Here is a 57,050-nt window from a genome sequence, read left to right as displayed (position 1 = left end):
CCGTCTCGTATCCGGCGGGCAGGAAGCCCGGTGACGAGAAGACGGCGGACGGCGGGACGGTGACCGGGAGCGCGGGAGGCAGCCCGACATCCGACGCGCTGGAACGCCAGGCGATCAACATCCACCCGAACCCGTACTACGGCAGGGCGATGACCTACGCGAACCGGATCGCCGACGCCCTGGAAGAGGCCACGGAAGCGGATACGAAGTGGGCGCCGAAGCTGCGCGCACTGAAGGCCGACGACGACTTGACGGTCTCCGACCGGGACTGGGCGGACGCGCAGTCGGACACGGGCGGCGTCCGCGAGGCGGGCAAGGCCTACACCGACTCCCTGCCGGAGCCCCCGAAGAACGGCAGCCCGAAGGACAACGCGGCCTGGTGGAAGGGCCTCAACGCGGACGAGCAGTCGGCCCACCTGGCCTTGAACGCCGCTGCGGTCGGAGCGCTGGACGGGCTTCCCGCCGTGACCCGTGACGAGGCCAACCGCATGGTCTTCGCGGAGAAGCGCGGCGAGTACGAACAGGCCCTGAAGGCGATCCCGGCGGCGCCAACGAAGTACACGTACATCAACACCGCCAGAGGCCCGGTCAGGGTGCACTCCGACGAGTACATGGAGTGGGATGACAGATACAGCGACAGGAAAAGGGAGCTTGAGGGCTACCTCAAGGGGATGGACCAGATCCAGGACCGCTTCGACCGGACCGGCGTGCGCGGCCTCCCCGAGGCGTACCTGCTTGGCTACGACCCTGTGGGTCACTCTGACGGAAAAATCATCCTGGCGAACGGGAACCCTGACACCGCAGACCATACGGCCGTATATGTGCCGGGAACTAAAGCCAACATCGAGAAGATCGCTGAGGGCCCTGGCTTGGGTGACTTGGGTAGAAGCGAGAGGCTGTGGGCGGAAAGTGGAATGATGGCTCCCGATAAGAGCTTTTCCACTATCACTTGGCTCGACTACGACGCTCCCGACAAGGTAGTAGGCGAAGCCACTCGGGGGTCGTACGCAGAAGATGCCGGCCCGACGCTGCGCAGCTTTATGGAAGGAAACAAGGCCGCACATGAAGCCAACCCCGGAGACCCCGGCCACACGACGCTAATTGGGCACAGCTATGGAACCACTGTTGTGGGCGTTGCCGCCCAGTCGGACATCGGGCCGGTCGGGGAATTCGGGCCCACCCCACGGATCGCTGATGATGTGATCGTTGTTGGCAGTCCCGGCGTGCAGGCCGACCATGCGGCGGATCTAGGAGTCGGCGCCCAGCACGTGTGGGCCATGGGTGGCCCTGGGGACGACCAAATCGTCCGCCAAGGGGGCCGCTTGGTCGGACTCGGCGACAATCTGACGATCCCCACCGACGAAGGCTTCGGCGGGAACATCATGAAGAGCGACTCGGCTGATCATGGTGGGTTTTGGGATCCTGAATCAACCAGCCTCAGAAATCAAGCGGCCGTGATTGCGGGAAAATATGATCGAGTCCAGCATGACTAGCAAGACACGCAAGGCTGCAGCCTGCGTAACCCTCTTCTGCTCGCTTCTTTTGGGGTGTTCCGGGATGAACGAGAATGGCGCCGACGCTCCGGTGCGTGCCAGTTCCGAAGTGCAGGACGAGGTCGAGAAGGTTTCGAGCTCGATCCTGGAAATCCTTTCGCTGCAAGCGAAGATGACCGAAGCGGGTGCCATGATCTCTCCGTGTGAGGGAGGAACGGTTCGAGCACATCACCCCTGGGGCGTCTACGGGCCTCCCGCCGAGAAGCTGGAGGAAGCAATGGAAAGATTGCGAGGCCAGCTGCCCAAGAAGGGGTGGAAGATCGTAAAGGACGGCCCAGATGACAGTCAGGGGAAGAGTCCGCAAATTGTTGCCGATTCGGCCGATGGGAAATTCTCCGTCGATGCCCGTTTCCATGGCAGGCAGAGCGACGATCCGGCCCAACTTGAGGTCACCGTTCAATCAGCGTGCTTCCGCCCTGAGGCTGGATCCACGTCCTGAAGTTCCAGTCTGGGTGCGGACAGGGCGAACCCACTTCGCGAAGGGCAAGGCACCAAGCCTGAACCTGATGGTGGTGTCCGGCTGCTACCAGGTCCCGGACGGCGAGAAGGTCGACCGGTTCTGAGGATGCCGCAGTGACACCGGAGCGGCGTGAGGCAGCTCGTGCTGCGGTCACGCCGCCCGGTTCGGTCGGCTCCTCGTTCAGCGGATCAAGTGGTGTACTCCTTCTCCGATACGGCGGCTCGGACCAGGAACCGAGCGAAGTCGTCCACATCGAGACCGGCCAGGTGCTCGACCAGCGCGTGACGGACGTCCCGCACACGTTGGGGAAGCTGCTGCCCTGTGATCTCGCCGGGAAGGATGACGCGCCGGAAGGCGTCACTCTCGATCACACCGCCGACGAGCTTCTCCGCGACCCAGAGCGGCGTGCGTTCCCGGATCGCGAACGTCAGGTGGATGCTGCGGGCCTGCGCGTCGAGCGTATGAGGGTTGTGAACCCACCCTCTCGGCAGGAGCAGGGACTGACCCGGTTGGAGATCGACCTCCAGATCTGGGCCCGCGACCTCCCACTGCGGGACGAAGTCGGGGTCCCAGACGCGGAAGGATTCCTGGTACTCCCGCATCGGGGAGGGAAACATCGGGCGCCAGAGCTGCCACCGCTTGATGCCCGCGATCTGCACGATGACGGCCATCTGCTGGTCCCAGTGGTGGAGCAGACCCTGAGAGCCGGGTGGGGTCACGAAAGCGTGCAGGTAGTTGCTGTAGCCGGTCTCCCGCTGGATGCCGCGGGAGACGTCAGCCAGGAAAGGGACGACCCGCTGGAGGTTGCCGAGCCGGATCGTGTGCCCGTCCTCGTAGAGGCTCCGCAGCTTCGCCGGGTCGGTCCGGCCCGCCGTGCGGTGGCGGTCGGGGTGCAGCGCCGTGCCGTCACTCACGACGGCGATCTCGTCGGCGGGCACGCACCCGGTTTCCAGGTAGTGGTCGATGCTCTCCGGGGTGATCACACGGTCGAGCTCGCCGGCCTCGCGTTCGTACACGCATGGCTTGTCCGGCCAGGTGGTCAGGAGCGCTGTCACGCCCGGTTCGGGCAGTAAGAGGTTGAGTGACACGGATGGCTTCCTCGCTTCACGTCACCGAAGGGGTACGGAGGTCAGGCGGGCGGGAGGGGGCAGGGGAGCCTGGGATGGTGGTGGTTGAGGCAGCACACCACCGAGAAGGAGATCAGGCTCTGGGACTTGGTGTAGTGCACCCAGCAGACGTCGACCCCTCGGGGCAGCGAGTCCATCGCGTGCGCGATCTTGTGTTCGAGGGTGACGTAGGCGCGGCCGCCGTCGTCCCTCTCCGCAGGGGGATTCGCCTCGTACGTGCTCTTCAGCCAGGTGACGGCGCCCACCACACGGGTCCAGGTGCGGTCCGTAGCCGCCTGGTCCTGCCGCATGAGCCAGTGCCCGGTCATGAGGGGCGGCAGCGTCGAGGCGACGAAGGCCCGGGTCTGCTCGGAGTTCAGTTCCACACCCGGACGGCGTAGGGCCTCCTGGCCGTACGCGTCCCTGCTGCCGGTCCACGGACCGTATCCGTGCCAGTGTCCTGACCAGGTCATCTGCGCCCTTCGCTGGGGGAGACGGGCCGGTCCGGAGCCTGTCCGGTCCGGCCCACTGTGTGGTGCTTCGTGCTCAGGAAGGGAGCCAGATTAGAGCGTCAGACCCCTCGTCCTGACCCACCCGGTGGCGAAGTCGTCGAGCTCGGCCTCGGTGAAGCGCAGCTCCCTGCCCGCGGGCTTGCTGTCACGGATGACGAAGGAGGCCTCCGCCCCGGGGATCGCGGCGAGGCTCACGCAGGTCTCGTTGGAGCCGCCGGCGTTGCCGCCGCAGTAGATGGCGAAGGCATCGGCCGGCGGGATCGGCAGTGCGTAGAGGTTTCCGTTCATGGGAGGGTCCCTTCGGTGCTGATGTCGCGGAGATTCGGTCTCCGCACCGTCGTGCTCCTGGCCCCGCCCGGCTGCCGACCGTCCATGGAGACAGCCGGGCGGGAGTCTGTGAGGCTGATGGGGTGTGCTGTTCAGCCCTGCGGCGCGTGGAGGGGCGCGGTGCCTGGCTACCGGCCTGACCACACCGCCGCGATGATCGACGAGCCGATGGCGGCAAGGCAGACGACGTATCCGATCTGCCGGGCTCGCTCGCTCACCGCCCCGCGCCTCGCCCTCGCCCCGGAACCGGCCGTACAGGAAGGGGCGGTCGGGACGCGATCGCTCTTCCCGCATCATCGGCATCGTTCATCGCAGCGAGCTTCCGGAGAACCCGGGCCAGCGCGCGGACGTGGGAGTGGACCTCATGCGACAGGGCTTCCGGAGCCGGAGAGTTGTCGAGGAGGTGGGTGACCTCCAGGAGGTAGCCACGGTCAGTCCCACTCATGCCTCGCGCCCCGACCGACAGAGCGTCGGCGAGGGCTAACGCCCGGCCGCGCAAGGAAACTGCCGCGTCGTCGAGTTCCGCGCGGGTGGTCGTACCGAGCCGGAAGGCCAGTACGCGCCGCACCTCGTGCTCCGTGTCCACCTCCTCACCTGCCGATACCGCCCTGGGGCGGCCTGCGCCTGCGGCGCTGCCTGTCTTCATCACGTCGGTCACTAGGCATCTCCGCTCATGGCCGCTTTTGATCGCGTTCTGTGTAGAGATAACTGCGCGCCGTGCTCATCCCGGTACCGTTGGAGACAGGCGTAACCGTGAAAGCCATGAATTTCCGGGGAGTTGGTGTGCCCGTGCCACCTAGGAGCGACCGCAACTCAGGCCTTGAGAACCTTCTTGAACAGGCTGGATGGTCCCGGACGCAGCTTGCGAACGCCGTGAATCGCACAGCCGGAGAAGCGGGTCTGGCGTTGAAGTACGACCAGTCCGCCGTTTCGCACTGGCTGAGCGGGACGCAGCCGCGAGCGCAGGTCCGGCCAGTGATCGTCGAAGTGCTCGAACGGAAGCTCGGCCGTCCGGTGACTTACGCCGAAGCGGGCCTGCGCTCGCCGAAGCCGAGCCCGGCAGCAAACTCCGCGGACACCACAGACTCCCTCTTGGACCTCGGAAGGGCTGACATGGACCCCTCACGGCGCGGAGTTGTCGCAGCAGGCCTGTACTCGGCTGCCCTTGCCGTCCCTCTCTTCGCAGGTGAGGCCTACGCCGAGGAACGGGAACGTTCGGTCCGGCCGACCGGGCGCATCGGCGCGGCAGAAGTGGCGACCGTCCGCACGATGACGGACCGCATCGCGGACATTCTCGACGAGCTCGGCGCAGGACACGCTCGACCCATGGCCGCCGCGTTCCTCGTCAACACCGTCGCGCCGTACCTGCGCGCTTCCGCCACCGGACCGGTTCGACGCGACATGCTCTCCGCCGCGTCCGACCTGACCTACCTCACCGGCTGGATGGCCATGTACGAGCGGGCCCACGGCCTCGGCCAGCAGTATTACGTGAAGGCGTTGCGCCTCGCGCAGGAAGCATCCGACCACGCGACGTACTGCCGTACCTTGCGCGGCATGAGTCTCCAGGCATCCCATCTGCGGTACGGCCAGCGGGCCCTGGAGCTCGCCGACTCGGCAGCTGAGGCGGCACCGGATGCAGGGCCTCGCTTGGTGGCCTTCCTTCGCGGACAGCAGGCCCACGCCTCCTCGATGGTCGGAGACCGCCGCGCCGCCTTTGAGAGATTGCGTGAGGCGGAGTCCGCGCTCTCCCAAGCCGATTCCAGGCGGGAGTCGATCGGAGGCTACGACCAGGCCGCCTACCAGTTCCACGTGGCCCACGTTCTGTACGAGACACGTGACCTGCCGGGCTCCATCGCAGCGCTGAAGACCTCACTCCGCGCGCAGCCCAAGCAGGAGAGGCAAGGGCGACTCCACGCCAACGCGGTCATGGCGCAACGGCAGTTCGAGTTCGGCCATATCGAGGAGGCTTGCACCACGTGGGGCACCTTTCTCGACGACTACGTAGGGCTTTCCTCGGCACGCGGTGACGAGCACTTCACAACCATGCGCAAGCGCATCGCGCCGTACGGCAAGATCCGGGCTGCACGCGAGCTCCAGGAGCGGTCGCGGCAGGTGGCGGGGATGAAGGGATAGATCCTCTCCTCGACTGCGGGTGCAGCTCGGCTCCCACGCGCACTGGAAGCCCTTCGGGAGAGGCGCTGTACGTGGCCGGCTCGGTCATGCCGTTCACGGTCGGGCGCCCGGCCGTGAACGGCCACGGCCGATATTCGTGAAGATTCTCGTGAGCGCGCGGTGATCCCTCGACATCCACGCGGGCCGTCGGACAACCTTGGGACACCGGACGGAGCACCCTTCGAGGTGGGAGGCGGCTGTGATGGCACGGCAGTTGCGGTTCAACGGCATGGGCAGCGGTGGTACGGGATGGTCATCTGTCTATGAGGACGCGGCGAGCGGAGAGGTTATCGTTCACGGGCCGCCGTTGACCGATGTCGACGATATCGCCCAGCTCCAGCACCTGTCCGAGGGCGAGGTCGCGGTGGTCGTACCGCGTGAGCTGTTGGTCGACTGGACGCCGAAAGGCGCGACCCGGCAGGCTCGGATCCTCGACCTGGACGAGTTCGAGGGCCTGTTCCGTACGTTCAGCCACTCGGCCTGGCGGTTGGAGACCCGGCGGCGCTTCGCCAGTGACGAAGCCACGGACACCTACCGCCAGTTCGTCGAGACCGGCAGTGTCGACTGGTCCGTGGAGGACCCGTACTGCGAGCTGATCCGTTCCCAGACCGAGCAGGGCAAACGTGTCGAACGGGTACGGATCGTTGATCAGCCGCCGACCACAGGGCAGCTCTACCTTCTGAACAACGCGAAGCGGAACAGTGGTCTGGGGGAAGACATCCGGAACCTGTGGCGAGTGGATGCCGATCGTCTCCAGCTTCCGGCCGAGGATGTCTGGTTGTTCGACAGTCGGCTCGCCGCAAAACTCCGCTTCGACGACGATGACCACCTCGTGGACGTCGAGTTGATCACTGAGCCGGCCGAAGTCGTCCGATACTCCGTCATCCGTGATGCGGCGTGGCACCACGCGGTGCCCTACGAAAAGTTCGCGGCGCGGCTGAGCGACAGCGAGTAAGGGCCGAAAAAGCAGACGCAAGGAATGTGCCCGCATTCGCAGCCAGAAAGGCAGCCGCGCGGGCGGCAGATCAGCCCTGACGGCGTGATCGAGAACGGTTCATGCCCCAAGGCGTCCATCCTGAAGGGCCGACACGAAAGAAGCCCATGAGGTCGGCCGGAAAAGCAGCGAGCCCCCTTCCACGGCTTTCGAGTCGCGTATCGCCGTCGCTTCGCCGAGGCGCGCGGCCTCTACACACTCGGTGGTATTGCCGCCGCTGTACGAGGACTTGAACCAACTCTGGGCATCGCCGGACGGGGTGGAAGGCATTCTTCAGATCTCCTTGCAGATGCGTTCGATTACAGCTGATGATGCGGCCATGTCGAGTGCTTGCGCGCGCAGGTAGTCGAACGCGAGCCGGTACCGGTCGAGTTCGTGGTTCTTCTCCATGAACACCGAGCCGACATGGAGATCTACGTAGACGACATCGAGTGACGGTTCCGCCCCTCCCAGGATGACGAAGCTTCCCAGAGCAGCCGCGTGTGCACCCTTGGAGAACGGGAGGACCTGGAGGGTGATGCCCGGCGACTCGTTCGCCCTGAGGAGGTGATCGAGCTGCTCTCGCATGATCGCGGGCGACCCGACCACGCGCCGGATGACCGACTCGTCCAGGATGGCCCAGAGGTGCGGAGGGCGTTCGCGGGCGAGGATCTCCTGGCGCTTCATGCGGATATCGACGAGCCGCTCGACTTCCTCTGGTGCCAAGCGCATCTCATTGGCCCGCTGAATCGCGGTGCTGTACCCCCGCGTCTGCAAGAGCCCTGGTACGTACATGCAGGAGAAATGGTCCTCGCGCACCGCCTCGTCTTCCAGCGTGAGGAGGAGGTTCATGTCGGCCGGGATCGAGTCGCTGAACGGCCCCCACCAGCCCTGCCGTTTCGCATCTTTGGCGAGAGCTACGACCGCGCACCGCTCGGCCTCCGTCGCGTCGTACTGCCGGCACAGGGCGTCGACGATGGGCCACTTCACCGGGCCCTCCTGAGTCTCGTAACGACTGACTGTGGCCTTCGATACGCCCACCAGCCGACCAGCCTCCTCAAGGGTCATGCCTTTGCTTGCTCGCAGCTTCCGCATCATCGCGCCGAGCTGCCGCCGACGCGTGGTGGTCGTCCTGACGGGCATCGAAGGCTCTTTCCCTAGCTGCAAACCGCGGTCTGGGTGTGCAACAAGGCTAAAGCCAGGTCGGGTTAGGCACGGGTCATTCACCCGATCGAGGCCTGTGAGAAGTTACATGGCGAGACTTCTCGCTGGCATACTCGCCATCGGAGTACTACACAGCGTCGCCGTATGTAAGCGGTGGGCGCAGATCCGCCATGGCGTGAGGGGAGAGTCGGCATGTGCCACTGCGAGAGCGAGGAAGCATGGCCTCGATATGTGGTGCCGTTCGAAGCGGCGCCAGCCCAGCTGTCCGAGCTGCGCCGAGCGGTGAGATCTCAGCTCGGCTCGTGGGGTGCGTCAGCTCTCACGGGGGAGGCCGAACTCGTCGCTACTGAGCTGGGGGCCAACGTCATCAAGCATGTCGGCCGGGACGTTGCCGCCTCGCTCGTTCTTGAACTGAGGGAGGGGCGAGTCCGGCTTGAGGTCCATGACCGGAGCCGTGCCCTGCCGACGCCCTTGGCTGAGGCCTGTGCGGACAGTGATGAATGCGGCAGAGGTCTGCACCTCATCGCCGCGATGGCGCAGGACTGGGGGGCAGCCCGCACGGCAACCGGGAAGGTCATCTGGTGTGAGCTCTCCTTGAAGCCGGCAGAGTGCGAGGGCCGCATGAGGCGTGTGGCTGCGGTGCTGTCGGTGTACGGCCAGCGCAGCGGTACGTCGAGTCTCGACCTGGCCGCGCTTGACGACACGGTTACCGACGTCATTACTGACCTGCTCCATTGGCTTGCTGTCCAGGGAGGAGACCCGGACGGCGCCCTTGGCCGTGCTCAGATGCACTACGAAGCCGAGGCTGCCTAAGGTGATGCCAAGTCAAGTTCAGTCCTCCTGAGCCGCTGCGGTGAGCAGGAGGCCGGCGTCTGAGTACTGCTCGCTGTTGTGAAGTGCGGACGCGATATTCAGTACCGCCTGTGCGTCGCGACGGGCTGCGTTCGTGATCACTTGATCTGCTGCTTCCTCCAGACCGACCGCTCGGCATTGAGCGACGAAAATCTGGACATCGCGGGCAGAGAGCGTGGTCGCGGCGCTCCACATCATGACGTCGGCGTCTCTCGACCGGCCAGCAGACAGGCTCTCGGCGAGCGTCCTGATCTCCGGCCAGGCGACATCAGCAGGTGTGGTGAGGTGCCGGTCCCCCCCTCGGAGGGGGACCGGCACCTTTGCTTGTGCCGGTGCCCGCGGAATGCTGTGGCGCAGAGTCGAAAGCCGGACGCGGGGTCGGCGGGGTCGGCGGCGGACGGGCTTGGGGGCCGGCGAACCTGTCACCGTCGGCTGAGGCTCGGAGGAACGGACAGCGGCTTCGGTCGAACCGGCAGCGCAGCACTCACAGTGCTTCATCAGAGCCTTGTCGCGGAGTTCCAGCAGCAAGGGCAACGAGCAGGGCATAGGCCTCGATGACGTTGCCGCCTCGTCGTCGAGGATCTTGTAGAGCTTCTCGACGTGCTCGGCTTCGGGAATCCGGCCGCCGTTGAAGTGGTTCGAGAGCGATGTCGGGGCCAGGTACACGTCCCCGGCGATCTGCGCCTGAGTGCGGTCGCTGACCTCGCGGACTTTTCGCAGCATCAGAACGAAAGCGCGTTGAGCGGGGGGAACCGAGCTGCGCAGCTCTTTCCACTTGTGGGATCTCTTCGGCAAGCTCTGCTCCTCAAGAGTGCAGCCGCGCCACTAGTACAGGTCAGTGCGATTGTCCGTCTCACGATGCGGCTGGGGAAGCGGGACGGGTTTTCCGTCTGCCCTCGAAACTCCGTCAGGGCTGGCACTGGGGTGCCCACAACGGCCATGGTGTCTCTCACCAGGACCCTCGCGGACTGCCGCCCGGGACTTGGCGCCTGTCGAAGCACCTGAAGTCTGAAGCGAGGAGACCCTGATGACTCTGCCGTCGTGGACGGACACCAAGTTCGGCACCATGAAGCGCGCCGCCTTGTGGCTGGTCACCGTCGTAGGCGAGGGCAACGTCTTCACGAAGGAAGACGTAAAGGGTGCCTTTCCGGGGGTGAGCCAGGCCGACCGGCGGGTGCGCGACCTCCGCGACCACGGCTGGCAGATCGACACCAACCGTGAGGACGCGGGCCTGGGACAGCACGAGCAGCGCTTCGTGAAGCCGGGACTCCCGGTCTGGGAACCCGGCAAAGCAGCGAAGTCCGGGACCTCCGTCACGCAGACGCAGCGCCGGGATGTTCTGGCGCGTGACGGACACCTCTGCCGTTCCTGCGGAATCGCCCCCGGAGAGGTGTACGCCGGCAGCTACGAAGCCGCGCAGCTGGACATCGCCCGACGGGTGGTGAAGCAGTCGGCAGGCGGCGAGCAGGTCGAGCTGGTCGCGGAATGCAAGCGGTGCCGTGTCGGCGGCCGTGGGCAGGCAGCCGATCTGAGTGTGATTCTGGGCCGCGCGGGCCGCCTTGGATCATTGGAACGCGGCCTTCTCCTTCGCTGGATCGAGCAGGACAAGCGCGAGTTCAGCGCCGCCGAAGAACTCTGGGCCGTCTACCGGACGCTTCCGGCTGAGTCGCGGGCCAAGTTCCGTGAGGCCTTGTCCTAGCCCGCTTGTATGTGACGGATGGCGAACGACCGGCGCTGCCGCACCGGCCGGCGCCTGAGCTGCTTCCCCTCAGCACAGAAAGAGAACTGACGATGAGTAAAGACTTCGGGCGCCCGCCGCTTGCCGCCGAGATCCAGGATTTGGTGAAGGGCCGTTTGAAGGAGCGCCTGGACGCCGGCGGGGTTCAGGAAACGCTCCGCATCGAATGGCGGGGCCAGCCGACCCAGGTTGAAGTCATCGATATGCCGGTGAGCGCGCTGTACTACAACCCGGGAACGCACCGGATCCGTGCCCAGCGCACCCACGACCCGGTGCGCGACCGGGGTCTGGACGAGGACGCGTTCAGCAGGGACAGCCAGGACTACCTTCATTTTCTGCTGAGGGCACTGCCGTCAGACCCGTCCAAGCGGGACCCGGACTTCGACGCTCTCCTGGAGAGCCTTCGCGATTTCAAGCAGAACGACCCCGGGCTCATTACGCGGGACGGCATTCTCGTCAATGGGAACACCCGGCGGGCAGCGCTCCAGGATCTGGGCGAACCCAACATCCGAGTCGGAGTCCTCCCTTCTTCCTGCACGTGGGACGACATCAACCGAGTTGAGCTGGCGCTTCAGCTGCGCAAGGACCACCGGCGTGACTACTCCTACATCAACCGCCTGCTGGCCATCGAGGAGCAGATCGGCCTGGGCCGTACGGCTGCCGACATTGCCCGGGAGTTCCGGACGACCGTGCGCGTCTGCGAGCAGGATCAGTGGATTCTCGCGACTCTCAACGACCTGGTCGAGCGGAGCAGGACCGGCGGTGCGCAGTTGCGGCTGCTCGACTTCGAAGATCACCAGGAGAAGCTGAAGGAGCTTCACCGGCGTTGGGCCAAGGAGTCGGCGTCCAGCCAGGAGAAGGCTGACCTGATGAAGGAGAGCCGGCTGACCGCGATCATTCTCGGATTCTCGAAGACCGATGTACGGCTCATCGAACCGGACTTCAAATCGCGGTACCTCGACACCCGTCTCCCCGAGGCCGTCAGGTCTCAGGTGCCGGCCGCTGCTCCTGCCGCGACGGTGGCGATCCCGGGGCTGAACCGTACGGTTCGTGCTGCTGATCCCAAGGTCGCCGAAGCGCGTGCGCTCACCGATTCCGTTCTCAGGGTGAAGGCCGTGGAGGCGGCGGGTGACAACGCCTCGCTGGAACAGGTTGCCGAGGCCGCCAAGACCATCACCGCGGTGAAAGCGGCGGTGGAAGAGGCTCTGGAGCCTGCGGGAAAGGATGCCCGAGTCCGGAAGCGGAAGCAGGCTGCGCCTGACCGGATCGTGGATGCCTGCCACGACATCGACCAGTGCATCACGGACCTCGTTCTTTCCCGCGCGTCGCGGAGCCTCGACGAGGAGATCTTCGATGAAGCGGTGCTCAAACTGCGCGAGAGCCTGGGCAAGCTGGCGATGGAGGCGGCCCGCAGTATCAAGGAGCCCGGGGACGGGGTCACCTGGCTGCTCGATGCCGCACGCAAGGAGGGCGGGGCGTGACAGGCCAGGCAGAACCGTCTCTGCGGATCGCCTTCGACGTGACCCGCACACGGGCAGTCCTCCGCGCTCAAGAGGGGCGTCAGTCTGATCTTGCTCAGTTGGCTTCCCGGTTCCCCGGTGGCGGGCAGCGAGGACCGCTGTCCGCGGAAATCGAGCTTGAGGCTTTTCTGGTCGGTCTTGGCGAACTCGGGACCTGGCCATCGCCCGGGGACGTCGAGTGGGATGACGAACTCGCCCAGTTGGTGGGTGGGGTCCTGGATGACGCGGACGCTGCTCAGCAACAGCTGGAGGGTGCCGGCGACGGCTCCCACCAGACCATCACTCACGAGGAGATTCCGGCACTTCTCGGAGCTGAATGGGCCGCGCCTCTCACTGATTTCCAGCAGCGTGACATCGCCCGGCTGCTGTCCCTCCGCCACGGAGCGAACTTCAGTGTGCCGGGGGCTGGCAAGACCCGCGTGGGGCTGGCGGTCTTCGCCGCGATGAGAGAGCGCGGAGAAGCCTTCAGACTGCTTGTTGTGAGCCCTAAATCGGCCTATGAATCATGGGAGTTCGAAAACTCCGTCTGCTTCAAGGAGCCGCTCCGCTTCGGTGTGATGGGCAGCAGCCCCGATGCCACCGCGGAGATCATGGTGATCAACTATGAGCGGCTCGACCGTTCGCTGGCGGCGCTGGCCTCCTGGCTGAGAGCAGCGCCGTCGATGGTGATTCTGGACGAGGCGCATCGCATGAAGCTGGGAACGCGGGGCATCTACGGTTCCGCCTGCATGGCGCTTGGCCCGCTCAGCAGACGCCGCCTCATCCTGACGGGTACACCGGCGCCCAACGGCGCCCGGGACCTGGAGAACCTGCTCTCGTTCGTCTGGCCTGGGCATGGCCGCCGCGTCGTCACAGGAGCTGTGGCCGGCGGCGACCTGGCGTACGCGAGCCAGGTGCTGCGCCCGTTGTTCACCCGCACCACGAAATCGGAACTCGGTCTGCCGCCCTTCGACCCGAAGATCCGGTACGTCGACATGCCCAGCCTGCATCAGGAGATCTACGACGCACTTGTGGGGCGGTACTCAGCTCGCGCCGAGGCGGCGCGTGATGACTTCGACGCCCTGGGCAAGGCCATGCTGCGGCTTCTGATGGCGGCGACGAGTCCCGCGCTGCTCGCTGAGGGCACCAGCCGGTACGAACCGCTGACCTATCAAGTACCCCCGCTGGATGTGCCGCACGGGGACTCCCTCTACACCCTGATGAGAGACCTTCCCAACTACGAGTTGTCCCCGAAGTACCAGGAGGCGCTCAGCATCGTCGCGGCCAACGCTGAGCAGGGGCGGAAGACGCTGGTCTGGACGACGTTCGTGCGCAGCCTCAGCACCATGGAGCGGATGTTCGCGGGCTATCAGCCGGCTGTGGTCCACGGAGGGACCCCCGACCGGGCGGAGGAGATCCGCCGATTCCGTGAGGATCCTGACTGTTCGGTGCTGCTGTCCAACCCGGCAACCCTGGGAGAGGGAATCAGCCTTCATCATGTCTGCCACGACGCTGTCTACGTGGACCGGGACTTCATGGCGGGCCGCTTCCTGCAGAGCCTGGACCGTATCCACCGGCTCGGGCTCGCGCCAGGCACGGAGACCAACGTCACGGTGCTGGCTTCGCGCGGAACGGTGGACGAGGTCGTCGCTCTGCGCCTCGAACAGAAACTGGAGTTCATGGGCAAGATCCTTGATGACCCGTCTGTCCAGCAGCTCGCTGACCTTCAGGAGGAGGCTCCGGTCGCTGGAGGGATGGACATGGCGGACGTCCGAGCGCTGCTGAGGCATGTCGATGCCGTCGCTGCCCGGTGACGGCACCCGCGAGGCGGCACTGCGCTGGCTGAGGTATCTGCGGATCGCCGACGTTCCCCGGGCGCGCACGCTCTTTACCCATCACCCTCGCTATGCCGACCTCACCCCTGTCCAGTATGCCGAGGCTCTGGAATGGCTGCGCCGAACGGGCCTGATCACCGCAGCAGGTCTTCCGGTCGTAGATGTCGGTGATCGCCTTCCACTGAACAGCGCCGTTGTCCCCCACGTTTTATGGAATGCGGCCGATGACGAAAAGAGGAGAGCGATCGGCACCGCGGGGGAGAGGTGTCTGCTTGCGCTTCTGCGGGAAGCGGGCCTGACGGCGGTGGAGCACGTTTCAGCGGTGTCAGACGCCTTTGGGTACGACATTGGCGCCACGACCCCGTCTGATGAGCGGATACATCTTGAAGTGAAGGCGACGACGGACCCGACCCGCCTCATCGTCCACCTGACTCGTCATGAGAGTGAGGTGATGAACGCCGATCCTGGATGGATCATGGGCGCTGTCCTCGTAGGCGAGCAGGGGGATGCGCTCAGCGTCGCCACCGTGAGCCGGTCGTGGCTGCTCTCAGCTGTTCCGCATGACCGGTCGTCCCATGGCAGGTGGGAGTCAGCCCGGCTGGTCGTGCCATCTCAGGCTCTGAAGCCCGGATTGATCATGGAAGGCGGGAAGAGTGTGCTGCCCGGCACATCGCTTGGCGGCCGTGGAGTCTGGGGCATGCGGGATCGCGAAGCGGTGGCCGTCTGACCGAGAGCGGCAGCCAGGCTTTGGCCCACCGCTTTCGCCACGGGCGGCGGGAAGGCGTTGCCCACCTGGCGGTAGACGGAGGTCTTGTTGCCGGCGAAGTACCAGTCATCTGGGAACCCCTGCAGCAAGGCCATGTGCCGGACCGTGAGTCGAACGGGAAGAGCTGTACCCGGCTGCGGGGGTTCATCGGCGACGCTGGATCCGTTCACACCGAGCTGCGCCCATGCCTTCCTGGCGCGAGACGGTCCGAGGTCGGCGCCGCCATGTTTTCGGGAGCCACCGCAGATCGTCGGTGCGATGGTCATCGCACCGTCGGCCCACTGCCGGGCCAGTTCCCAGCCGGCGGAAGCCATCGACTCGTAGAGGACGCTGCCCACCGCGGGCGCTGTCTCGGGGCTGCTGGTCGGGGAGGGCCAGCGGAATCGCTCGAACACCTCCGGTCGCATGGCCACCAGGACGGCACGGGGCCGCAACTGTGGAACCTTGTAGTCGCAGGCACGCAGGAGCCGCCAGTCGGCCCTGTAGCCCAGGCGTGTCAGTACGCTGATCACGTCCGCGCGATAGGCGGCGAACTTCGCCTGAAGGATGCCTTTGACGTTCTCCACCATCACCGCGCTCGGGCGAAGCTCGCCAGCGAGCCGGAGCAGGTCGGGGAACAGATCTCGTTCGTCCGCGGGTCCCAGCTGCTCACCCGCGAGTGAGAAGGGCGGGCATGGCACTCCTGCTGCCAGTAGTCCTACTGCCTGGCCGTTCACGGTGAGGTCTTTCGCTGAGATGCCACGGACATCGGCTTGCATGATGTTCCAGCCGGGTCGGTTCAGCCGGAGCGTCTGTGTCGCGTCGGGGTCCAGCTCGACGAGAGCCGTGTGCTCGAAGCCCGCACGTTGGAGTCCCAGAGCCTGTCCTCCCGCTCCGGCGCAGATCTCGATGCAGCTGGTCATGGCGGGCGTCAGGTCCTTCTGGCCAGCGGTCCTGGTGGTCATGTCGTTCCGATCTTCGGGTGACGAGCGCAGCGTCGCTCGAAGAGAGCTTGCCGCCGCTTGCCGCGGCAAGCGGCGGCAAGGTAATCTCGTCACTCGAAAGAGTCACTCTTCGTTCGTGCGTTCTAATTTATGGAGGAAGTGCGTGGCATCTGATGGTCTGGACTGGCGAAACGGGACACTTGGGGCCAGGGTCCGGGTGGCGCTGTGGTTGCGCGATGAGGTCGGGGTCGGGAACGTCTTCTCGAAAGCGGCGCTGCGTGCCGCGATCACGGGCACCGAACAGGTCGACCGCAGGATGCGTGATCTCCGGCCCGCTGGCTGGGTGATCAGGACGAACTTGGACAAGCCCAGCCTCCAGCCCGAGCAGCTCTTTCTGGAGGAGATCGGGGCACCGGTCTGGGACAAGGAGCACCGGGCGGCCGGGCTGCGCCAGATCAGTGCGAAGACGAGGCGCTTCGTTCTTGAGCGGGATCTCCACCGGTGCCGGCGTTGTGGGGTCGGTGCGGCCGAGGCGTATCCGGGCGAGCCGGGTTCCGCGGCCCGGCTCACGCTCGGGCATGTCAATCCGCACGCTTCAGGCAGTTCCGCGGCGGCTGAGGATCTCCTCACCGAGTGCGCGCGGTGTAACGAGCTGGTCAAGGACTTGACCGGGGTGCAGATGGATGCTGGTCAGGTGTGGACCCGGGTCAAGGCGCTGCCTCTCGCGCAGAAGCGTGAGCTGCTGGAGTGGATGGGAGCTGATGCTCGGCCTCTCCGGCCCGTAGACCGCGCCTGGGGCATGTACAGGCAGCTGCCTGCCGTGCTCAGGGACGAGATGAAGAAGGATCTGCGGGACCTGATGGAGAGCTGAACGGGTCGCAGGGGGCGGGGCTCGCATAGGGGGACTCCTGGTGTCACTGGCGGATGCGACACTTGCGTGTCTGTATCAGTCGCACCAGGAGGAGCCCGTGGCCCCTAACGTTCGTCCGCTCATCTCCATCGAGATCTGCGCAGGGGCCGGCGGACAGGCCATCGGCCTCCACCAGGCAGGCTTCAAGCATCTCGCGCTCGTGGAGATCGACAAGTATGCCGTGAAGACTCTGGAATGGAATATTGAGCACCGGCAGAACTGGAGCTGGGAAAAGCGATATTGTGATGTCATTTCTGATGACGTCAACAATTTCCGACCCATTCCGTCGGAGAGGCATCCTGGATCCGGCCTGAAAAAGCCGGTTAAATTTCTCGGACGGCAGTTGCAGCGTGGTGAACTCGACCTCCTCGCTGGGGGTGTGCCCTGCCCGCCCTTCTCGCATGCTGGTAAGCAGCTGGGGAAGGATGATGAGCGAGACCTCTTCCCGCGGATGCTGGAACTGGTTGACGAGCTGCACCCTAAAGCGGTGATGATTGAAAACGTCCGTGGCATCAAAGATGCAAAATTTGTGGACTATCGGACTTACATTGAAGCGCGCCTTGCGGGCGGCACGGCGAAGAGGCCGGAAACTGGACTTGAGGAAGATTTCGCTGGCATGGGCTACGAAATCTGCGAGTGGGAAGTCCTGGAAGCTAGCGATTTCGGTGTACCTCAGTTGCGTCCGCGTGCAGTCCTTGTAGCCATCCGCGCAGATGTGCTCGGCGATATCAAGTTTGTTTGGCCCACTCCCACCGGCGGCGTGTACAGCGTTTTTGATGCTCTGGAGAAGAGCATGGAGGCGCGTTACGCGCCGTACATTTCGATGGGCGGCGAAATTGGGGAAATCGCCACTAACTCCCTCAATCGATGGGTGAGTGAGGCATCCAAGGCCGCCCTGGAGAAGAAGGATGGGGGCATCGCTCCGACCCTGGTCGGGGGGTCCAAAAAACACGGCGGGGCCGACCTTGGCCCAAGTAGGGCCAAGGCTGCCTGGGAAACCCTCGGAGTCTCGGGTATGGGAGTGGCTAACAGCCACGAGCAAGGCGTGAAGAAGGAAAGCCAGGGCCGGGACTTGTTCGGAGCTGGCGGCCCCATGCTGACGGTGGAACAAGCGGCAATTATTCAAGGGTTCCCGGCGGAATGGGAGTTCACGGGCGGAAAGACTGCCCAGTACCGGCAGATCGGAAACGCCTTCCCGCCCCCTGTCGCCGCCGCGGTAGGAAAGGCCATCGCGGATGTGCTGCGCGCGGCCGACGAGCGTGACGCCAGGAATAGCGCGCCCCAGCAGAAGCCGCTACCCGAGCAGGTCGTTCCTGCGCTCGCGGACAGCGCTGATGATCGACAGGGCGCAGGCGTCTGAGCTCTGGTGCTCCCAGAACCGCAGGACGAGCCAGCCGGCAGCGGAGAGCCGCTCGTCGGTATCCCGGTCACGGGCGACGTTCCTGGCTACTTTCTCTGACCAGTAACCCGGGTTGGTCTTCGGGGAAACGTAGTGCTCCGGGCAGCCGTGCCAGTAGCAGCCATCAATGAAGACGGCCACCTTCGCCGGACGGAAGACCAAGTCAGCGGTCCGGCGAAGGTCGGGCAAGGGCCTTGCGGCCACCCGATAGCGCAGGCCGTTCGCATGGACGAGTCTGCGGATCAGACGTTCCGGTTTCGTATCCCTGCTCCGGATCGCCTGCATATTCCGCCGTCGCGCGGCCGATGATGCCCACGAACCCTCTGGAGGGGTCCATTCATCTGGCTGGGGCACCACAGCTCGCTCCTTACTGGTCCGCCTGGGCTGCCAGGCCTAGGGTCTGAACTCCGTTATCTCACGGTGTTGACGACAGCATCACCTGGACGGGATGAGTCGATGGCGCGGAACCTGACGCCGGTCATCTGCTTGCCCACCGAGCTGATGGCAGGGATCAGGGCAGCTGCCATCACCACCTTCGCCGGATCAATAGCCCCGTGGGTCACCAGGTTCGCTGGGGCTCCGAGTGCTGGGTCCACCGTTGGGTAGAGGAGCAGCGCTCCGCGTCGCGGTTGGTGGAGTTGGGTGGCGAACGGATCGTCTTCACAGAGTGGCCGACGGCCGGCGATCCGTTCGGCGGACTGACGATGAGAGACGCCGGAGATGCGGTTGAACACTCCCAGCGCATTGCGCTTGCGCTGTACGAGAGTGAGCGGCTCAGTTCCAGGCAACTCCGCCCGGACGCTGGTGACTCCGGAAGTCTGGGGGAGAATCAGGACCCAGTCGTCCGTCGCACAGCCGGCGTCGCTGGCATCGCTCAGGTATTCCATGTGCGGGGCGAGCAGATCGGGCCTGCCCCAGGCCAGTTCCCGCATGACGCCGAGCAATTGGCTGTGGCTGAGCACGGCGGTCCTGGCCGGATAGCGGATGTAGCTGCCTTGGTCTCCCTCAGACAAGGTGACGAACACGCAGGGTTCGGGATCCAGCGACGCCAGCACCGGCCGCCACACCTCCGCGTTGTGGCGCAGGTCCGCCGCGGCGGTCGGGTAGGCCGTCGGTTCGACCCACTCGCCCGGGGAGCGGATCTCCACCAGTTCCGCGTTGAACATCTTGTTGCGGGCGGAGGGCTTCAGCCAGGACAGGTGCTGGGAGACCAGCGGTGGGATCTGGGCCGGCGTCACCTGTGGCTTGCCGTCGACCAGGGTGGCGTAGCGGGTCAGCTGGGCGCGGAACGTCTCCTCGTCGCGGCAGATCGCCTCGAAGGCCTCGTACAGGTCGACCGGCTTGGTCCTGCCCGCGGGCTCCGCACGGCCGATGTAGAGGCGTACCAGGTCGCGGTAGCCCGGGCGGAAGCCGAACCAGCGGCCCATCTGCATCAGGGTGTCGGCCTGCTGGGTCCTGCGGCGGTAGTACGTCACCGTCAGGCCCACGACGGTGAAGCCGCGGGAGAGCTTCGTACCGCCGACGAGGATCTTCCACACGTTGGGGGTCCGGTCGAAGTCCAGCTCGGGCTGGTCGTAGTCGCGGTCGGTGTCGCCGTTGACGACGAGCACCGGCGTCCCGCCCGAGTTGATCAGTTGGCGGGCGCGGGAGACGTGCGGCCTCAGTTCCTCGTACGAGGCGGGCGTGGGCAGTTCGTCGTCGGTGAAGGGCTGGAAGTCCGAGGTGAAGAGGGCCGCCAGGCGGGCGTGTCCTTCCTGACTGGTGTAGGCGGCCTGCTGCCATATCGAGCTGATCCGCTGGGCCAGGGCAGTGTGCTCGGCCATGCGCACGGACTCGTGGACGAGCATGGTGTGGTGCCGGAAGTCGTCTTCCAGGGAGGGGTCTTGGGTCAGGCGGTACAGCTTCAGCGCGCCGGAGAGGACGAAGGCGTCGAGGGCCTCCGCGAGCCGGTCGCCGTGGGCGTCGTCGTAGATGCCGCGTACGTGTGCCCGCTCGGCGCTTCCGACGGCCGACTCGTCGGTGCGGTCCAGGTCGTGGAAGTCCTGGACGCCCATGTAGCCCGTCGGGCGCGGCAGGGAGATCAGGAAGTCGCGCGGGAAGATGTCCTCACCGTCGCCGGGGTCGACGAAGACGTTGGCGAACGGCGTCGCGGTGTAGCCCACGTACTGGGCGCGGGGGAGAAGCCCCAGCAGATCCGAGATCTGGCGGTTGATCGCCGTACGGGTGACCTTGCCCTCCTCCCACTTCTTCGGGTCCGTCGTGTTGACGGACGCCTGGTCCGACTCGTCGTCGATGATCAGCGTCGGGATCTCGGAGAGCAGCGGGCCGCCGATCTTCTTGAGGTCCTTGATGAGCTTGCTCAGGACGGACTTGTTCTTCTTCACGACCATCACGCGGGCGGCGGCGCGGTGGAGGTTGTCCGGTACGTGCAGGGGCTGTGTGCGGACCTGTTTGTCGAATTCGAGGGCGCGGATCCCGGTGGCGAGGCTCTGGTAGTCGTCGTCCCGGGTGGTGAGGCGCTCGACGTCGAAGGCGCCGAGCGCGGACGGGCGGCCGCGGTGGCTCACGAACTTCTCCGGCCAGTCCTCGTCGTCCTGGTAGTCGACGCCGATCAGGGCTTCCGGGTCGTCGGGGTCCGCGCCGCGCAGGATGTTCTCCTGGCCGATCAGCTCCATGTCCAGGCGGCGTTGGGTCTGCCCGCGCAGCAGGTTCAGGGTGCCGCCGAGGACGATGACGAGGCGGTAGCCCGCGTCCATGGCCTTGGCCGTGACGCCCGTGAAGTTGGCGGTCTTGCCGGACTGGACGTATCCGACGACCAGGCCCCGGGCGCCGTAGGCCTCGGGGCGCATCGGGTCCGCGAGCCGCTCGACCACGGCGTGGCTCGCCTCGTCGAGGCCCGCCACGGCGGCGTCCGACCAACCCTTGCGGCGCAGGAGTTGCTCGTACGCGGTCCAGTAGAAGGACCGGACCGCGGCCGTGTCGCGGGAGTACCACGAGGTCGGCGTGGTGCTGATGATCGTGGGGCCGGGCTCCTTGAACACCGGGATCGCGTGGTTCAGCACCTTGCGCAGGTCGGCGTCGAAGCCGAGGCGGTCGTACGCGTCCGCACGCCGCTCGTCCGTACGGGGCGGAGCCGACGACCAGTCCGCCTGCTCCGCGAGGTCCCAGGTGGTGAGCGTCCGGTGCCACAGCGCGGTCAGCTCGTCGCCCGGGCCCGAGCCCGCGACACGGTCCCGGAACCGGCCCTGTTCCGTGTCGGCGGGCTCTTCCTCGTCGGCGAGGGCGAAGGCGAGTCTGTCGAAGTTCCGGGGGCCGCCGCGCTGCATCGCGGCGAGGACGTCTGCGTGGAGGTTGAACAGGGGGTCGGTCATGGAGGGTCTCTTCTCCGACGGCGGCGGGAACTGGGCTGGCGGGACGGAACGGGTCAGCGCGCGAGTTCGCAGCGCGCGGCCGTCACGAGGACGCTGTTCCACAGGGCGATGTTGTCGAGGTGGGTGGCCCGGACCCGTTCCTTCTGGAAGATCTCGTTGACCATGAGGTACAGCATGCTCTTCACCACCGGGGCATCGTTCAGACCGCCCCGACGCCCGCCGTTGAAGACCTGGCGGTACTCCTTGTTGAGCTTCACCACCCGTTCCTCGCGGTCGAGTTCGAAAAACACGTCGGAGCGCAGGCTGTCCCAGCGGAACGTGATCGGGTCCTCGCCCTCCAGCTCGGGCAGTTCGTCGCGCAGTGTGCGCTTCAGCCGCGGGTCGAGGCCCTTGCCGGCGGGGAGAACCGCCTTGCGCTGGGGTTCGGTGGCGCGCCGGGCCGCTTCCCGGTAGGTCGCCTCCGCCTCCTTGACGTAGGACGCGAAGTCGTTCCCCGCGCTGTCCAGAGCCTGTTCCAGGCCGCGGGCGAAGGCCGGGGTGACGCTCACGCCGTCCTTCTTGACCGTGAGGCTGAAGACGTCGTTCGCCTCGGCCGGCAGGTCGATGGCGATCCGGGCGAGGGCGAGGTGGCCCTCCGGGCTGCGCGTGCTGTTCCAGCCGCCCGCCTGGACGAGCCGGTCGTTGCGGTAGATGTAGAACCCCTGGCGCTCGGCGAGCGGGCCGATTCCCCGGAAGCTCACCAGCGGGGACTTCGGCTGCCAGATGTGGGCGGTCAGCGGGACCTCGCCGACACCCTCCACCGGGGCGGTGAAGGTGCGCGGGTAGCCGGGACGGCCGGATACCCGGTAGCCGAACGGGTCGATCGGCTCGACGCCGCGGTGGTCGAGTTCCTCCCGCGTCGTCACGTCCTCGACGACGATGTCGACGTTGAAGTCGTCGCGGGCCAGGAAGCGGTGGAGGTGGAGACCGAGGTGGGTCTCCAACTTCTCGATGGCGTCGTTCAGGAAACGGTCGGCCTGGCCGGCGGTGATCGTCTCGAAGGCCCGGACCCGGTCCCAGCGGACGATCGTGCCGTGCCACTCGATCAGGCCGTCGTAGCGGTCGACGAGCGCCTGGCAGTAGCGGGGGTCCACGATGTCGCACGTGAAGTCGGCCCGGGCGCTGGCGGTCAGCCAGCGGCGGCCGGTCGACGGACTGCGTCTGGTGCGGCTGATCACGGTGAGGGAGTCGGCGTGCGAGAGCGAGGCGGCCTTGAGGCCGGCGCCGAAGTGACCGAGTGCGCTGTCCCCGTACTCCTGGCGTCCGCCGACCGTCATGGCGGTGTCGAGCGTCTCGTCGTTCATGCCGTGGCCGTCGTCCACGACCAGCAGCCCCACCAGCCGCTGGTCGTCCCGGAGGAAGCTGATCACGACGTTACGGGCGCCCGCGTCGATGGAGTTGTCGACGAGGTCGGCGACGGCCGCCTCGAATCCGTATCCCTGGTGCGTCAGCGACTCGACGTAACGGGCCGCGGGCGGCAGACGTTTGCTTCCCGCGGTCGGGATCTCGTACTGCCAGTCCGCGGAAGGCTGATAGGGCGGCATGGAGACTTCCTCACACACATGAACGGGGCCCGTGTGGGGACGTCGGCCCTGAGTTGATTGTTGAAATGTGATCGTATGGGAAAGGTCGGGCGTCCGGGAATCATTGCGTGAATCGCCCGGTCCTGCCGTCGGTCGGCCCTCGCGAACGACGCGGCCCGGAACCCGCACCGGTCGTGCGCGGTTCCGGGCCGCAGCCGTCGAACACGGGGCTCACACCCCGTGGCACCGCCCGTAGGTCTCCCCGCTGCCGCACCAGCAGGCGGCCGTGCGGGACGGGGGCCAGGGGGTGGCGCGGCCCCGGGCGGCGAGGGTGGTGGCGTACTGGGGGAGGAGGCCCGGGTCGGCCGGGGACGCGGCTTCGGAGGCGGCGAACGCCTCGTACGAGGGGACCGTGCCCGTGACGATGCCCAGGTTCGGGGTGCCCGCCGCGTGGAGGTCCCGGAGCGCGGTCTCCAGGCGGTCCAGGTGCGTGGCGCGGTCCACGTACTCCTCGGTCAACGCCGGGTAAGCGGTGAGCAGTTCACGCAGTTCGTCCTCGGGCCAGTGCAGGACGGCGACCGGGAACGGGCGGGAGAGCGCCGTGCGGTAGGTGCCCAGCTCCGCGCGGAGGCGGGTGATCTCGGCCTTCAGCTCGACCGGGTCCGAGGAGCCCAGCGACCACAGGCGCTTGGGGTCGTGGAGTTCGTCCAGGGGGACCGGGGCCGTGTGCAGCTCGCCGGCCAGCTCGTCCCAGGCGTCGTGGTCCAGGCCCATCAGCCTGCGCACCCGGTGGCGGCCGGTCAGCAGGGACTGGACGGCGTACGGGACCTCCTCGCCGGGGGCCAGCAGCAGGGTCAGCGCGGTCGAGAGGAAGTCGTGCGCCGACTCCAGCTCGTCATGCGCCTCCAGGGTCTCCGCGGCCACCTGCCACGGCGCCGCGTCCAACGGGCCCGCGGCACGGATGCCGTCGATGATCGCCCGGGCCTCGGCCTCGTGGCCGTACTCCCAGAGGTTGGCCGCCTTCAGGGACTTGATCAGGTGCGGGTTGTCGACGGTGGCCTCGGGGGCCCCGAGCAGGTCGTCGTAGAGCGTGCTCGCGCGGGCGCGGTCGCCCGCGAGCTCCAGGTGGGCCGCGGCCTGGAGGATCAGCGGTTCGTGGTCCTCGGGGTACTGCGCCGCGGTGCGGAGCAGACGCTCGGCTTCGGTGGTGTGGTCGGCAGGCGTGTCGGGGCGCATGGACCACACGGTACTGCCGGACGGCTGCGGCGTGGAGGAGAGGGCGGGGATGAGAAGGGGGGATGAGAAGGGGGAGAAGTCTGGAGAGTTGTGAGGTTTGCCCCTATCGTGCGCGCCATGCCCGTACGGCGTCGTGTGCGGGGCCGTGCGCGCCGGCTGCGGGGCTCGTGCATGGCGTGCGGCGTCCGTACGGCCCGTGCGGCATCCGTACGGTCCGTACGGCGTCCGTGCGGCGTCCGTACGGTCCGTGCGGGACCTGTACGGCTCGCGGGGAGCACGCTGTGGGGCTGCGCGGAGCCGTGCGCGCCGAGGAAGGCGGAGCGGGGAGGTGGCGTCGGTGCTGCGGGAGCGGGGTGCTGTGCGGGGACAGGGACGGGGACAGGGGCGGGGACGGGGACAGGGACGGGGACAGGGACGGAGGTGGGGGCGGGGACATCGGCATGGGCGTGGACTTCCACGCGTACGGGGGGTCCGGATGCTGTCGGTCGTGCGAAGCCGTGGCGGTGGTGCGTCGCGGCTCCTCGCCCGGGGGCTGTGGGTGTCGGCCGAGCTCGTCGTGACCCTCGGTGTCGTGCTGCTGCTCCTCGTCGCCCACCAGCTGTGGTGGACCAACCGCGAGGCCCGCGCCGAGGCCGGGCGCACCGTGCGGAGCCTCCAGCGGGAGTGGGAGGAGCTGGCCGTCGTCGACGACCGGGCGGGGGAGGGGAGCCCCCGTCCTTCGGCCTCCGGCAGCGGGGCCGGGGCCGCGCCGGCCGGCCCGGCGGCGTCCGAGGCCTCTGCGCGTCCCCGGGCCGCGCCCCGCTGGGACCAGGCGTACGCCGTGCTGCGCATCCCCCGGATCGGGCTCACCGCCCCCGTCGCCGAGGGCACCAGCAAGGGCGGGGTGCTCGACCGGGGGTACGTCGGGCACTACGCCCGCACCGCGCAGGCCGGGCAGGCCGGGAACTTCGCGCTCGCCGGACACCGCAACACCCACGGCGAACCCTTCCGGCGCATCGACCGGCTGCGGAGCGGCGACCGGATCACCGTCGAGACCCGGGACGCCGTCTACACGTACACCGTCGGCAAACGCCTCGCGCGGACCGCGCCTTCGGACAGCGGGGTCATCGCGCCCGTGCCGCGCAGCAACATCACGACCTCCGTCGGCTACAGCGCGCCCGGCTACTACCTCACGCTGACCACCTGCACCCCCGAGTTCAGCTCCCGCTACCGGCTCATCGTCTGGGGGAAGCTCACCTCGATGCGCCCGCGGTGACGGAGACCCCGGGCGGGCGGGAGTAGGGTCCCCGGGTGTTCGGAGTGATCAGACGACGCCCCCAGCTGCTGTGGCTGCTCGTCCCCTATGTCCTGTATCTCGGTGCGCTGCCGTTCGTGAACCGGGTCACCCCCCTCGTGTTCGGCGTGCCCTTCCTCTTCGTGTGGCTCCTCGGGGCGACCCTCCTCACCCCCGTCGCCGTGTGGCTCGCGCGGAGAGGGGACCGCCGGTGAACGCCGTCGTCGCCACCGCCGTCTTCGCCGTCTTCATGGTCGCCACCGTCGCCCTCGGCCTCCTCGCCCTGCGCGGGCGCGGTAAGGGCGGCGGGCTCGCCGAGTGGTCCGTGGGCGGGCGGAGTCTGGGCCCCGTCTTCATCTGGGTGCTGATGGCGGGCGAGGGCTACACCAGCTTCAGCTATCTGGGGGCCGCGGGCTGGGGCTACAACTACGGGGCGCCCGTGCTGTACGTCGTCGCGTACATGTCGTGCGGCTACGCGATCGGGTACGTCGTCGGGCCGATGCTCTGGGGGTACGCCCGCCGGCACGGCCTCGTCGGGATCACCGACATGGTCGCCCACCGCTTCGGCCGGCCCTGGCTCGGCGCGGTGGTCGCGGTGCTGGCCACCGTCTTCCTGCTGCCGTACATCCAGCTCCAGATCACCGGCATGGGGGTGGTCCTCTCCGTCATCTCCTACGGGACCGTCAGCCTGAACTGGGCCTACTTCGTCGCGTTCGCCGTCACCACCGGCTTCGTCGTGGTCAGCGGGCTGCGCGGCAGCGCCTGGGTGTCCGTGCTGAAGGACGTCCTGGTCATCGCCACCCTCGGGTTCCTCGCGCTGTACGTCCCGCTCCACTACTTCGACGGGTACGGGCCCTTCCTCGACCGGCTCGTCACCGAGAAGAGCGACTGGCTGACCCTGCCGGGACACGGGGGCGGCGGGAGCGGGGACGGGGGCGGCAGCGGGTTCGGGGAGCTGTGGTTCATCAGCACCACGTTCCTGAACTCGCTGACCGTCGTCATCTTCCCGACCACCGTCGCCGGATACCTCGGGGCCCGGAACGCGGACGCGCTGCGCCGTAACGCCATGTACCTGCCCGCGTACAACGTCCTGCTCTTCGTCCCGATGCTGCTCGGCCTCGCCGCCCTGTTCGTGGTGCCGGGGCTGGCCGGCGCGGAGTCGAACCTCGCGCTCTTCAAGCTGGTCGTCGATGCGCTGCCCGCCTGGGCCGTCGGCGTCATCGGGGTCGCCGCCGCCCTCTCCTCCATCGTGCCCATGGCCGTGTTCATGCTGGTCATCGGGACGATGTGGGGGCGCAGCGTGCTGTCGCTCGTGCCGCGCTTCGCCGAGCGGCAGAAATCCGCCGCCCAGGTGGTCGTGGTCGTCGCCGGCTCACTCGCGCTGCTCCTCACGTACACCGCCCCCAACACCCTCGTACGCCTCTCCCTCATCTCGTACGAGGGGATGGCGCAGCTCCTGCCGATGGTGCTGCTCGCCCTCGTCTGGCGGCGGCTCACCTTCCGGGGCGCGTTCAGCGGGCTGATCGTCGGCGTCGCGGTGGTCTGTGCCCTCGTCTTCAGCGGGAACGATCCGGTGGGCGGCGTCAACGCCGGGCTCGTCGCCCTCGCCGCCAATCTGGCCGTCGCACTCGCCGTCACCCTCGCCGGGCCCCCCGACACGGATCCGCGGCCCGACGCCGAGGTACTGGCCGACGACCGGGACGGATACGCCGACGACCGGGACGGATACGCCGACGACCGGGACGAATACGCCGACGGATCGGGACGAGTACGCCGATGACCGGGACGAGTACGCCGATGACCGACCGGGAGGAGCGAGCCGACGACCGGGGCCAATGCGCCGCCGACCCGGGGTGAAGCCGATCATCGTGTATAACGAACGGAGTGCCGTACGCGTCTTCGTACGGCAGGAATGAGCCTTACCAAGGGCAGGAGGTGCGCACCGTGCGGGATGCCAACGCCCTGCGCCGCGCCTTCGCCCGGCTGCTCCGGCCCGCCGGGCTCCTCGTCCTCTTCCTCACCGAGGTCCTCCTCGCCGAGGGCGGCAGCCTCTCCGCGGCCGTCGCGCTCGCCGCCACCGCTGCCGCCGGATCCGCGCTCCTCGCCTGCTCCGTCATCAGCGCCCGCTGCGCGTCCCCGGTGCCCCGCACCCGGGTCCGTACGGCCATCAGGGACCGGGAGAAGCGCACCGCGTTCCTCCCGCAACGCGACCCCGACGCCCGGGGCCGAACGCGGCCCCGAGCACCTGGGCACGCCCTCCTGACGGCCGCCGCGTAGCGAACCCCGCACCTCTTCCCGCACGTGCGGTGCCCCCGCGCCGGTCGTCATGCCGAGTGATCACCCCGTACCTCCTCGCAGGTACCTCCCGGCACGACGAGACCCCCGGAGGGCTCACCCATGTCCGCCTTCATGTCCGCTTTCGCGAGCCTGGTCGGCTCCCTCGCCGACCTGCTCCAGCCGTTCTTCCAGACCGCGTCCACCGCCGCCGCGATCGTCCTGTTCACCGCGCTCGTCCGGCTGGCCGTCCACCCCCTGTCGCGGGCCGCCGCACGCGGGCAGAAGGCCCGCAGCCGGCTCCAGCCGCAGATCGCCGAACTCCGCAAGAAGCACGGCAAGAACCCGGAGCGGATGCAGAAGGCGATCATGGAGCTGCACGCCGCCGAGAAGGTGTCGCCGCTCTCCGGCTGCCTGCCGAGCCTGCTCCAGATGCCCGCGTTCTTCCTGCTCTACCACCTGTTCTCCAGCAGCTCCATCGGCGGCGAGCCCAACGCGCTGCTCAGCCACGACCTGCTCGGCGCGCCGCTCGGCGGGCGCTGGCACGACGCGCTCGCGCACGGCGGCGTGTTCGGCGGCCAGGGCTGGGTCTACCTGGGGCTCTTCGCGATCGTCACCGCCGTCGCCACGTTCAACTACGGACGCACCAAGCGGCAGCTGGCCGCCAACCCGATGACGCCCGCCGCGGGCCCGGACGGACAGGCCGTGCCCGGCATGGGCGCGATGGCGAAGGTGATGCCGCTGATGTCGTTCTTCACGCTGATCACCGTGGCCGTCGTGCCGCTGGCCGCCGCCCTGTACGTCGTCACCACGACCACCTGGACCGCCGTCGAGCGGGCCTGGCTGTACCGCGACATGCCGGTCGCCGACAGCGCCATGGCCACGGCGGCGTAATCGGCCCGCCCACCGCGCCGGTCCAGTGTGTGAACGAGGTCTTGCGGAGTGATCGCATCTCTTGGACGATCGACCAAGTCCTCCGTCGGCCGCAACCCGCCGGAGGGCCACCACCTCGACCAAGAGGAGTTGGACCGTTGAAGCTGCTTCGAGTCGGTACGGCGGGCGCCGAGCGCCCCGCACTTCTCGACCGCGACGGGACTCTGCGTGATCTGTCGGGGATCGTCCCCGACATCGACGGCGAGCTGCTCGCCGACGCCTCCGCGCTCGCCCGGGTACGGGCGGCTGCCGGGGCGCCCGGCGTGCTGCCCGCCCTGGACGCGACGGGGCTGCGGATCGGCCCGCCGCTCGGGCGCATCGGCAAGATCGTGTGCATCGGGCTGAACTACCACGACCACGCCGCCGAGACGGGTGCGGAGATCCCGGCGGAGCCGATCCTGTTCTTCAAGGCCCCCGACACCGTCGTCGGGCCCGACGACACGGTCCTGGTGCCGCGCGGCAGCCGCAAGACCGACTGGGAGGTCGAGCTGGCCGTCGTCATTGGGCGCACCGCCCGGTACCTAAAGACGGCCGAGGAGGGCCTCGCGCACGTCGCCGGGTACGCGACGGCGCACGACGTCTCGGAGCGCGAGTTCCAGATCGAGCGCGGCGGCACCTGGGACAAGGGCAAGAACTGCGAGACGTTCAACCCGCTGGGGCCCTGGCTGGTCACCGCCGACGAGGTGCCCGACCCGCAGGCCCTGCCGCTGCGGCTCTGGGTCAACGGCGAGCTGAAGCAGAACGGCACCACGGCCGAACAGATCTTCCCGGTCGGCGAGGTCGTCCGCTACCTCAGTCACTTCATGACGCTCTACCCGGGCGACGTGATCAACACCGGTACGCCCGCCGGGGTCGCGATGGGGCAGCCCGAACCGAAGCCGTACCTGAGGGCGGGCGATGTGGTGGAGCTGGAGGTGGAGGGGCTCGGCCGGCAGCGGCAGGAGCTGAAGGGGGCGTAAGCCCGAGCGGGCCGGGGGCGCTGTGACCGCGCCCCCGGCCCCGTACGTAACACTCCTCAGGCCCCCGACCCCGTACGTACGCTCCTCTGTACGCTCCTCAGGCCTCCGGCGTCGTACGTACGCTCCTCAGGCCTCCGGCGTCGCCGCGAACCGCTCCAGCGCCTCGACCACCATCGCGTGGTCCTCGGCCTGCGGCAGCCCGGACACCGTGACCGTGCCGATCACGCCCGCGCCCTCCACCGCGATCGGGAACGAACCGCCGTGCGCCGCGTACGTGTCCGGGTCCAGGCGCGAGGACTCCTCGAACGTGGTGCCCTTCGCCCGGAACCGGGTGCCCACCAGGTACGAGCTCTCGCCGTACCGCTCGACGACCTTGCGCTTGCGGTCGATCCACGCGTCGTTGTCCGCGCTGGAGCCGGGCAGCGCCGCGTGGAAGAGCTGCTGCGCGCCGCGCCGGATATCGATCGCGACCGGTGCGTGCCGCTCCCTGGCCAGCGCGACCAGCAGGCTGCCGAGCGCGAACGCGTCGTCGTAGGAGAAGTGCGGGAGGGTGAGCCGGCGCTCCTGGGCGATCAGCTCGGAGATGGTGGGGGAGATGGTGCTCATGCGCGCTGCTCCTTCGCCTGCTGGTCCTCGTCGTGGTGGGGGAGGAGGGTGACGGAGACGCCTTCGCGCGCCGAGCGGCGCGCGGCCTCCAGGACGTCCAGCGCGGCGGCCGCCTGCAACGCGGTGACCGGGTTGTGGCCGGTGCCGCGTACGGCGGCGGCGACGGCGGCGTAGTACGCGGGGTAGTCGCCGGGCAGCGTACGGACCGGGGCGCCGCCGCCGGTCAGCGGGGACTCGCCGGAGCCGAGGCGGCCCCACAGCTCCTCCGCCTCCTCGCCCCACGGCTCACCGGCCGCCGGGCGCAGGCCCTCGCGCAGGGCCGCCTCCTGCGGGTCCAGGCCGTACTTCACATAGCCCGCCTTCGACCCCAGCACCCGGAAGCGCGGGCCGAGCTGGGCCGTGGTGGCGCTGACGTACAGATGCGTGCGGACCCCGTTGGCGTGGGTGATCGCGATGAAGGTGTCGTCGTCCGCCGCCGCGCCGGGACGCCGTACGTCGGACTCGGCGTACACCTGGACCGCCGGGCCGAACAGCACCAGCGCCTGGTCGACGACATGGCTGCCCAGGTCGTACAGCAGACCGCCGATCTCCTCCGGGTCGCCCGACTCGCGCCAGCCGCCCTTCGGCTGCGGCCGCCAGCGCTCGAAACGGGACTCGAAGCGCTGCACGTCGCCCAGCTCGCCGTCGGCGATCAGCCCGGCGAGCGTGCGGAAGTCGTTGTCCCAGCGGCGGTTCTGGAAGACCGAGAGCAGCAGCCCGCGCTCCTCGGCGAGAGCCGCGAGCTCGCGCGCCTCGGCGGCCGTCCCGGCGACCGGCTTGTCCACGACCACCGGCAGCCCGGCCTTCAGCGCGGCCGTCGCCAGCGGGACGTGCGTCCGGTTCGGGGTGGCGATCACGACGAGGTCCAGCTCGTCGGCGCGCTCCCACAGCTCGTCCGGCGAGGCGGCGAGGCGGACGTCGGGGAACGCGGCGAGGGCCTCGGCCCGGCGCTCCTCGTTCGACGTGACGACCGTGTCGAGGACCAGTCCGTCGGTCGCGGAGACCAGCGGGGCGTGGAAGACGGAGCCGGCCAGGCCGTAGCCGACGAGGGCGACGCGGAGGGGGGCGTCGGAGGCGTTGGGGGTCATGCGATCCACTTAAGCAACGCTGTTGCCAAAGTGCAAGCGACCGGCACAATGGGGCGGTGAAGAGGAGCGAACCGTGAACGGGAGCCGCACGAAGGCCCAGGCCGGGGTGGGTCTGCCGGCCCTGCGCCACCACAACGCCGCGCTGGTGCTGGACCTGCTGCGGGCCGCCGGGGCGGAGGGCATCAGCAGGCTGGAGCTGGCCGAGGGCACCGGCCTCACCCCGCAGGCCGTCAGCAAGATCACCGCCCGGCTGCGGGAGGACGGGCTCGCCGTCGGCGCGGGCCTGCGCCCTTCCACCGGCGGCAAGCCGCGCACCGTGCTGCGGCTGGTTCCCGACGCACAGTTCGCCGTCGGGCTGCACCTGGACCGCGACGGGCTCACCGCCGTCCTCGTCGACCTCGCGGGCCGGCCGGTCGCGGTCACCCGCGCGCCGCTCGACCTCGGCGCTCCGGCGGACCGGGTCCTCGCGGACGCGGCGGACGCGGTACGGGACCTGTGCGCGGCCGAACCGCACAAACCGGTGCTCGGCGTCGGCGTCGCCGTGCCCGGTCCGCTGGACCACCGGGACGGCGTGCTGCGCCGGGTCACCGGGTTCCCGCAGTGGGACGGATACCCGCTGCGCGCCGCCCTGGCCGAACGGACCGGGCTGCCGGTGGTGCTGGACAAGGACACCAACGCCGCCGCCCTCGCCCTGGCCCTCTCGCTCGACGAGCCGCGCGGCGACTTCGCCTACCTCCACCTCGGTACGGGGCTAGGCGCGGGCCTGGTCCTCGGCGGCGAGGTGCACCGGGGCGCGCGGACGGGGGCGGGCGAATTCGGCCACCAGACCCTCCAGTTGGACGGCCCGCTCTGCGGCTGCGGCGGACGCGGCTGCATCGAGGCGCTGTGCCTGGCCGCCGAGGCGCGCGGCGACCGGGGGGAGGCCGCCCGGGTCCTGGGCGCGGGCGCGGCGAACCTGGTCGGCCTGCTCGGCATCGACCGGGTGGTCCTGGGCGGCAGGTTGGTGGCCGCCGACGAGGACGCGTACGTACGGGGCGTGCGGGCCGTGATCGAGGAGCGAGCCGCGCGCGGCGGGGCGGGCGCGGGCGTGACCGTCACGGTCGCCCGGGGCGGCGACCGGCCGGTCGCGGAGGGCGCGGCGCAACTGGTGCTCGCGCCGGTGTTCGGGCGGGTCGGGAGCGGGCCGGGCAGGGAGTGGGGCAGCGGGCCGGGGGCCAGGTAGGGGAGTCAGGTGAGGGAACAAAGCGGGGGAACAGGGCAGGGAACAGAGCAGGGAACAGGGCAGGAACAAGGTAGGGAACGAGGCAGGGAGCGAGACGGAGGCGCAGTCGGGTGATCCTATGAATCAAGTCGGCATGTCGACTCTCTGAGTCCGCGCGCGCGTGGTGGTGTCGGAGGCCACCACCGAGGCCCCCGCCCCGGTCGTCCGCGAGCAGTGAAGGGTGACCCCCATGCCCCCCACCTCCTGCGCACGGCTGCGTGACGCCCGTGCGCTCGCCGCCCTCGGGCTGGCCGCCGGGATCACGGTGCCCGCCGCGCTCCTGGGCGGCCCGCAGGCCGCCGCCCTGACGGCCGCGCCCGCCCCCGCCTCCTTAACCGCCGACCAGCAGCCCGTCTGCGGTGACCCGAAGGCCAAGGACTTCCCCATCGAAACCCGGATTCAGGACGCCCCGGACAGATACGCCTCCGGGGGCGGCTACGGCACCTGGTTCCTCGACCTCACCAACACCACCGACACGTCCTGTCGGGCCCTGCACCCGGTCCTCGTCCTCGCCGACCGCGACCGCAGGCTGACGTCGGACCAGATCCAGCTGGAGTTCTCCGAGCCCGGCCGCCCCGGGGTCGAACACCGGGTCACCTGGGAGAGCACCGACCGCGACGAGCAGATCGGTGTCTTCGGCGGCGAGCGGGGCGACCGGCGCGAGAAGGCGGAGGGCGGGGAAGAAGGCGAGGCGGGGACATCGAGTGGCACAGACACAGACACACGCCCCGATGCCGATGCCGATGGCTCCGGCGTCGACGGCTCCGGTGAGGCGTTCCTCGGGTTCACCGTTCCCGCCGGCGCAACCGTCTCCGTGCGCGTCCGGATGGCCTTCACCTCCGACACCGCCCCCGGCCCGGTCACCGCCCACGCCGCCGTCGTCCAGCGCCGCCACCTGGACAAGGCCAAGGGCGGCGGGCGCGAGGACGGCGAATGGGTGGGGGAGTCCGAGGACTACCCCTTCGTGATCGTCGACGGCGCCACGGGCGGCATCCGCGAACCGGAACAGCCCCGGTCCGAGCACCCGCAGCCGGAGAGCCCCCGGTCGGAACACCCCGACCCGGAACACACCGACGGGGAACACCGCGACCCGGAACGCACCGACCCGGAACGCACCGACCCGGAACGCACCGACCCGGAACGCACCGACCCGGAACGCACCGACCCGGGCGACGGCACCCGCACCGACCCGGGCGACGGCACCCGCACGGACCCGGGCGACGGCACCCGCACCGACCCCGGCGACGACGCCCGCACCGACCCCGGCGACGACGCCCGCACCGACCCCGGCGACGACGCCCGCACGGACCCCGGCACCGGCCGGGACCCGTCCCCGGACCGCGACCCCGGCCCCCGGCCGCCGACCCGCCCCGGAACCGGGGAGGAGGGCAGGGGTGCCGACGAGGACCACCACCCCGGACGCCCGCCCCGCGACGGCCTGGGCCGCCCGCTCCCCGAACTCGCCCGCACCGGACCGGAGTCACTGGCCTGGACCGGGGCCGCCGCCGGGGCGCTCCTGCTCGGCGGGGTCGTCCTGCTGCGGTATGCCCGCCGGGCCCGCCGCACCACGGACTGACCGGCCGCGGCGGAGCCCGTAACGCCGCCTGTTCACCCGCGTCTGCAACCATCGGGCCGTGGACTACCCGAACGACCAGGCACCTGGCGCACCGATCCGCTCCGGCATCCCCGAGCACGGCCGCATCCCGAAGTACTACGCGGTCAAGGCCCGTATCGCGGTGCTGCTGGACGAGTTGGGCGAGGGCGGGCTCCTGCCCACCGAGCGGGAGCTCGCCCAGCGGCACGAGGTCGCGCGCGAGACCGTCCGCCAGGCCCTGCGCGAACTCCTCCTGGAAGGGCGGCTGCGCCGGCAGGGGCGCGGCACGGTCGTCGCCGGGCCCAAGCTGGAGCAGCCGCTCTCGCTGGCCAGCTACACCGAGGGCGTCCGCCGCCAGGGCCGTCGGCCCGGCCGCCACCTCATCGGCCTGGACCGCTTCCCCTGCCCCGAGGCGCTCGCCGCCGAGATAGCGGTGGAGCGGGGCGAGCCGGTCTGGCACCTGGAGCGGGTGCTGCTCGCCGACGACGAACGCGTCGGCCTGGAGAGCACGTACGTCGGTGTCGCCCGCGTCCCGGACCTGGACACGGAGTTCGACCCGGACTCCTCCTTCTACGCCTACCTCCGCGACCGCCTCCAGATCGCCTTCGGCGACGCCGACGAGCGGATCGAGACCGTACTCGCGACCCCCCGCGAGGCCCTGCTCATCGGGACCCCGCCCGCCCTGCCGATGCTCCTGATCCACCGGCTCTCCCGGGACGCCGACGGCCGGCCGCTGGAGCGCGTGCGGACCCTGTTCCGGGGCGACCGCTTCTCCTTCTCCGCCCGTCTGCGAGGCGAGGAGCGGAGCTGAGAGGGGCCGTTGCCTGTTGCACCACACAGCCCCCAAGATCACGACAAGGTAACGGGTCTGGTCCAAACTTGCGAGGTCGTTCACCGTCCCGTCGGTGAACGGACGCGTGCGGGACACCCGTCCCGAGGAGCGTGGCCGTCGTGAGAGTCATCGTCGTAGGAGCCGGCGTGGTGGGAACCATGCACGCCTGGCACGCAGTCAGCCGCGGCCACGAGGTCGTACAGATCGAGCGCGAGAGCGAGGCGCGCGGGGCATCGCTCCGCAATTTCGGACAGATATGGATCAGCGGCCGGGCCGGCGGCGAGGAGCTGGAGACGGCCCTGCGCGCCCGCGAGCTGTGGGAGGCCGTCGGGGAGCGGGTGCCCGGACTCGGCTTCCGGGCCTGCGGTTCGCTCACCCCGCTGCGCACCGCACGCGAGGTCGCCGTCGCCGAGGCGGCCGTCGCCCGGCCCGACGCGGCGGCGCGCGGCTACAAGCTGCTCACCGCCGGTGAGGCCCGGGCGCTCAACCCCGCCCTGCGCGGCGCGTTCACCGCCGCCCTGTGGTGCGAGCGGGACGCGGCGGTCGAACCCCGCACCGCGCAACTCGCCCTGAAGGAACACCTGCTGGCCTCCGGCCGGTACACCTATCTCGGCGGCCGTGAGGTGCGTGACGTCGTCGGGACCGCCTCCGTGCGCGACGACCACGGCGACGTCCACACCGGTGACGCCGTGATCCTCGCGACCGGCGCCTGGCTCGGCGGGCTGGTCCGGGAACTCGCCGGGCCCGAGCTGCCCGTGCGCCGCGTCCGCCTCCAGATGATGCAGACCGACCCGCTCGGCGAACCGCTCACCACCTCCGTCGCCGACGCCGACAGCTTCCGCTACTACCCCGCCTACCGGGGCGAGGCACTCGACGCCCTCAACGCCGGACAGGCCCAGGAGCCGGTCGCCGCCGAGCACCGCATGCAGCTCCTCATGGTGCAGCGCCGCGACGGCGGGCTGACCATCGGCGACACCCACGAGTACGAGCACCCCTTCGCCTTCGACACCGTCGAGGAGCCCTACGAGCACCTCACCCGGGTCGTCGAGTCCTTCCTCGGGCGCCCCCTGCCACGCGTCCGCCACCGCTGGGCGGGCGTCTACGCCCAGTGCACCGACACCTCGCGCGTCGTCCACCGGCAGCAGGTGCGCGACGGGGTCTGGCTCGTCACCGGGCCCGGCGGGCGCGGCATGACCTGCTCGCCCGCCATCGCCGAAACGACCGCAGACCAACTGGGCTGGTGAACCACATGACTTCCCCGACCGACATCACGCGCGACCCCTACCGCCTCGTCGTCCTCGACATGGCCGGCACCACCGTCGCCGACGGCGGCCTCGTCGAGCAGGCCTTCTCCGCGGCGGCCCAACGCCTCGGCGTGCGCCCCGGATCCGACGAGCACGCCCGTCAACTCGCCTACGTACGCGCCACCATGGGCGAATCCAAGATCACAGTCTTCCGGCACCTCTTCGCCGGCGAGGTCGGCGAGCACGGTGAGCACGGCGAGGAGAGCGCGGAGGGCGACGACGCCGAACGCGGCGAGGCCAAGGCCCAGCAGGCCAACATCGCCTTCGAGGAGGCGTACGCGGAACTCGTCGACGGCGGCCGCATCGCCCCGGTCCCCGGCGCCCGCGAGGCCGTCGAACGGCTCGCGTCCGAGGGCCGCACCGTCGTCCTGACCACCGGGTTCGCCCGCACCACCCAGGACGCCATCCTCGCCGCCCTCGGCTGGCAGGACCTCGTCCCGCTCACCCTCTGCCCCGCCGACGCGGGGGGCCGGGGCCGGCCCTTCCCGGACATGGTGCTGGCCGCCTTCCTGCGCACCGGAGCCGTGGACGACGTCCGGCGGACCGTGGTGGCCGGCGACACCTCGTACGACATGCTCAGCGGCGTACGCTCCGGCGCCGGGATCGTCGCCGGGGTCCTCACCGGCGCCCACGACAGGGACCAGCTCACCCGGCACGGCGCGACCCACGTGCTCGGGTCCGTCGCCGAGCTGCCCGACCTCATCGCGCGGGCCGAGGCGTGAGCGCCCCGGCCCCCGCCGCCGGTGGGCGCGGCCCCGGCCGGGCCGCCCCCGCCGCCCCCAGCGGCATCCGCTTCGAGGGCGTCACCGTCGCCTACGGCAGGAACGTCGTCCTCGACCGGCTCGACCTCACCGTCGAACCCGGCGAGGTGATGGCCCTCCTCGGGCCGTCCGGCTCGGGCAAGACCACCGCCCTGCGGGCCGTCGCCGGGTTCGTCCGGCCCGCCTCCGGGCGGGTGTTCCTCGGCGGCCGGGACGTCACCGCCCTGCCCCCGCACCGGCGCGGCATCGGCATGGTCGTCCAGAGTTACGCCCTTTTCCCGCACCTCAAGGTCAAGGACAACGTGGCCTTCGGGCTGAAGGCCCACCGCACCCCGAAGGCCGAGATCCCCGGCCGGGTCACCGAGGCCCTCGAACTCGTCGGCATGGCCGCGTACGCGGAGCGCCACCCGCGCGAACTCTCCGGCGGCCAGCAGCAGCGCGTCGCCATCGCCCGCGCGCTCGCCATCCGCCCCGGCGTCCTGCTCCTCGACGAACCGCTCTCCGCCCTCGACGCCCGGCTCCGCTCCGGGATGCTCGCCGAACTGGCCCGGCTGCACCGGGAGTTGCCGGACGTCTCGATCCTGTACGTCACCCACGACCAGGTCGAGGCCCTCACCCTCGCCGACCGGATCGCCGTCATGGACCGGGCCCGGCTCCAGGACTGCGGCACCCCCCAGGAGCTCTACCGCCGCCCGCGCACCGAGTTCACCGCCTCGTTCGTCGGCAACGCCAACCTCCTCCCGGTCACGGTCACCGGTGCGGGAGCCGTCGAGTTCGGCGGCCACGCGCTCGCCACCCCCACCGACACCGCCGCTCCCGGAGCCACCGCGACCCTCTGCGTCCGGCCGCACCTGGTCGGCCTCGGCGACGGGCCCAACGCGCTCACCGGCAGCGTCACCGAGGTCCAGTGGCGCGGCTCCACCCACCGCGTCCACGCCGACGTGGACGGCCACCGCCTCATGGCCGACCTCCGTGAACTGCGCGAGCCCCCGGCCCTCGGCGACCCGGTCACCCTCCACTTCGCGGCCGAGGACGCGGTGCTGCTCCCGGCGGGAACGGCCGGAGCGAGCGAGTCGGCGGGAACGGCCGGAGCGAGCGAGCCGGCGGGAGTCGGCCCATGACCACAACCACCACCACCGGCACCACCGGCACCGGGGTCACCGCCACCGGCACAGCCGCCCCCCGGACCCCCGTCGAACCGGCCGCCGGCCCCGCCCCCGCACGGTCCCGCTCCGTCCCCACCTGGGTCTGGGCGCTGCCGCCCGTCGCCGTCCTCACGCTCGCGTTCCTCTACCCGCTGGCCCTCGTCGTCCAGCAGTCCGTCACCCCCGACGAGGGCGGCGTCTCGCTCGACCCGTACGCCGACGTCTTCGCCTCCGAGGTCTTCCGCGACGCGCTCACCACCACGGTGTGGCTCGCCGTCGGCTCGACCGTGGGATGCCTCGTCCTCGGGTTCGTCCTCGCGCTGGTCATCGCGTTCGTCCCGTTCCCCGGCGGGAAGGCGGTCGCCCGGTTCGTCGACGTGTTCCTCTCCTTCCCGTCCTTCCTCATCACCCTGGCCCTGCTGTTCATCTACGGGTCCGTCGGGATGGCCAACGGACTCTGGACCGACGTCACCGGGGCGGCCGAGGGGCCCTTCCACTTCCTGACCACCCCCTGGGGCGTCCTGCTCGCCGAGATCACCTACTTCACGCCGTTCGTGATGCGCCCGCTGCTCGCCGCGTTCTCCCAGCTCGACACCGGGCAGCTGGAGGTCGCCTCCTCGCTCGGCGCCGGGCCCGTCCGGATCATCCGGCAGGTCATCCTGCCCGAGGCGCTCCCGGCCCTCGCGGCGGGCGGCAGTCTCGTCCTGGTGATGTGCCTCAACGAGTTCGGGATCGTCCTGTTCACCGGGGCGAAGGACGTCACGACGCTGCCGATGCTCGTCTACAGCAAGGCGATCCTGGAGTCGGACTACCCGGCCGCCTGCGTCGTCGCCGTCGTCAACATCGCGATCTCCGTGGGCCTCTACAGCCTCTACCGGGTGGTGAGCCGTCGTGCTGGTGCATAGCCGGGCCGGGAAGTGGGCCACCTGGGCCGTCTTCCTCCTCCTCTTCGTCCCGCTGTTCGCGGTGCCCCTGCTCGTCATCCTCGCCGCGTCCCTCGCCACGAACTGGTCCGGCGCCTTCCCCTCCGGACCCACCGTCGAGCGCTACTCCGCCGCGACGAGCGGCGACTCCCTCCAGGCGCTGACCACCAGCCTGGTCACGGCCGTGGCCGCGAGCGTGCTGGCGCTCACCCTGGGTGGCTGGGCCGCTCTCGCCGCCGCGTCTCTCCGCAAGCGCGGAAAGCGGCTCCTGGACGCCCTGTTCATCCTGCCGGTCGCCGTGCCCTCGGTGGTCGTCGGCCTCGCGGTGCTGGTGGCCTACAGTCAGCCGCCCGTGCTGCTCAACGGGACGCGCTGGATCGTGATCCTCGCCCACACCGTCCTCGTCACCGCGTTCGCGTACCAGTCGGTCTCCGCCGCCGTACGCCGTCTGGACCCGATGTACGAACAGGCCGCCGCCGGCCTCGGGGCGAGCCCCGCCCGGGTCCTGTGGCGGATCCGGCTGCCTCTCCTGCTGCCCTCGCTCACCTCGGCCGCCGGGCTCTGCTTCGCCCTGTCCATGGGGGAGCTGAGCGCCACGATGATGCTCTACCCACCGGACTGGACCCCGCTGCCGGTGCAGATCTTCGCCGCCACCGACCGGGGCTCGCTCTTCACCGGCGCCGCCCTCGCCGTGGTCCTGATGGCGACGACGCTCCTCGTCCTGGCCGCCGTCTCCCGCATCCGGACCCGCGCCTCCTACCGCTGATCCCCGCCCCGTACTCCTCCCTGGAGAAACCCATGCGCAACCGCAACCGCAACCGCAACCGCAACCGCAACCGCATGCCTGCCCGTGCCCTCGCCCTCCCCATGGCCGGCCTCGCCGCCGTCACCCTCACCGCCTGCGGCGGCTCCTCCGCCGCGTCCGACGAGAAGTCCGTCACCGTCTACAGCGCCGACGGCCTCAAGGGCGAGAACGGCGACGGCTGGTACGACAAGGTCTTCAAGGACTTCGAGAAGAAGACCGGTATCGAGGTGAAGTACGTGGAGGGCGGCTCCGGCGAGATGGTGCAGCGCGCCGTCCGCGAGAAGTCCAACACCCAGGCCGACGTGCTCGTCACCCTGCCGCCCTTCATCCAGCAGGCCGACGCCAAGGGCCTCCTCACGGCGTACGAGCCGAAGGGCGCCGAGCAGGTCGACGGCGCCGACCGGGCGGCCGACGGGAAGTGGACCTCCGTCGTCAACAACTACTTCGGGTTCATCCACAACAAGAAGGAGCTGAAGAGCCCGCCCCGGACCTGGGAGGACCTGCTCGACCCCGCGTACAAGGAGAAGGTCCAGTACTCCACGCCCGGCGTCGCGGGCGACGGCACCGCCGTCCTCATCAAGGCGATGCACGACTTCGGCGGGCAGGAGCCGGCCATGGCGTACCTGAAGAAGCTCCAGACGAACAACGTCGGCCCGTCCGCCTCCACCGGAAAGCTCGCCCCCAAGGTCGACAAGGGGGAACTCCTCGCCGCCAACGGGGACGTCCAGATGAACTTCGCCCAGTCCAAGGACATGCCCAACCTCGGCATCTGGTTCCCCGCCAAGGGCGACGGGAAGCCCAGCAGCTTCGCTCTGCCGTACGCGGCCGGCCTCGTCGCCAAGGGCCCGCACAGCGAGAACGGCAAGAAGCTGCTCGACTTCATGCTCTCCGAGCAGGCCCAGCGCGACGTCAGCACGGTCGGCGGGGGCTTCGCCGCCCGCAAGGACATAGAGGCCACCGACGCCAACGCCGTCGAACTGGCCCGGCTGATGGAGGGCGTGGAGATCTTCGAGCCCGACTGGGCGGACATCGGCGCCAACCTGGACACGTACATCGACGCCTGGAAGTCGGCCACCGGAAGCTGACCGGCCACCTCTCCGCCACGGATTCCTGCGAAGGTCTGGACTCGGCCCGATTGTCTCGCGAAGGTAACGGGTCTGGTCCAGAAAGCCCAGTAAGCCCAGTAAGCCCAGAAGGTCCAGAAGGCAGTTCACGAAGGCAGTTCGCGCCCAGCCCCGTCCGACCCGCCCCCTCCCTGGAGGATCACGTGTCCCGGTCCCTGTCCCGCCGCTCCGTGCTCGCCACCACCGCCGCCGCGGCCACGGCCGCCGCCGTCGGCCCCCTCGCCACCGCCACCCCCGCGTACGCCGCGCCGACCCTCCCCGACGGCACCAGCAAGGACAAGGTGCTCGTCGTCGGCATGGACGGGCTGCGCCACGACGTCATCGCCGCCGCCAAGGCCCCGCACCTCAAGTCGATGATGGCGAACGGGACGTACGGCACCTCACTGCTGTACGCCAACCCGATGGCCGCCACCTCCTCCGGCCCCGGCTGGTCGACCATCTCCACCGGCGTCTGGCCCGACAAGCACGGCGTCAAGGACAACTCCTTCGCCGGGAAGAACTACGGGAAATACCCCGGCTTCCTCGCCCGCCTCGCCCAGATCCGCCCCCAGCTCTCGACCTACGCCGCCGTCGACTGGAAGCCCCTGGACGCCCAGGGCACGGTCACCCCGGGCGCCGACGCCAAGCTCGTCCTCGACGGCGACGCCGACGGCTACACCGGCCACGACGCCACCATCGCCGCCGAGACCGAGTCGATCCTCCGCAACCAGAACCCGGACGTCCTGTTCGTCTACTTCGGCCAGACCGACATCGCCGGCCACAACTCCGGTGCCGCCAGCGCCGCGTACCGCGCGGCGATCGACGTCCAGGACGGCTACCTCGGCCGCCTCCTGACCGCGATCAGGGCCCGCCCCTCGTACGCCAGCGAGCGGTGGACCGTCATCGTCACCACCGACCACGGCCACACCGACTCCGGCGGCCACGGCGGCAGTGCGATCGAGGAGCGACGCACCTTCGTCCTCGCCCAGGGCCCCGGCATCGTGGCCGGCGCCCGCCCCGCCGACACCCGCCTCGTGGACGTCGCCGCCACCGTCTTCAAGCAGCTCGGCATCACACCCGACCCCGCCTGGGGCCTGGACGGCAAGCCGATCCAGGAACGCTCCACCGACCCGTTCGAGGCCCTGTACCCCTCCCTCGCCGCACGCGCCGACGAGACCGGCATCCCGGCCGGCGTCCTCGGCTGGACCCACACCGCGCCCAGCGGCTGGTCGGTCGTGAACTCCGCGATGGGCACCGGGGGCGTGGCCGAGTGGCGCGGCTGGTCCTTCGCCACCGACGAGTTCTGGAGCCGCAGCCAGCGCGACCAGTCCCGTGAGCTGAACGTCCGCTCGCGCGGGATCTTCGCGGTCGCCGACTCCGACGAGTGGGACGACAAGGCCTCGTCGGGCCCGTACGACTCCACGCTGGTCACCCCGGCGTACGCGGTCGGCGGCAAGTCGACCGTCACGCTCGGCCTCACCACCCTCTACCGGCAGGAGGGCAGCCAGAGCGCCCGCGTCCTCGCCTCCTGGAACGGCGGCACGCCCGTCGAGGTGAAGCGCTACACGTCCGACGTGATCTCCCAGCGCCAGGCGCTCACCCTGGACGTCCCGTCCGGGGCCGCCAACGTGAGCTTCCGGTTCCACTACACCGGCAGCAACAACTGGTACTGGGTGATCGACGGGGTCACAGTCACCGCCGCCTAATTATGCTGGGGGTGCCGGGACGGCGTGGTCCGGGCACCCCCAGCACGCAGTGCGTACGGCAGGAGTCCCGACACATGGCAGAGCGCAAGCCCATCTCATCCTGGCTCACCGACATGGACGGCGTCCTCATCCACGAGGGCACCCCCATCCCCGGTGCCGATGCCTTCATCAAGCGGCTGCGGGATTCCGGGCTGCCCTTCCTCGTCCTCACCAACAACTCCATCTACACCGCGCGCGATCTGCACGCCCGGCTGAAGCGCATGGGCCTGGACGTGCCCGTGGAGAACATCTGGACCTCCGCGCTCGCCACCGCCCAGTTCCTCGACGACCAGCGCCCCGGCGGCACGGCGTACGTCATCGGCGAGGCCGGTCTCACCACCGCCCTGCACGACATCGGGTACGTCCTCACCGACCACGACCCGGACTACGTGGTGCTCGGCGAGACCCGGACGTACAGCTTCGAGGCGCTCACCAAGGCGATCCGGCTGATCAACGCGGGCGCCCGCTTCATCTGCACCAACCCCGACGAGACCGGCCCGTCCGCCGAGGGCCCGCTGCCCGCCACCGGTTCGGTCGCCGCCCTCATCACCAAGGCCACCGGCAAGGACCCGTACTTCGCGGGCAAGCCGAACCCCCTGATGATGCGGACCGGTCTCAACGCCATCGGCGCGCACTCCGAGACCAGCGCCATGATCGGCGACCGGATGGACACCGACGTACTCGCGGGCCTGGAAGCGGGCATGCAGACCTTCCTGGTCCTCACCGGGCTGACGTCCGTCGCCGACATCGACCGCTACCCGTACGGCCCCTCGCACGTCGTCGAGTCCATCGCCGACCTGGTGGACCTCATCGACCTGCCGGACCAGGTGGACCAGGGCAAGCAGGCGGACCAGGCCGGCAAGGCGGACAAGGCGGGCCGGTCCGCGTAACCGGACAGCCGCTGACCTGCGCGGACCGCATTCGCAGTCGTCCGAACCGTCGTCCGAACCGTCGCCCGGGCGTCGCTCGAATGGAGGACTGCGGATGCGGGCCGCAGCCGCAGGCGTGAACCTTCCCGTAGGAGGTTCACGATGCGTTCAATGCCCCTCACGTTCTGTGCCGCAGCGGCGGCCGCGCTCATAGCCGTGCCCGCACCCGCCGCTCTGGCGTCCCCGGCCGCCCCGGCCGGTGACGACGACCGGCGCACCGGCACCGTCTCGGTCACCCCGTCCACCATCGCCCCCGGCAGGAAGGTGGAGCTGTGGGTCGACGTCTGTGGCAAGGGCCGCGAGGCGACCGGCAACTCCGACGCCTTCTCCTCGGAGGCCCGCTTCCGCCCCGCCGACGACAACGGCCTCTTCGCCGAGGCCCGGATCCGGGACGACGCCGAACCCCGCTCCTACGACGTCTGGGTGACGTGCAAGGACGGCCGGGGGAAGGCGACCGGCACCCTCACCGTCGTCCACCACAACCGCCCCTCGCCCGCCGCACCCGTCAAGGCGGGCGGCGGAGGCGCCGCCACCCTCGCCCAACGGTCCACCGAAGCCGAGGGCCCCGGCACCCGGCACACGGTGATCGGTCTGGTGCTCGCCGCCGTCGCGGCCGTCGCCGTCGCCCTGCGCAGCTCGCGCCGGCGCCGCGGCCCGGCCGGCAGCTGAAATGGCAGCCCCGGACCGCCCGGCAGGCAACGGGCGACTGCTCACCGGAGTGACCTGGGCCGTGCTGCTGCTCGGCCTCTGGATCTGGGGCCGGGAGGCCGGCGGCGGGCTCGGCGGTCTGTCCGGGCCCACCACCGGCGATGTGGCCGCGGTCGGCCGCCCCCTCGGGGCGGAGCTGCCCCCGGCCCACGACCCGCTCGACGGGGCGGCCCCCGAACGCGTCGAGGTCCCCTCCGTGGGGATCTCGGCCCCCGTCATCACACGCGGCCTCGACCGGGACGGGGCCATCGACCCGCCCCCGTACGGCATGCCGAAGACCGCCGGCTGGTACGGCGACGGCACCCTGCCCGGCGCGAAGGGCGCGGCCCTGTTCGTCGGTCACGTCGACACCGACACCAAACCGGCCGTCTTCTACGGGCTCAGCGCGGTGAAGCCGGGCGCCCGCGTCGAGGTCACCCGGACCGACGGCAGCGTCGCGGAGTTCACCGTGGACGACGTCCAGCTCGTCACCCGGACACGCTTCGACGCGCAGAAGGCGTACGGACCCCGCGAGGACGGCCGGGCCGAGCTGCGGCTGATCACCTGCGGCGGAACGTACGACCACGAAACCCGCTCCTACACGGCGAACGTGGTCGTCTCCGCCTACCTCACCGGCGCGCAGGAGGCCGAGGAGGGCGGGGAGCGCGTACAGGCCGTGGGCCACGGAAGCCGCGGCTGACCCGACGCACCACGTGCTCCACGCGTTACGCAGGACACGGTCAACCCGGCCCGGCCCGCCGCCTCTCACGGGGCGGGCGGGCCGGGCCGGTCCTCGACCGCGTGCGCCCGGCCGCGGGAGTCGCCCGGCGCGGTACGGGAGGCCGGTGCGATGAGGGTGGGCCGGCAGGGTCGACCGCCACTGTAGGGGGACCCGGCGGACGGATGACCGGCTTTCGAACAGGATGTCCGGAACCGGTGCCCCGGTGTGACCGTAGTACGGGTGGGAGCGTGGGCGCCCGGCCGCTGTGCCAGGATGGATCGGACCGGCAGCACAGCGGTGCGACCAGTGAGCAACAGTGCAGGCAGTGCACCCAAGGGGGAGTGGATGTACGGCAGTTACACCGGCCGGTCCCGGACGCGCGGGCGCGCGGCTGGTCTGCGGACGACCAGCACGGCGGCGGCGCTCGGGGCGGCCCTGCTGCTGGCGGGCTGCTCCGGAGACGGGGAGGGCGGCGAGAAGAAGAGCGCGCCGACCGTCGAGCAGCAGCCCAAGGACAAGGATCCGTACTGGGTCAACCCCGACGGCAACGCGGCCCGTCAGGTCGCCGCGTACCAGGAGGACGACGACCAGGAGAAGGCCGACCTGATCCGGCGTATCGCCGAGCAGCCGGTCGGGGAGTGGATCGGCCCGGACGCCCCGGAGGACGAGGCGCGGCGCGTCACGGAGGCGGCCGCGAAGGCCGACCGGTACGCGCTGCTGGTTCTCTACAACATCCCCCACCGCGACTGCGGCCAGTTCTCCAAGGGCGGTGCCGCCGACGGCGACGCCTACCGCGCCTGGGTGGACGGCGTCGCCAAGGGCATCGGGAACCGCCAGGCGACCGTGATCCTGGAGCCGGACGCCCTGCTCCACCTGGTCGACGGCTGCACCCCCCAGGAACACCACCAGGAGCGCTACGACCTGCTCAAGGGCGCCATCGAGCGGCTGAAGCGGCAGCCCGCCACCAAGGTCTACGTGGACGCGGGCAACGCGGGCTGGCAGTCGCCCGGGGCCCTGCACGAGCCGCTGTGGCGGGCGGGCATCGCGAAGGCGGACGGCTTCTCGCTCAACGTGTCCAACTTCCGTACGACGGCCGTCAGCACGGAGTTCGGAAAGAAGCTGTCGGTGAAGGTGGGCGACAAGCCCTTCGTCATCGACACCAGCCGCAATGGCAACGGCCCCTACGAAGGCGGCGACCCGGCCCAGACCTGGTGCAACCCGCCCGGCCGGGCGCTCGGAGAGCCCCCGACCACGAAGACCGGCGACGAGCTGGTCGACGCCTATCTGTGGATCAAGCGCCCCGGCGAGTCCGACGGCGACTGCAAGGGCGGCCCGAAGGCGGGCGAGTGGTGGCCGGAGTACGCCCTGGGTCTGGCCCGCGCCACGAAGTAGCGCGAGGGCCGCAGTTGCCTACGGCCCCCGCGTACGTACGCCTACGGCACCTCCACCCACATCCCCTCGGACGGGGTGCCCTCCTCGTCGGTGACGAACAGCATGTACCAGCCCGACGGCACCAGCGCCCGGTTCTTCGGCACGGTGACCGTGATGTCGTCCGCCGACTTCTCGAGCTCCAGGTCGATGCTGCGCTGGTCGGTGTCGGTCACATGGGTGACCGCCGAGGGCCGCATCAGCTTCGCCGAGGCGATCGAGGAGGCCTGGCGCGTGGTGAACACGCCGGTCCCGCCGCGCTTGATGCTCTTGGGGCCGGCCGTGAGCTCCGGCCGGGAGCCTCGGTAGAGATAGGGCGGGGTGTAGATCTCGATGCGCTGCTCGAAGGTGCCCGGACGGGTGTTGATCTTGTCCGAGTAGAGCGGGTCCGATCCGAAGATCATGACCCGGCCGTCCGGCAGCAGCACGGACCCCGAGTGGTAGTTGCGCCCCACCGCCGGGTCCGCGACCCGCCGGTAGGTGTCCGTCTTCGCGTCGTACAGCCGGGCCTCCAGCACGTCCGAACCGCCGCGGCCCCGGTAGTCTCCGGAGCCGCCCGCCACGAGCAGCGAGTCGTCGGGGAGCAGGGAGGCGCTGGGGTAGCGGGTGCCCTTGTCCAGGGAGGCGCCCTCGGTGAACTTCGGGTTCTTCTCCTGGAGGTCGACCAGCCGGGACTTCGGGGTGGACTTCTCCGACTCGCCGACTCCGCCGCCGCCGATCACCATGAACCGCTCGTCCTGGGCCGGAGGCAGCCGTACGGTCGCCGAGGTCTCCATCTGGTCGGGGTCGCCGAGGCCGGGGATCTCGTCGAAATCGTTCGTCCGTACGTCCCAGATCCCGGGGGTGCGGCCCTCGCTCTGGAGCCCGTAGCCGGAGTTGGAGCCGGAGTAGAACAGCCTGCCGTCGTTGATCAGGAAGAGCGCCGGGTAGGTGGCGAACTTCCGGACGATGCCGCTGTCCTTCCAGGTCTTCTTCTTCGGGTCGTACACCTCGGCCTTGCCCACGTCGATCTGGCCGATGTCGTCCAGGCCGGAGACGGCGAGAACCTTGCCGTCCTGGAGCGTCGTGAGGGTGGGGTACCAGCGGGCCTTGTCCATCGGGTCGACCGGGATGTACTTCTCCGCGACCGGGTCGAACTCGTAGGCGTCGTTGATGCCCTGGAAGTCCTTCTTGTCCAGCGCCAGCTTCTGCGCGATCCCGTAGACGTTGCGGGTGTCCTCGGCGGAGAGTCCCGCGACGCGGTAGTTGTCCTCGGTGCCGGTCTCGTGCTTCCGCCCGGACTTCTCGGCCTCCACGTAGATGCGGCCGACGCCTGCTTCGTTGCGCTGGTACTCACCGGTCTTCTTGTCGAAGACCTTGGTGGCCTTCTCCACCAGCAGCGGGTCCTGGGAGATGAAGGTCTTGCCGCTCTCCTTGCCCGTGAAGCGGGTGCCCGCGGGGAGAGTGATCGGCTTGCGGGGGTTCTCGTTGCGGACGATCATCAGACCGCCGGCCTTGGTGACGTCGCCCCCGAGCTTCTCGTAGCGCTTGGTGCCGCCGGCTATGAGGAGATTGCCGCCGGGGAGCTGGGTGTGGCCCGCGCAGAACAGGTCCTTGGGCGTGGGGATGTCCTTGAAGACGTTCGTCTTCGGGTCCCACAGCACGGACCGGAAGCTCTTCGCGTCGAAGTTCTTCTCGTTGTTGCCGGAGCCCGCGACGAGCAACACCTTGCCGGTGCGCAGCAGCGCGGCGTGGACGGCGTTGACCCGGTGCTCGGCGGGGATGTCCAGGAAGTCCCAGTGGCCGTTGGCCTCTTTGTACGACTGCTTGTTGATCGTGTAGTGGTGGTAGCGCTCGGTGCCGAAGCGGTAGAGCCACGGTCCGTTCGCCCCCGCGAGGGCGACCACGGCGACCGTGCCGATCGCGAACCGTCGCGTACGCAGACCGGAGCGGCGGGCCCGTGCCCCAGCGCGGCGGGAGGCCGGACCTGTGGAACGGCGGGCGCCCCGGCTCGAATGTTTTGTCATGACTGCGGTCCCCCCAGGGCGATCTTCATGGTCTGGTCAGGGCCGGGTCCGGCCGGACCCGTCGGTGGCCCGCCCGGCGGCCGCGGGCCGGACGAGCCCGCCCGGCGCCGGCCGCGGCGCTTCTTCTTCTCCGCGCGGATGGTGTGCCGCCAGCCGATGATCGGCGCCGCGGTGATCAGCAGCGCCAGCGTGGCCCAGGTGACCATCGCGGGGTGGCTGTGGCCCAGGAAGAACGAGGAGATGATCGACGCGCCGAACACGACGATGAAGAACAGGTGGATGCGGAAGGTCCCGAACAGGGTGTCCGGGCTGGACGAGTCGCCCTTGGGGGTCACCACGAACGAGCTCTTGCGGCGCAGCACCGCGTCCATCAGCGAGCGGGCGTAGATCGGTGCGGAGAGCGCCGACATCGCCATGCCGGCCAGACCGCCGGAGCCCTCGGGCTCGTGCGGCGAGACGTTGTGGCGGCGGTTCCAGATGTACAGGCCGATCTGGAGGGCGGAGGCGTTGCCGTACAGCATCATCCAGATCGTCGGGTCGATCTGGACGCCGGAGGCGCCCATGCCGAGGAACAGCGCGCAACTGAGGGCCGCGAGGATCCAGTTCATGGCCGACATCGGATAGAAGATGATCATCATCGTGTAGTTGAAGAGCTTGCCGGGCGGCATGGTCCCGAAGCCCTTCCAGAACTGCCCGATGATCGTCTCGTAGGTGCCCCGGGACCAGCGCAGCTGCTGGGTGAAGAAGTCCGTCCACGCGGTCGGGCCCTCGCCGACGGCCAGCACGTCCGGGGTGTAGACCGAGCGCCACTTCTTCCCCGTCACCGGGTTGCGGTGGCGGTGGATCTCGAACCCGGTGGCCATGTCCTCGGTGATCGAGTCGTACAGGCCGCCGATCTGCTTGAGCGCCGAGATGCGGACCGCGTTGCTGGTGCCGACGAACATGGGCGAGCCGTAGCGGTTGCCCGCGCGCTGGATCAGGGCGTGGAAGAGGAACTGCTGCGACTCGGCGGCCTTGGTGACGAAGGTGTCGTAGTTGCCGTAGACCTGCGGGCCGATGACGAAGCCGACGTCCGGGTCGCGGAAGTAGCCGAGCATCCGCTCCAGGTAGTTCGCCATCGGGATGTGGTCGGTGTCGACCGAGGCGAAGAAGTCGTAGTCGCCGCCGTGCGCGTCCAGCCAGGCGTTGTAGTTGCCGTGCTTGGTCTTGGCGCGGTGCGGGCCCTTGGCCTGGTTCCAGTGCGCCACGCCCTTGCGGGAGAAGTGGTGCACGCCGAGCCGGGCGCAGACCTCCTTGACCGCCGGGTCATTGCCCTCGTCCAGCAGCCAGACGTGCATCAGACCGCGGTGGCGGATCTTCACGGCCGCCTCCAGGGTCTTCGTCACCATCTCCAGCGGTTCCTTGCCGGGGACGAAGGAGGTGAGGAAGGCGACCTTGGTGCCGGACTCCGGGATCACCGGGACCGGGTCGCGGGCGACCAGGGTGGCGTGGGCGTTCGACAGGACGTTCAGCGTGCGGAACAGCTCGATCAGACCGATCGAGACCAGCATGACGATGTCGAGGACCAGCAGGAGGTCGTTGTCCAGGTTCGGATCGCGGTCCGTCCAGTGGCTGGGCTGCATCAGCCAGGCGAAGAGGCCGAGCGAGACGAGGGGAGCCGCGCCGAGCAGGAGCGCCGCGCGCACGCGGTGCGGCTCCTGGGATATGAGCGAGCGGTACCGCACCTGGTACGGCTTGCCCGCGGGGGGCTGCGTCAGCGGTCCGGCGAGACGACTGTAGTGCTCGTAGTCGTAGCGCGGCAGTTCCTTCTCGGCACGCCGCCGCGCCGCGCCGGCCCGCAGCCCCGCGGGTATCCGGAGCTGCGTCGTCCGGGAAGCGTCGTTCTCCTGCCGGTCGCCTGGCGGCGTCGACGTCATGGGTACATCCCCCCGCACGCATGCTGGTGCGTGACTGTTCGGTCTCTCTCTTCGTGCGCGGTGGGCCCCCGTTCTTCACCGGGCACGCACACGGTGGCAGGCCATCGTCCCCACAGACATGGATGGGCAGCCTTCCGGTTGCATGATGCCCCCTCGGCGTCCGCCCTTGAGCGGGGCCCCCACCCCGCGGCGCAGATAACCGGAACGTCACGCTCTGCTGCGCCAACTGTACGGATCAGCAGCCCCCTTGGACCTGACGGTCCTCAGACAGATTGTCCGACACCGAACGGGATCGCAAGGGTGAAACAGACTGATTGCCGGTCATACGCACGATTTGACCACACCTTGTGGAGGGGGTGTGATGAAGCGGAGACCGGCGCTCGCTCCCTCTCCGTCGCCGCTCTGTCACCGCTCCGCGACGGTCCGGAGTCCGGTGCGCGAGCTCGGTGCGTAGCTGTGCGTGCATGCCCATCGGGTGTCGCCGGGTACCGGACGGGGAATGATCAAAGCCCCCTCACTGAACGTGAGGGGGCTTTGACTGTGCGTGCGCCGTCAGGGACTCGAACCCCGGACCCGCTGATTAAGAGTCAGCTGCTCTAACCAACTGAGCTAACGGCGCTTGCTGACCTGGAGAACTCTACCCGACTCCCCGGCGTGCTCCGAACCATTTACCGGACGCCACGCCCCGTCAGATAGTCGTTTTTTTCCTTTGTCCCGTCAAAATGCGATATGTCAGGAGAGTTGAGACACTGACGCCCGTTGCAGCTGCGCCCAAAGATCTTGACGAATGACGAGTGCGGAGGGGAATCGCATGACTGTGCCGGTCTTCGAGGAGTACGAACCCGCCATCGACTGCGGATGTGCGGGGTGTGCCGTGCGGCGGCGCTCCGCCGCGAGGGCCCTGCCGGTGCGGCGCGGCGGCCACCCCGCCGCGCACGGCGCGCGCCGCGCCCTGGTGCTGGCCACGGCCGCCGGGGTGGTGCTCTCCTGTGGAGCCGCGGGAGTGGCCGCCGCCGGCCAGGCCCCGGGGCCGCCACGCGCCGACGGGGGAGCCGACCCCGAACCGTCGACCCCGCAGGGTGAGAAGGGGCCACTGCGGGGCACCGGCGCCTCGGGCCCGCCGTCCGCCGGATCGGCCGCACCGAAGACGAGCCGGGCCGAGATCATCGACCGGGCCAAGCGGTGGGTGGGCGCGAAGGTCCCGTACAGCATGGAGAAGTACTGGTCGGACGGCTACCGCCAGGACTGCTCGGGCTATGTCTCGATGGCCTGGAACCTCGGCAGCAACGAGTGGACCGGCAGCCTCGCCGCCTACGGGACCCGGATCGCCCGCGCCGACCTCCAGCCCGGCGACATCCTCCTCTTCCACAACCCGGCCGACCCCTCCAAGGGCTCGCACGTCACGATCTTCGGCGGCTGGAGCGACTCCACGCGCACCCATTACGTCGCCTACGAGCAGGCGCGCCCGCGGACGCGGAAGCAGTCGACGCCCCTGGCGTACTGGAACAACTCCGACCGTTACGTGGCGTACCGGTACAAAGGGGTCACGGGTGGATCGCCCGGCTCCGGATCCTCCACCGCCTTCCCCGGGGCGAAGACGTTCGGTCCCGGCGCCGACAACGAGTACGTCACCCAGCTCGGCCGGCTGCTGGTCCAGCGGGGCGGCAAGCGTTTCTACGCGGTCGGCCCCGGACCCGTGTGGAGCGCGGCCGACCGGCGTGCGACCCAGGCGTTCCAGCGGGCGCAGGGCTGGCAGGGCAAGGAGGCGGACGGCATCCCGGGCCCGGACACCTGGCGCCTGCTGGCCACCGGAGGCGGACGGAACATTCCGGCCGCCGGCGCGGGCGGCAGCCCGAACACAGCCGTCGCGTTCCCCGGGCGCGGCTATTTCAAGCCGGGTCAGTCCAACAGCCATGTCGACCGGCTCGGCGAACAGTTGGTGAAGAAGGGATACGGCAAGCACTACGTGTCGGGCCCCGACCCGCGCTGGACCGAGGCCGACCGCCGCAACGTCGAGGCGTTCCAGCGGGCCCAGGGCTGGCGTGGCGGGGCGGCCGATGGTTATCCGGGGCCGGAGACCTGGCGCCGGCTCTTCGCGTGACGGACGTGACGGAAAGGAAGCGGTAACCGGTGACCCCCAACGACGACCAGACCCCCCGGACCAGCCCCGCCCCCCACCCCTTGGACGACCAACTCCCGCCGTCCCTCTTCGCCCCACCGGGCAGGGGCTCCCCGCCCCCGCTCTTCGGCCCCGCCGTCGACAGGACCCCACCGCCGGAGGGTGAGCTTCCGCCCCGGCCGGGCGCCGAGCCCACGCCTCCGCAGGACGTGAAGCCCGCGCCTGGGTCGGACGTGAAGCTCACGCCTGGGTCGGACATGAAGCCCGCGTCTCCGCAGGACGTGAAGCCCGTGCCTGGGTCGGACCTGAAGCCCGTGCCTGGGTCGGACGTGAAGCTCACGCCTGGGTCGGACGCGGACGCCGCGCCGACGCCGGGCGCCGAGCCCACGCCGGTGCCGGAGGCCAAGCTTCCGCCGCCGCTGTTCGGCCCTGTGGGCAAGGGCTCCCCGCCCCCGCTCTTCGGTCCCCCGGTCGACAAGGCCCTCCCGCCGGACGCTGAGCTTCCGCGTCGGCCGGGCGCCGAGCCCACGCCGCCCCTGTTCGGTGGCGCGGGCCGGGGCTCCGCCCCGCCGGCCGCGGGCAAGGTCCCGCCCGCGCCCCCCCGGACCGGAGCCCCGGAGCCCCCGGACGTGAGCCTGCACCTCGGCCCGTCCCCGGACCGCCGGCCGGACGGGCCGGGCGGACCGATCCCCGCCGCCGCCGGTGGTCGCGCCGGTGAGCGTCCTGCCTCCGACCGCCCCACCCCGGACCGTCGGCCGGAAGGGCCGGCCCCGGCCGCCTCTTCCGACGACCGCCTCACCCCTGGCGGTTCTGTCGGCGACCGCTCCACCCCCGCGCGCCCCGTTCCGCTCGACGGGAACCTGCACCTCAAGCCCGTCCGGCGTTTGAGGACGGAACCCTCGGCGGACTGGACCCCGCATCCGTCCTACGGGGCCGAGCCGGGGGCCGGAAAGGGCCCCACCCGGAAGGCCTCGCCCGGGAACGGGCCTCGGGGCGACGACCCCGGGCCCGACACCGAGCTGGACCTCGTCCTGGACCTGGCCTCCGGCGACCGGGCCGCCTCCGCCACGTTCTCCGTGCCCGTATCCCTTCCCGTGCCCGCGTCCCCGACCGCCGCCGCGACACCCACCCCCGCCGCGGCGACGCCCTCGTACCCCGGCCGCCGCCACTCCGTCATCGCCAACGAGACCACCGCCTCCATCCCCGTACACCTCCTCTTCCGCGACGACCAGGAGCCGGCCGAGCCGGGCGCCGCGGCGGCGCTGCCCGCGGCCGTCGTCCGCCGCCCCGCCACCGGGGACCGCTCGCCCGCCACCAGGCGGCCCCCCGTGCCGCGTTCGCCGCAGACGAGGGTCCAGCCGTCGACCCGGCCCGCCCCGGCCGCCGACCCCCGCCTCGCCGAACGGCCCGGCCCCGCCCTGCCCGGCTCCGCCGCCCTCCTCGTCGGCGCGGCCGGAATCGCCGGCGGACTGGCCGTCCTGTGGTGGCGCGGTGCGCTGCCCGCCGCCTGGCAGACGGCCGTCGGCCTCGCCCCCCGGGCCGACCTCGGCGTCGGCTTCGGCGCCTGGGCCCTGCTCGCCCTCCTCGCCACCGTGGTGCTCCTCGCGCTCGGCGGCCTCGGCCGGGGCCGGGTCGGGTACGCGTGGGTGCTGACGCTCTTCGGCGACTACCGGGGCAGCGTCCGGCGCACCGGCCTCGTCTGGGTCTCGCCCCTGCTGCTGCGCCGCCGCGTCGACGTACGGCTGCGGCACTGGCGCAGCGAGCCGCTGCCCGCCGTCGACGCGAACGGCACCGCGTTGCGCGTGGTCGTCCTCGTGGTGTGGCGGATCGACGACACGGTCCGGGCCGTCCTCGGCATCGAGGACCACGAGGCGTATCTGAGCGCACAGGTCGAGGCCGCGATGGCCCGGGTCCTCTCGCAGCTGCCCGCCGACGCGTTCCACGAGGACGCCCCGAGCCTGCGCGACGCGGAGGCGGTCGGCGACGCCCTGACGCGGATGCTGAAGGCGGACTGCGAACCCGTGGGCGTGGAGGTGTACTCGGCGCAGCCGACCGGCATCGAGTACGCCCCCGAGGTGGCGGCGGCGATGCAGCGGCGGCGGATCGCCGCGATCGACTCCAAGCACCGGGACAGCGTGCTCACCTCCGTGGTGGACGCGGTCGACGACACCGTCAACCGGCTCACCACGCGCGGCATCGTCGAACTCGACGACTACGAACGCAAGGCGCTTGTCAAGGACTTGACGGTCGCCTTCTACACCGGACGCAGCGGGGGAGGAGACGGGGCCTGAGACGCCCGGAGGCGTCGGGCGAGGTCGGAGAGGGGTGCGGGGGCGGTCCGGGGCAGTCTGTCGACCCGTTGGAATATGACCCCCTCATTGGTCTGGACATGTTCACGTCGCGTCAATAATCTAAGGCTTGGTCTAGACCGCAGTACCTCGCATGCACAGCACCACGCACCAAGCGCGCAGCAGTCGAGCAATGCTCATGGAACCTCCCCCACGTTCTAGAGGAGCGACAGCCCATGCGGAAAAAGGCAAGCGCGGCAGTGATCGGTCTGGCGATAGCGGGCGTCTCGGTGCTCGCGACCACGAGCGCCAGCAGCCACGGCTACACGGACTCCCCGATCAGCCGTCAGAAACTCTGTGCCAACGGCACGGTGACCGGCTGCGGAAACATCCAGTGGGAGCCGCAGAGCGTCGAGGGGCTCAAGGGCTTCCCGGCGGCAGGACCGGCGGACGGCAAGATCTGCTCCGGCGGCAACGGGCAGTTCGCCCAGCTCGACGACCCGCGCGGCGGCAACTGGCCCGCCACCCAGGTCACCGGCGGACAGGGCTACAGCTTCCGCTGGCAGTTCACCGCCCGCCACTCCACCAGCGACTTCCGCTACTACATCACCAAGAACGGCTGGGACTCCACCAAGCCGCTCACCCGGGCCGCGCTCGAATCGCAGCCCTTCATGACCGTGCCCTACGGGAACCAGCAGCCGCCGGCCACGCTGACCCACCAGGGCACGATCCCCACCCAGAAGACCGGCAAGCACATCGTGCTCGCCGTGTGGAACGTGGCGGACACCCAGAACGCGTTCTACGCCTGCTCCGACATTAAGTTCTGACGCTCCTTCAGTTATCGTGCGGCGCCATGAGAGGTACCGGCACCGTCGCGGAGCTCGTACGACGTCGATGGGGTGACCACCGGCCCGCCCTGAAGCACGGCCCCACCGTGCTCAGTCATCACCAGGTGGTCGAGGGCGCCGCCGCACGGGCGGCGCTCCTCGCGGACCTTCTTCCGCGAGGCGGTGAGCCGCATCTCGGCGTGCTGCTCGACAACACCCCCGAGTTCCCGCTGTGGCTCAGCGCGGCGGCCCTGGCCGGGGCCGCCGTCGCGGGGATCAACCCGACCCGGCGCGGCCCCGAGCTGGCCCGCGACATCCTGCACACCGAAGCCCCGGTCCTGATCACCGAGCGCGCCCACCTGCCGCTCCTCGACGGCCTGGAGCTGCCGGGGGTACGGGTCCTGGTCACCGACACCGAGGCGTACGCCGCCCTGCTCGCCCCCTACGCGGGCGCCCGGCCCGGCGACGCCGTCGTCGCCCCGGTCGGCGCCGACAGCCGCATGCTCCTCTACTTCACCTCCGGCTCCACCGGCGCGCCCAAGGCCGCGATCTGCACCCAGGGCCGGCTCGCGGGGGCCGGCGCGTCCCTCGCCGGACACTTCGGCGTACGGCCGGACGACGTCCACTACATCTGCATGCCGATGTTCCACGGCAACGCGGTCCTCGCCGACTGGGCCCCCGCCCTGGGGCGTGTTTCGAAAGTCCCGCCTGCTCGGCGACGCCTGGCACGCACGCTCGCCGCGTTGTCGGGATCACCCCGATACATCCAGTATCGGGGCGACCCTCCGCCTTGCGATCGCACGCACCAGACGCCGCCGAGCCCGCCCTCCGGGCGGACGGCGCTACTTTCGAAACACGCCCTGGCCGCCGGAGCCGCGATAGCACTGCGCCCCCGCTTCTCCGCCTCCGCCTTCCTCGACGACGTACGCGGCTACGGGGCGACGTACTTCACCTACGTCGGGCGGGCCGTGCAGTACCTGCTGGCCACCCCCGAGCGCCCCGACGACCGGGACCACCCGCTGCGCCTGGGCTTCGGCACCGAGGCCGGGGCGGTGGACGCGGCCCGGTTCCAGGAGCGGTTCGGGGTGCGGCTCGTCGAGGGATACGGCTCCTCCGAGGGCGGCGC

General features: G+C 69.8%; 50 protein-coding genes and 1 tRNA gene (2 of these 51 cut by a window edge). 35 read left to right on the top strand and 16 right to left on the bottom strand.

What is annotated here, in order from left to right:
- Nucleotides 1–1,493, top strand: partial view of an alpha/beta hydrolase gene (locus ACIQRW_RS17695; RefSeq protein ID WP_403760809.1) — the 3' portion only. It extends 337 nt beyond the left edge of the window; only the last 1,493 of its 1,830 coding nucleotides appear in the window; its start codon lies off the left edge, out of view; it ends in the stop codon at nt 1,491–1,493.
- Nucleotides 1,486–1,992 (top strand): hypothetical protein, encoded by a 507-nt coding sequence (locus ACIQRW_RS17690; RefSeq protein WP_403760807.1) that lies wholly within the window; start codon nt 1,486–1,488, stop codon nt 1,990–1,992. Before ACIQRW_RS17695 ends, ACIQRW_RS17690 begins: the two co-directional genes overlap by 8 nt.
- A 209-nt stretch (nt 1,993–2,201) precedes the next feature.
- Here the strand turns inward: ACIQRW_RS17690 and ACIQRW_RS17685 are convergent, their stop codons facing one another.
- The 3 genes from ACIQRW_RS17685 to ACIQRW_RS17675 all read right to left on the bottom strand — a co-directional run bounded on the left by ACIQRW_RS17685 (nt 2,202) and on the right by ACIQRW_RS17675 (nt 3,919).
- Nucleotides 2,202–3,101 carry a JmjC domain-containing protein gene (locus ACIQRW_RS17685; protein ID WP_403760804.1) on the bottom strand — a complete coding sequence of 300 codons (900 nt, stop codon included), beginning with the start codon at nt 3,099–3,101 and terminating at the stop codon, nt 2,202–2,204.
- A 41-nt stretch (nt 3,102–3,142) separates the two neighbouring features.
- The gene (locus ACIQRW_RS17680) at nt 3,143–3,592 is read right to left on the bottom strand and encodes a hypothetical protein (protein ID WP_403760801.1); all 450 of its coding nucleotides are present in this window, start codon (nt 3,590–3,592) and stop codon (nt 3,143–3,145) included.
- A gap of 90 nt (nt 3,593–3,682) precedes the next feature.
- The gene (locus ACIQRW_RS17675) at nt 3,683–3,919 is read right to left on the bottom strand and encodes a DUF397 domain-containing protein (protein ID WP_403760798.1); all 237 of its coding nucleotides are present in this window, start codon (nt 3,917–3,919) and stop codon (nt 3,683–3,685) included.
- 801 nt (nt 3,920–4,720) lie between these two features.
- Here ACIQRW_RS17675 and ACIQRW_RS17670 point away from each other — a divergent pair.
- Both ACIQRW_RS17670 and ACIQRW_RS17665 read left to right on the top strand, forming a co-directional pair.
- Nucleotides 4,721–6,091 (top strand): hypothetical protein, encoded by a 1,371-nt coding sequence (locus ACIQRW_RS17670; RefSeq protein WP_403761066.1) that lies wholly within the window; start codon nt 4,721–4,723, stop codon nt 6,089–6,091.
- Between the two features lie 241 nt (nt 6,092–6,332).
- Nucleotides 6,333–7,085, top strand: a complete 753-nt coding sequence (locus ACIQRW_RS17665; RefSeq protein WP_403760795.1) for a DUF6879 family protein — start codon at nt 6,333–6,335, stop codon at nt 7,083–7,085.
- A 99-nt stretch (nt 7,086–7,184) separates the two neighbouring features.
- On the opposite strand, the gene ACIQRW_RS17660 is transcribed toward ACIQRW_RS17665, so the two are convergent.
- Both ACIQRW_RS17660 and ACIQRW_RS17655 read right to left on the bottom strand, forming a co-directional pair.
- Nucleotides 7,185–7,394: a DUF397 domain-containing protein gene (locus ACIQRW_RS17660; RefSeq protein WP_403760792.1), complete on the bottom strand. Its 210-nt coding sequence runs from the start codon at nt 7,392–7,394 to the stop codon at nt 7,185–7,187.
- 3 nt (nt 7,395–7,397) lie between these two features.
- Nucleotides 7,398–8,246, bottom strand: coding sequence for a helix-turn-helix domain-containing protein (locus ACIQRW_RS17655; RefSeq protein ID WP_403760789.1), 849 nt, complete (start codon nt 8,244–8,246; stop codon nt 7,398–7,400).
- Nucleotides 8,247–8,498: 252 nt separating this feature from the next.
- Here ACIQRW_RS17655 and ACIQRW_RS17650 point away from each other — a divergent pair, with 252 nt between their 5' ends.
- Nucleotides 8,499–9,080 (top strand): ATP-binding protein, encoded by a 582-nt coding sequence (locus tag ACIQRW_RS17650; protein WP_403760787.1) that lies wholly within the window; start codon nt 8,499–8,501, stop codon nt 9,078–9,080.
- Nucleotides 9,081–9,098: 18 nt separating this feature from the next.
- On the opposite strand, the gene ACIQRW_RS17645 is transcribed toward ACIQRW_RS17650, so the two are convergent.
- Nucleotides 9,099–9,914 carry a helix-turn-helix domain-containing protein gene (locus tag ACIQRW_RS17645; RefSeq protein WP_403760784.1) on the bottom strand — a complete coding sequence of 272 codons (816 nt, stop codon included), beginning with the start codon at nt 9,912–9,914 and terminating at the stop codon, nt 9,099–9,101.
- 232 nt (nt 9,915–10,146) lie between these two features.
- Between ACIQRW_RS17645 and ACIQRW_RS17640 the strand changes: the two genes are divergently transcribed.
- The 4 genes from ACIQRW_RS17640 to ACIQRW_RS17625 all read left to right on the top strand — a co-directional run bounded on the left by ACIQRW_RS17640 (nt 10,147) and on the right by ACIQRW_RS17625 (nt 14,918).
- Entirely contained in the window at nt 10,147–10,818 is a 672-nt protein-coding gene (locus tag ACIQRW_RS17640; RefSeq protein ID WP_403760781.1) for a hypothetical protein, read from the top strand.
- 92 nt (nt 10,819–10,910) lie between these two features.
- On the top strand, nt 10,911–12,338 hold the full coding sequence (locus ACIQRW_RS17635; protein ID WP_403760779.1) for a transcriptional regulator: 1,428 nt from the start codon (nt 10,911–10,913) through the stop codon (nt 12,336–12,338).
- Nucleotides 12,335–14,170, top strand: a complete 1,836-nt coding sequence (locus tag ACIQRW_RS17630) for a DEAD/DEAH box helicase (RefSeq protein ID WP_403760776.1) — start codon at nt 12,335–12,337, stop codon at nt 14,168–14,170. Before ACIQRW_RS17635 ends, ACIQRW_RS17630 begins: the two co-directional genes overlap by 4 nt.
- Nucleotides 14,151–14,918: a protein NO VEIN domain-containing protein gene (locus ACIQRW_RS17625; protein WP_403760774.1), complete on the top strand. Its 768-nt coding sequence runs from the start codon at nt 14,151–14,153 to the stop codon at nt 14,916–14,918. The genes ACIQRW_RS17630 and ACIQRW_RS17625 overlap by 20 nt, the downstream gene beginning before the upstream one ends.
- On the opposite strand, the gene ACIQRW_RS17620 is transcribed toward ACIQRW_RS17625, so the two are convergent.
- A complete protein-coding gene (locus tag ACIQRW_RS17620) occupies nt 14,804–15,901 on the bottom strand; it encodes a DNA cytosine methyltransferase (RefSeq protein ID WP_403760771.1) in 1,098 nt (365 codons plus the stop codon). The two genes, ACIQRW_RS17625 and ACIQRW_RS17620, sit on opposite strands and share 115 nt — an antisense overlap.
- A gap of 142 nt (nt 15,902–16,043) precedes the next feature.
- Between ACIQRW_RS17620 and ACIQRW_RS17615 the strand changes: the two genes are divergently transcribed.
- Nucleotides 16,044–16,751, top strand: coding sequence for an HNH endonuclease (locus ACIQRW_RS17615; protein ID WP_403760768.1), 708 nt, complete (start codon nt 16,044–16,046; stop codon nt 16,749–16,751).
- 97 nt (nt 16,752–16,848) lie between these two features.
- The gene (locus ACIQRW_RS17610) at nt 16,849–18,150 is read left to right on the top strand and encodes a DNA cytosine methyltransferase (RefSeq protein ID WP_403760765.1); all 1,302 of its coding nucleotides are present in this window, start codon (nt 16,849–16,851) and stop codon (nt 18,148–18,150) included.
- Here the strand turns inward: ACIQRW_RS17610 and ACIQRW_RS17605 are convergent.
- From ACIQRW_RS17605 to ACIQRW_RS17590, 4 genes are all read right to left on the bottom strand, one after another.
- Entirely contained in the window at nt 18,085–18,543 is a 459-nt protein-coding gene (locus tag ACIQRW_RS17605; RefSeq protein WP_403761063.1) for a very short patch repair endonuclease, read from the bottom strand. The genes ACIQRW_RS17610 and ACIQRW_RS17605 overlap by 66 nt on opposite strands.
- Before the next feature lie 56 nt (nt 18,544–18,599).
- Complete coding sequence (locus tag ACIQRW_RS17600) at nt 18,600–21,560, bottom strand: Z1 domain-containing protein (protein WP_403760761.1); 2,961 nt, start codon at nt 21,558–21,560, stop codon at nt 18,600–18,602.
- Nucleotides 21,561–21,613: 53 nt separating this feature from the next.
- The gene (locus tag ACIQRW_RS17595; RefSeq protein ID WP_403760758.1) at nt 21,614–23,143 is read right to left on the bottom strand and encodes an ATP-binding protein; all 1,530 of its coding nucleotides are present in this window, start codon (nt 23,141–23,143) and stop codon (nt 21,614–21,616) included.
- 210 nt (nt 23,144–23,353) lie between these two features.
- Entirely contained in the window at nt 23,354–24,358 is a 1,005-nt protein-coding gene (locus ACIQRW_RS17590) for an SEC-C domain-containing protein (RefSeq protein ID WP_403760756.1), read from the bottom strand.
- A 487-nt stretch (nt 24,359–24,845) separates the two neighbouring features.
- Between ACIQRW_RS17590 and ACIQRW_RS17585 the strand changes: the two genes are divergently transcribed.
- The 6 genes from ACIQRW_RS17585 (at nt 24,846) to ACIQRW_RS17560 (ending at nt 29,797) form a co-directional block, all read left to right on the top strand.
- Complete coding sequence (locus tag ACIQRW_RS17585) at nt 24,846–25,613, top strand: class E sortase (protein ID WP_403760753.1); 768 nt, start codon at nt 24,846–24,848, stop codon at nt 25,611–25,613.
- Between the two features lie 35 nt (nt 25,614–25,648).
- Nucleotides 25,649–25,846, top strand: a complete 198-nt coding sequence (locus tag ACIQRW_RS17580) for a DUF3311 domain-containing protein (RefSeq protein ID WP_361328658.1) — start codon at nt 25,649–25,651, stop codon at nt 25,844–25,846.
- Entirely contained in the window at nt 25,843–27,411 is a 1,569-nt protein-coding gene (locus ACIQRW_RS17575; RefSeq protein WP_403760750.1) for a sodium:solute symporter, read from the top strand. The genes ACIQRW_RS17580 and ACIQRW_RS17575 overlap by 4 nt, the downstream gene beginning before the upstream one ends.
- A 164-nt stretch (nt 27,412–27,575) precedes the next feature.
- Complete coding sequence (locus ACIQRW_RS17570; protein ID WP_003968911.1) at nt 27,576–27,908, top strand: DUF6412 domain-containing protein; 333 nt, start codon at nt 27,576–27,578, stop codon at nt 27,906–27,908.
- Nucleotides 27,909–28,028: 120 nt separating this feature from the next.
- A complete protein-coding gene (locus tag ACIQRW_RS17565) occupies nt 28,029–28,799 on the top strand; it encodes a YidC/Oxa1 family membrane protein insertase (protein WP_403760747.1) in 771 nt (256 codons plus the stop codon).
- A 137-nt stretch (nt 28,800–28,936) separates the two neighbouring features.
- The gene (locus ACIQRW_RS17560; RefSeq protein ID WP_403760744.1) at nt 28,937–29,797 is read left to right on the top strand and encodes a fumarylacetoacetate hydrolase family protein; all 861 of its coding nucleotides are present in this window, start codon (nt 28,937–28,939) and stop codon (nt 29,795–29,797) included.
- A gap of 126 nt (nt 29,798–29,923) precedes the next feature.
- On the opposite strand, the gene ACIQRW_RS17555 is transcribed toward ACIQRW_RS17560, so the two are convergent.
- Together ACIQRW_RS17555 and ACIQRW_RS17550 are read right to left on the bottom strand one after the other, a co-directional pair.
- Entirely contained in the window at nt 29,924–30,403 is a 480-nt protein-coding gene (locus ACIQRW_RS17555; protein ID WP_403760742.1) for a heme-degrading domain-containing protein, read from the bottom strand.
- On the bottom strand, nt 30,400–31,530 hold the full coding sequence (locus tag ACIQRW_RS17550) for a Gfo/Idh/MocA family oxidoreductase (protein WP_403760740.1): 1,131 nt from the start codon (nt 31,528–31,530) through the stop codon (nt 30,400–30,402). Before ACIQRW_RS17550 ends, ACIQRW_RS17555 begins: the two co-directional genes overlap by 4 nt.
- A 73-nt stretch (nt 31,531–31,603) precedes the next feature.
- Between ACIQRW_RS17550 and ACIQRW_RS17545 the strand changes: the two genes are divergently transcribed.
- The 14 genes from ACIQRW_RS17545 (at nt 31,604) to ACIQRW_RS17480 (ending at nt 46,732) form a co-directional block, all read left to right on the top strand.
- On the top strand, nt 31,604–32,752 hold the full coding sequence (locus ACIQRW_RS17545; protein ID WP_403760738.1) for an ROK family protein: 1,149 nt from the start codon (nt 31,604–31,606) through the stop codon (nt 32,750–32,752).
- Nucleotides 32,753–32,981: 229 nt separating this feature from the next.
- Nucleotides 32,982–34,367, top strand: coding sequence for a peptidase (locus ACIQRW_RS17540; RefSeq protein WP_403760735.1), 1,386 nt, complete (start codon nt 32,982–32,984; stop codon nt 34,365–34,367).
- Between the two features lie 58 nt (nt 34,368–34,425).
- Nucleotides 34,426–35,196, top strand: coding sequence for a GntR family transcriptional regulator (locus ACIQRW_RS17535; RefSeq protein WP_403760732.1), 771 nt, complete (start codon nt 34,426–34,428; stop codon nt 35,194–35,196).
- 140 nt (nt 35,197–35,336) lie between these two features.
- Nucleotides 35,337–36,461, top strand: a complete 1,125-nt coding sequence (locus tag ACIQRW_RS17530; protein ID WP_403760729.1) for a TIGR03364 family FAD-dependent oxidoreductase — start codon at nt 35,337–35,339, stop codon at nt 36,459–36,461.
- Between the two features lie 5 nt (nt 36,462–36,466).
- A complete protein-coding gene (locus tag ACIQRW_RS17525) occupies nt 36,467–37,243 on the top strand; it encodes an HAD family hydrolase (protein WP_403760726.1) in 777 nt (258 codons plus the stop codon).
- On the top strand, nt 37,240–38,403 hold the full coding sequence (locus tag ACIQRW_RS17520) for an ABC transporter ATP-binding protein (protein ID WP_403760723.1): 1,164 nt from the start codon (nt 37,240–37,242) through the stop codon (nt 38,401–38,403). The genes ACIQRW_RS17525 and ACIQRW_RS17520 overlap by 4 nt, the downstream gene beginning before the upstream one ends.
- On the top strand, nt 38,400–39,332 hold the full coding sequence (locus tag ACIQRW_RS17515; protein ID WP_403760720.1) for a 2-aminoethylphosphonate ABC transporter permease subunit: 933 nt from the start codon (nt 38,400–38,402) through the stop codon (nt 39,330–39,332). The genes ACIQRW_RS17520 and ACIQRW_RS17515 overlap by 4 nt, the downstream gene beginning before the upstream one ends.
- Entirely contained in the window at nt 39,319–40,116 is a 798-nt protein-coding gene (locus ACIQRW_RS17510; RefSeq protein WP_403760717.1) for an ABC transporter permease, read from the top strand. The genes ACIQRW_RS17515 and ACIQRW_RS17510 overlap by 14 nt, the downstream gene beginning before the upstream one ends.
- A 74-nt stretch (nt 40,117–40,190) precedes the next feature.
- The gene (locus ACIQRW_RS17505) at nt 40,191–41,240 is read left to right on the top strand and encodes a 2-aminoethylphosphonate ABC transporter substrate-binding protein (protein WP_403761060.1); all 1,050 of its coding nucleotides are present in this window, start codon (nt 40,191–40,193) and stop codon (nt 41,238–41,240) included.
- A gap of 182 nt (nt 41,241–41,422) precedes the next feature.
- Complete coding sequence (locus ACIQRW_RS17500; protein WP_403760714.1) at nt 41,423–42,964, top strand: alkaline phosphatase family protein; 1,542 nt, start codon at nt 41,423–41,425, stop codon at nt 42,962–42,964.
- A gap of 74 nt (nt 42,965–43,038) precedes the next feature.
- The gene (locus ACIQRW_RS17495) at nt 43,039–43,893 is read left to right on the top strand and encodes an HAD-IIA family hydrolase (RefSeq protein ID WP_403760711.1); all 855 of its coding nucleotides are present in this window, start codon (nt 43,039–43,041) and stop codon (nt 43,891–43,893) included.
- Nucleotides 43,894–44,034: 141 nt separating this feature from the next.
- The gene (locus ACIQRW_RS17490; protein ID WP_403760708.1) at nt 44,035–44,601 is read left to right on the top strand and encodes a hypothetical protein; all 567 of its coding nucleotides are present in this window, start codon (nt 44,035–44,037) and stop codon (nt 44,599–44,601) included.
- Nucleotide 44,602: 1 nt separating this feature from the next.
- Complete coding sequence (locus tag ACIQRW_RS17485) at nt 44,603–45,319, top strand: class F sortase (protein ID WP_403760705.1); 717 nt, start codon at nt 44,603–44,605, stop codon at nt 45,317–45,319.
- A 366-nt stretch (nt 45,320–45,685) separates the two neighbouring features.
- Nucleotides 45,686–46,732, top strand: a complete 1,047-nt coding sequence (locus ACIQRW_RS17480; RefSeq protein WP_403761057.1) for a glycoside hydrolase family 6 protein — start codon at nt 45,686–45,688, stop codon at nt 46,730–46,732.
- Nucleotides 46,733–46,773: 41 nt separating this feature from the next.
- Here ACIQRW_RS17480 and ACIQRW_RS17475 read toward each other — a convergent pair whose 3' ends face one another.
- The 3 genes from ACIQRW_RS17475 to ACIQRW_RS17465 all read right to left on the bottom strand — a co-directional run bounded on the left by ACIQRW_RS17475 (nt 46,774) and on the right by ACIQRW_RS17465 (nt 51,309).
- The gene (locus ACIQRW_RS17475) at nt 46,774–48,774 is read right to left on the bottom strand and encodes a galactose oxidase-like domain-containing protein (RefSeq protein ID WP_403760702.1); all 2,001 of its coding nucleotides are present in this window, start codon (nt 48,772–48,774) and stop codon (nt 46,774–46,776) included.
- Nucleotides 48,771–50,690 (bottom strand): glycosyltransferase, encoded by a 1,920-nt coding sequence (locus ACIQRW_RS17470; RefSeq protein WP_403760699.1) that lies wholly within the window; start codon nt 50,688–50,690, stop codon nt 48,771–48,773. The genes ACIQRW_RS17475 and ACIQRW_RS17470 overlap by 4 nt, the downstream gene beginning before the upstream one ends.
- A gap of 545 nt (nt 50,691–51,235) precedes the next feature.
- Nucleotides 51,236–51,309: transfer RNA gene (locus ACIQRW_RS17465), tRNA-Lys, on the bottom strand.
- A 192-nt stretch (nt 51,310–51,501) separates the two neighbouring features.
- Here ACIQRW_RS17465 and ACIQRW_RS17460 point away from each other — a divergent pair.
- From ACIQRW_RS17460 to ACIQRW_RS17445, 4 genes are all read left to right on the top strand, one after another.
- Nucleotides 51,502–52,791 carry a peptidoglycan-binding protein gene (locus ACIQRW_RS17460; protein ID WP_403760697.1) on the top strand — a complete coding sequence of 430 codons (1,290 nt, stop codon included), beginning with the start codon at nt 51,502–51,504 and terminating at the stop codon, nt 52,789–52,791.
- A gap of 29 nt (nt 52,792–52,820) precedes the next feature.
- On the top strand, nt 52,821–55,100 hold the full coding sequence (locus tag ACIQRW_RS17455) for an SPFH domain-containing protein (protein WP_403760694.1): 2,280 nt from the start codon (nt 52,821–52,823) through the stop codon (nt 55,098–55,100).
- A 233-nt stretch (nt 55,101–55,333) separates the two neighbouring features.
- Complete coding sequence (locus ACIQRW_RS17450; RefSeq protein WP_215108772.1) at nt 55,334–55,924, top strand: lytic polysaccharide monooxygenase; 591 nt, start codon at nt 55,334–55,336, stop codon at nt 55,922–55,924.
- Nucleotides 55,925–55,950: 26 nt separating this feature from the next.
- Nucleotides 55,951–57,050: the 5' portion of an AMP-binding protein gene (locus tag ACIQRW_RS17445; protein ID WP_403760691.1), read on the top strand. Its footprint extends 730 nt past the window's final position; the window shows 1,100 of its 1,830 coding nt (coding positions 1–1,100); the start codon lies at nt 55,951–55,953; the stop codon falls past the right edge of the window.

Source organism: Streptomyces sp. NPDC091287 (assembly GCF_044768525.1).
Lineage (GTDB): Bacteria > Actinomycetota > Actinomycetes > Streptomycetales > Streptomycetaceae > Streptomyces.
The sequence above is the reverse complement of the archived record's forward strand: the minus strand, read 5'-3'. Positions and strand labels throughout refer to the sequence as shown.

Excerpts from the sequence above, each read along its gene's own strand:
- ACIQRW_RS17690 (WP_403760807.1), top strand. The coding sequence starts at position 1,486 with ATGACTAGCAAGACACGCAAGGCTGCAGCCTGCGTAACCCTCTTCTGC.
- ACIQRW_RS17515 (WP_403760720.1), top strand. The coding sequence starts at position 38,400 with ATGACCACAACCACCACCACCGGCACCACCGGCACCGGGGTCACCGCC.
- ACIQRW_RS17565 (WP_403760747.1), top strand. The coding sequence starts at position 28,029 with ATGTCCGCCTTCATGTCCGCTTTCGCGAGCCTGGTCGGCTCCCTCGCC.
- ACIQRW_RS17485 (WP_403760705.1), top strand. The coding sequence starts at position 44,603 with ATGGCAGCCCCGGACCGCCCGGCAGGCAACGGGCGACTGCTCACCGGA.
- ACIQRW_RS17680 (WP_403760801.1), bottom strand. The coding sequence starts at position 3,592 with ATGACCTGGTCAGGACACTGGCACGGATACGGTCCGTGGACCGGCAGC.
- ACIQRW_RS17625 (WP_403760774.1), top strand. The coding sequence starts at position 14,151 with ATGCCGTCGCTGCCCGGTGACGGCACCCGCGAGGCGGCACTGCGCTGG.
- ACIQRW_RS17525 (WP_403760726.1), top strand. The coding sequence starts at position 36,467 with ATGACTTCCCCGACCGACATCACGCGCGACCCCTACCGCCTCGTCGTC.
- ACIQRW_RS17540 (WP_403760735.1), top strand. The coding sequence starts at position 32,982 with ATGCCCCCCACCTCCTGCGCACGGCTGCGTGACGCCCGTGCGCTCGCC.
- ACIQRW_RS17475 (WP_403760702.1), bottom strand. The coding sequence starts at position 48,774 with ATGACAAAACATTCGAGCCGGGGCGCCCGCCGTTCCACAGGTCCGGCC.
- ACIQRW_RS17640 (WP_403760781.1), top strand. The coding sequence starts at position 10,147 with ATGACTCTGCCGTCGTGGACGGACACCAAGTTCGGCACCATGAAGCGC.
- ACIQRW_RS17450 (WP_215108772.1), top strand. The coding sequence starts at position 55,334 with ATGCGGAAAAAGGCAAGCGCGGCAGTGATCGGTCTGGCGATAGCGGGC.
- ACIQRW_RS17595 (WP_403760758.1), bottom strand. The coding sequence starts at position 23,143 with ATGCCGCCCTATCAGCCTTCCGCGGACTGGCAGTACGAGATCCCGACC.
- ACIQRW_RS17480 (WP_403761057.1), top strand. The coding sequence starts at position 45,686 with ATGTACGGCAGTTACACCGGCCGGTCCCGGACGCGCGGGCGCGCGGCT.
- ACIQRW_RS17635 (WP_403760779.1), top strand. The coding sequence starts at position 10,911 with ATGAGTAAAGACTTCGGGCGCCCGCCGCTTGCCGCCGAGATCCAGGAT.
- ACIQRW_RS17460 (WP_403760697.1), top strand. The coding sequence starts at position 51,502 with ATGACTGTGCCGGTCTTCGAGGAGTACGAACCCGCCATCGACTGCGGA.
- ACIQRW_RS17555 (WP_403760742.1), bottom strand. The coding sequence starts at position 30,403 with ATGAGCACCATCTCCCCCACCATCTCCGAGCTGATCGCCCAGGAGCGC.
- ACIQRW_RS17665 (WP_403760795.1), top strand. The coding sequence starts at position 6,333 with ATGGCACGGCAGTTGCGGTTCAACGGCATGGGCAGCGGTGGTACGGGA.
- ACIQRW_RS17600 (WP_403760761.1), bottom strand. The coding sequence starts at position 21,560 with ATGACCGACCCCCTGTTCAACCTCCACGCAGACGTCCTCGCCGCGATG.
- ACIQRW_RS17675 (WP_403760798.1), bottom strand. The coding sequence starts at position 3,919 with ATGAACGGAAACCTCTACGCACTGCCGATCCCGCCGGCCGATGCCTTC.
- ACIQRW_RS17670 (WP_403761066.1), top strand. The coding sequence starts at position 4,721 with ATGAATTTCCGGGGAGTTGGTGTGCCCGTGCCACCTAGGAGCGACCGC.
- ACIQRW_RS17470 (WP_403760699.1), bottom strand. The coding sequence starts at position 50,690 with ATGACGTCGACGCCGCCAGGCGACCGGCAGGAGAACGACGCTTCCCGG.
- ACIQRW_RS17505 (WP_403761060.1), top strand. The coding sequence starts at position 40,191 with ATGCCTGCCCGTGCCCTCGCCCTCCCCATGGCCGGCCTCGCCGCCGTC.
- ACIQRW_RS17495 (WP_403760711.1), top strand. The coding sequence starts at position 43,039 with ATGGCAGAGCGCAAGCCCATCTCATCCTGGCTCACCGACATGGACGGC.
- ACIQRW_RS17550 (WP_403760740.1), bottom strand. The coding sequence starts at position 31,530 with ATGACCCCCAACGCCTCCGACGCCCCCCTCCGCGTCGCCCTCGTCGGC.
- ACIQRW_RS17655 (WP_403760789.1), bottom strand. The coding sequence starts at position 8,246 with ATGCCCGTCAGGACGACCACCACGCGTCGGCGGCAGCTCGGCGCGATG.
- ACIQRW_RS17620 (WP_403760771.1), bottom strand. The coding sequence starts at position 15,901 with ATGACCACCAGGACCGCTGGCCAGAAGGACCTGACGCCCGCCATGACC.
- ACIQRW_RS17590 (WP_403760756.1), bottom strand. The coding sequence starts at position 24,358 with ATGCGCCCCGACACGCCTGCCGACCACACCACCGAAGCCGAGCGTCTG.
- ACIQRW_RS17490 (WP_403760708.1), top strand. The coding sequence starts at position 44,035 with ATGCGTTCAATGCCCCTCACGTTCTGTGCCGCAGCGGCGGCCGCGCTC.
- ACIQRW_RS17660 (WP_403760792.1), bottom strand. The coding sequence starts at position 7,394 with ATGCCTTCCACCCCGTCCGGCGATGCCCAGAGTTGGTTCAAGTCCTCG.